The organism is Streptomyces sp. NPDC126510, assembly GCF_040302345.1.
Taxonomy (GTDB): Bacteria; Actinomycetota; Actinomycetes; order Streptomycetales; family Streptomycetaceae; genus Streptomyces.
Window position 1 is genome coordinate 224693 of record NZ_JBEORR010000010.1, and the last position, 56790, is coordinate 281482.

The 56790-nt window shown below is 72.7% G+C and carries 47 protein-coding genes and 6 pseudogenes (1 of these 53 running past the window's edge); 29 read left to right on the plus strand and 24 right to left on the minus strand.

Annotation, left to right across the window (positions count from 1 at the left end):
• The first annotated feature begins 135 nt into the window (after positions 1-135).
• On the plus strand, positions 136-864 hold the full coding sequence (locus ABTX60_RS16755) for an SDR family NAD(P)-dependent oxidoreductase (RefSeq protein ID WP_502992339.1): 729 nt from the start codon (positions 136-138) through the stop codon (positions 862-864).
• A 339-nt stretch (positions 865-1203) separates the two neighbouring features.
• On the opposite strand, the pseudogene ABTX60_RS16760 reads toward ABTX60_RS16755, so the two are convergent.
• Positions 1204-1395 (minus strand): annotated as a pseudogene (locus ABTX60_RS16760) (alpha-L-rhamnosidase-related protein); the annotation flags it as partial.
• 95 nt (positions 1396-1490) lie between these two features.
• On the opposite strand from ABTX60_RS16760, the gene ABTX60_RS16765 reads away from it, so the two are divergent.
• Positions 1491-1970 (plus strand): substrate-binding domain-containing protein, encoded by a 480-nt coding sequence (locus tag ABTX60_RS16765; RefSeq protein ID WP_352097781.1) that lies wholly within the window; start codon positions 1491-1493, stop codon positions 1968-1970.
• A 134-nt stretch (positions 1971-2104) separates the two neighbouring features.
• Positions 2105-3061, plus strand: a complete 957-nt coding sequence (gene ppk2 / locus ABTX60_RS16770; protein ID WP_352097782.1) for a polyphosphate kinase 2 — start codon at positions 2105-2107, stop codon at positions 3059-3061.
• A 52-nt stretch (positions 3062-3113) separates the two neighbouring features.
• Here ppk2 and ABTX60_RS16775 read toward each other — a convergent pair whose 3' ends face one another.
• From ABTX60_RS16775 to ABTX60_RS16795, 5 genes are all read right to left on the minus strand, one after another.
• Complete coding sequence (locus tag ABTX60_RS16775; RefSeq protein WP_352097783.1) at positions 3114-3476, minus strand: hypothetical protein; 363 nt, start codon at positions 3474-3476, stop codon at positions 3114-3116.
• A gap of 39 nt (positions 3477-3515) precedes the next feature.
• Positions 3516-3932: an ATP-binding protein gene (locus ABTX60_RS16780; RefSeq protein WP_352097784.1), complete on the minus strand. Its 417-nt coding sequence runs from the start codon at positions 3930-3932 to the stop codon at positions 3516-3518.
• An 87-nt stretch (positions 3933-4019) separates the two neighbouring features.
• Entirely contained in the window at positions 4020-4685 is a 666-nt protein-coding gene (locus ABTX60_RS16785; RefSeq protein ID WP_352097785.1) for an SDR family NAD(P)-dependent oxidoreductase, read from the minus strand.
• 113 nt (positions 4686-4798) lie between these two features.
• Complete coding sequence (locus tag ABTX60_RS16790; protein ID WP_352097786.1) at positions 4799-5821, minus strand: zinc-dependent alcohol dehydrogenase family protein; 1023 nt, start codon at positions 5819-5821, stop codon at positions 4799-4801.
• Positions 5822-5915: 94 nt separating this feature from the next.
• Complete coding sequence (locus ABTX60_RS16795; protein WP_352097787.1) at positions 5916-7220, minus strand: MFS transporter; 1305 nt, start codon at positions 7218-7220, stop codon at positions 5916-5918.
• Positions 7221-7355: 135 nt separating this feature from the next.
• Between ABTX60_RS16795 and ABTX60_RS16800 the strand changes: the two genes are divergently transcribed.
• The 5 genes from ABTX60_RS16800 (at position 7356) to ABTX60_RS16820 (ending at position 13729) form a co-directional block, all read left to right on the plus strand.
• Positions 7356-8264 carry a helix-turn-helix transcriptional regulator gene (locus tag ABTX60_RS16800; RefSeq protein ID WP_352097788.1) on the plus strand — a complete coding sequence of 303 codons (909 nt, stop codon included), beginning with the start codon at positions 7356-7358 and terminating at the stop codon, positions 8262-8264.
• 546 nt (positions 8265-8810) lie between these two features.
• Positions 8811-9995, plus strand: coding sequence for a hypothetical protein (locus tag ABTX60_RS16805; protein WP_352097789.1), 1185 nt, complete (start codon positions 8811-8813; stop codon positions 9993-9995).
• Positions 9996-10089: 94 nt separating this feature from the next.
• Positions 10090-10620 (plus strand): (2Fe-2S)-binding protein, encoded by a 531-nt coding sequence (locus ABTX60_RS16810; protein ID WP_352097790.1) that lies wholly within the window; start codon positions 10090-10092, stop codon positions 10618-10620.
• Positions 10617-11621, plus strand: a complete 1005-nt coding sequence (locus ABTX60_RS16815; RefSeq protein WP_352097791.1) for an FAD binding domain-containing protein — start codon at positions 10617-10619, stop codon at positions 11619-11621. The genes ABTX60_RS16810 and ABTX60_RS16815 overlap by 4 nt, the downstream gene beginning before the upstream one ends.
• Entirely contained in the window at positions 11618-13729 is a 2112-nt protein-coding gene (locus ABTX60_RS16820) for a xanthine dehydrogenase family protein molybdopterin-binding subunit (RefSeq protein WP_352097792.1), read from the plus strand. Before ABTX60_RS16815 ends, ABTX60_RS16820 begins: the two co-directional genes overlap by 4 nt.
• A 63-nt stretch (positions 13730-13792) precedes the next feature.
• On the opposite strand, the gene ABTX60_RS16825 is transcribed toward ABTX60_RS16820, so the two are convergent.
• On the minus strand, positions 13793-15490 hold the full coding sequence (locus ABTX60_RS16825) for a hypothetical protein (RefSeq protein WP_352097793.1): 1698 nt from the start codon (positions 15488-15490) through the stop codon (positions 13793-13795).
• A 247-nt stretch (positions 15491-15737) separates the two neighbouring features.
• On the opposite strand from ABTX60_RS16825, the gene ABTX60_RS16830 reads away from it, so the two are divergent.
• The 3 genes from ABTX60_RS16830 to tgmB all read left to right on the plus strand — a co-directional run bounded on the left by ABTX60_RS16830 (position 15738) and on the right by tgmB (position 17371).
• The gene (locus tag ABTX60_RS16830; RefSeq protein ID WP_352097794.1) at positions 15738-16061 is read left to right on the plus strand and encodes a YkvA family protein; all 324 of its coding nucleotides are present in this window, start codon (positions 15738-15740) and stop codon (positions 16059-16061) included.
• A gap of 118 nt (positions 16062-16179) precedes the next feature.
• Positions 16180-16371, plus strand: coding sequence for a putative ATP-grasp-modified RiPP (gene tgmA, locus ABTX60_RS16835; RefSeq protein WP_053673313.1), 192 nt, complete (start codon positions 16180-16182; stop codon positions 16369-16371).
• A 16-nt stretch (positions 16372-16387) separates the two neighbouring features.
• On the plus strand, positions 16388-17371 hold the full coding sequence (tgmB, locus tag ABTX60_RS16840) for an ATP-grasp ribosomal peptide maturase (RefSeq protein WP_352097795.1): 984 nt from the start codon (positions 16388-16390) through the stop codon (positions 17369-17371).
• 43 nt (positions 17372-17414) lie between these two features.
• On the opposite strand, the gene ABTX60_RS16845 is transcribed toward tgmB, so the two are convergent.
• Positions 17415-17618 (minus strand): hypothetical protein, encoded by a 204-nt coding sequence (locus ABTX60_RS16845; RefSeq protein ID WP_031111422.1) that lies wholly within the window; start codon positions 17616-17618, stop codon positions 17415-17417.
• A 138-nt stretch (positions 17619-17756) separates the two neighbouring features.
• Positions 17757-18020: pseudogene (locus tag ABTX60_RS16850) on the minus strand (hypothetical protein); the annotation flags it as partial.
• A 1-nt stretch (position 18021) separates the two neighbouring features.
• Here ABTX60_RS16850 and ABTX60_RS16855 point away from each other — a divergent pair.
• A pseudogene (locus tag ABTX60_RS16855) lies at positions 18022-18229 on the plus strand (helix-turn-helix domain-containing protein); the annotation flags it as partial.
• A gap of 31 nt (positions 18230-18260) precedes the next feature.
• On the opposite strand, the gene ABTX60_RS16860 reads toward ABTX60_RS16855, so the two are convergent.
• Positions 18261-18512: a DUF5133 domain-containing protein gene (locus ABTX60_RS16860; protein WP_352097796.1), complete on the minus strand. Its 252-nt coding sequence runs from the start codon at positions 18510-18512 to the stop codon at positions 18261-18263.
• 401 nt (positions 18513-18913) lie between these two features.
• Between ABTX60_RS16860 and ABTX60_RS16865 the strand changes: the two genes are divergently transcribed.
• From ABTX60_RS16865 to ABTX60_RS16895, 7 genes are all read left to right on the plus strand, one after another.
• On the plus strand, positions 18914-20671 hold the full coding sequence (locus tag ABTX60_RS16865; RefSeq protein ID WP_352097797.1) for a lysyl oxidase family protein: 1758 nt from the start codon (positions 18914-18916) through the stop codon (positions 20669-20671).
• A gap of 282 nt (positions 20672-20953) precedes the next feature.
• Positions 20954-22534 carry an acyl-CoA carboxylase subunit beta gene (locus tag ABTX60_RS16870; protein ID WP_502992334.1) on the plus strand — a complete coding sequence of 527 codons (1581 nt, stop codon included), beginning with the start codon at positions 20954-20956 and terminating at the stop codon, positions 22532-22534.
• Between the two features lie 91 nt (positions 22535-22625).
• Positions 22626-24386 (plus strand): fatty acyl-AMP ligase, encoded by a 1761-nt coding sequence (locus ABTX60_RS16875; protein WP_352097799.1) that lies wholly within the window; start codon positions 22626-22628, stop codon positions 24384-24386.
• Positions 24383-28342 (plus strand): beta-ketoacyl synthase N-terminal-like domain-containing protein, encoded by a 3960-nt coding sequence (locus tag ABTX60_RS16880; RefSeq protein ID WP_352097800.1) that lies wholly within the window; start codon positions 24383-24385, stop codon positions 28340-28342. Before ABTX60_RS16875 ends, ABTX60_RS16880 begins: the two co-directional genes overlap by 4 nt.
• Before the next feature lie 21 nt (positions 28343-28363).
• On the plus strand, positions 28364-29317 hold the full coding sequence (locus ABTX60_RS16885; RefSeq protein ID WP_352097801.1) for an alpha/beta hydrolase: 954 nt from the start codon (positions 28364-28366) through the stop codon (positions 29315-29317).
• Between the two features lie 122 nt (positions 29318-29439).
• Positions 29440-30660, plus strand: a complete 1221-nt coding sequence (locus tag ABTX60_RS16890) for a PucR family transcriptional regulator (protein ID WP_352097802.1) — start codon at positions 29440-29442, stop codon at positions 30658-30660.
• 152 nt (positions 30661-30812) lie between these two features.
• Entirely contained in the window at positions 30813-31454 is a 642-nt protein-coding gene (locus ABTX60_RS16895; protein ID WP_352097803.1) for a cutinase family protein, read from the plus strand.
• A 68-nt stretch (positions 31455-31522) separates the two neighbouring features.
• Here ABTX60_RS16895 and ABTX60_RS16900 read toward each other — a convergent pair whose 3' ends face one another.
• Positions 31523-33244, minus strand: a complete 1722-nt coding sequence (locus ABTX60_RS16900) for a hypothetical protein (protein ID WP_352097804.1) — start codon at positions 33242-33244, stop codon at positions 31523-31525.
• Positions 33245-33424: 180 nt separating this feature from the next.
• Between ABTX60_RS16900 and ABTX60_RS16905 the strand changes: the two genes are divergently transcribed.
• The gene (locus ABTX60_RS16905) at positions 33425-33655 is read left to right on the plus strand and encodes a hypothetical protein (RefSeq protein ID WP_031143787.1); all 231 of its coding nucleotides are present in this window, start codon (positions 33425-33427) and stop codon (positions 33653-33655) included.
• Positions 33656-33661: 6 nt separating this feature from the next.
• Here ABTX60_RS16905 and ABTX60_RS16910 read toward each other — a convergent pair.
• Positions 33662-34521, minus strand: a pseudogene (locus ABTX60_RS16910) (aldo/keto reductase).
• Between the two features lie 174 nt (positions 34522-34695).
• Between ABTX60_RS16910 and ABTX60_RS16915 the strand changes: the two are divergent.
• Both ABTX60_RS16915 and ABTX60_RS16920 read left to right on the plus strand, forming a co-directional pair.
• The gene (locus ABTX60_RS16915; protein ID WP_352097805.1) at positions 34696-35106 is read left to right on the plus strand and encodes a VOC family protein; all 411 of its coding nucleotides are present in this window, start codon (positions 34696-34698) and stop codon (positions 35104-35106) included.
• Between the two features lie 171 nt (positions 35107-35277).
• Positions 35278-36711: a sugar porter family MFS transporter gene (locus ABTX60_RS16920; RefSeq protein WP_352097806.1), complete on the plus strand. Its 1434-nt coding sequence runs from the start codon at positions 35278-35280 to the stop codon at positions 36709-36711.
• 39 nt (positions 36712-36750) lie between these two features.
• Here ABTX60_RS16920 and helR read toward each other — a convergent pair whose 3' ends face one another.
• Positions 36751-38910: an RNA polymerase recycling motor ATPase HelR gene (gene helR / locus ABTX60_RS16925; RefSeq protein ID WP_352097807.1), complete on the minus strand. Its 2160-nt coding sequence runs from the start codon at positions 38908-38910 to the stop codon at positions 36751-36753.
• A 204-nt stretch (positions 38911-39114) separates the two neighbouring features.
• Here helR and ABTX60_RS16930 point away from each other — a divergent pair, with 204 nt between their 5' ends.
• Entirely contained in the window at positions 39115-39990 is an 876-nt protein-coding gene (locus tag ABTX60_RS16930; RefSeq protein WP_352097808.1) for a Gfo/Idh/MocA family protein, read from the plus strand.
• A 40-nt stretch (positions 39991-40030) separates the two neighbouring features.
• Here the strand turns inward: ABTX60_RS16930 and ABTX60_RS16935 are convergent, their stop codons facing one another.
• On the minus strand, positions 40031-40918 hold the full coding sequence (locus tag ABTX60_RS16935; RefSeq protein WP_352097809.1) for a GNAT family N-acetyltransferase: 888 nt from the start codon (positions 40916-40918) through the stop codon (positions 40031-40033).
• Positions 40919-41242: 324 nt separating this feature from the next.
• Here ABTX60_RS16935 and ABTX60_RS16940 point away from each other — a divergent pair, with 324 nt between their 5' ends.
• Positions 41243-42352 (plus strand): PP2C family protein-serine/threonine phosphatase, encoded by a 1110-nt coding sequence (locus ABTX60_RS16940; RefSeq protein WP_502992340.1) that lies wholly within the window; start codon positions 41243-41245, stop codon positions 42350-42352.
• 69 nt (positions 42353-42421) lie between these two features.
• Here the strand turns inward: ABTX60_RS16940 and ABTX60_RS16945 are convergent.
• Positions 42422-42556 (minus strand): annotated as a pseudogene (locus tag ABTX60_RS16945) (chaplin); the annotation flags it as partial.
• Between the two features lie 205 nt (positions 42557-42761).
• Between ABTX60_RS16945 and ABTX60_RS16950 the strand changes: the two are divergent.
• On the plus strand, positions 42762-42968 hold the full coding sequence (locus tag ABTX60_RS16950) for a hypothetical protein (RefSeq protein WP_352097811.1): 207 nt from the start codon (positions 42762-42764) through the stop codon (positions 42966-42968).
• A 121-nt stretch (positions 42969-43089) separates the two neighbouring features.
• On the opposite strand, the gene ABTX60_RS16955 is transcribed toward ABTX60_RS16950, so the two are convergent.
• Complete coding sequence (locus ABTX60_RS16955; protein ID WP_352097866.1) at positions 43090-43581, minus strand: DUF5709 domain-containing protein; 492 nt, start codon at positions 43579-43581, stop codon at positions 43090-43092.
• 409 nt (positions 43582-43990) lie between these two features.
• On the opposite strand from ABTX60_RS16955, the gene ABTX60_RS16960 reads away from it, so the two are divergent.
• The 3 genes from ABTX60_RS16960 to ABTX60_RS16970 are packed head-to-tail and all read left to right on the plus strand — an operon-like array spanning position 43991 to position 46670.
• Positions 43991-45460: an APC family permease gene (locus ABTX60_RS16960; RefSeq protein ID WP_352097812.1), complete on the plus strand. Its 1470-nt coding sequence runs from the start codon at positions 43991-43993 to the stop codon at positions 45458-45460.
• Between the two features lie 11 nt (positions 45461-45471).
• Positions 45472-46440, plus strand: coding sequence for a hypothetical protein (locus ABTX60_RS16965; RefSeq protein WP_352097813.1), 969 nt, complete (start codon positions 45472-45474; stop codon positions 46438-46440).
• A gap of 35 nt (positions 46441-46475) precedes the next feature.
• A complete protein-coding gene (locus ABTX60_RS16970) occupies positions 46476-46670 on the plus strand; it encodes a hypothetical protein (protein WP_352097814.1) in 195 nt (64 codons plus the stop codon).
• Here the strand turns inward: ABTX60_RS16970 and nicT are convergent.
• From nicT to ABTX60_RS17000, 5 genes and pseudogenes are all read right to left on the minus strand, one after another.
• Positions 46660-47820, minus strand: a complete 1161-nt coding sequence (nicT, locus tag ABTX60_RS16975; RefSeq protein WP_352097815.1) for a Nickel transporter NicT — start codon at positions 47818-47820, stop codon at positions 46660-46662. The genes ABTX60_RS16970 and nicT overlap by 11 nt on opposite strands.
• A gap of 136 nt (positions 47821-47956) precedes the next feature.
• A pseudogene (locus ABTX60_RS16980) lies at positions 47957-48064 on the minus strand (proteasome subunit beta); the annotation flags it as partial.
• Between the two features lie 142 nt (positions 48065-48206).
• Positions 48207-49685, minus strand: coding sequence for a hypothetical protein (locus ABTX60_RS16990; RefSeq protein ID WP_352097816.1), 1479 nt, complete (start codon positions 49683-49685; stop codon positions 48207-48209).
• A 103-nt stretch (positions 49686-49788) separates the two neighbouring features.
• A complete protein-coding gene (locus ABTX60_RS16995) occupies positions 49789-52143 on the minus strand; it encodes a glycoside hydrolase family 65 protein (protein WP_352097817.1) in 2355 nt (784 codons plus the stop codon).
• Positions 52140-52877, minus strand: coding sequence for a beta-phosphoglucomutase family hydrolase (locus ABTX60_RS17000; RefSeq protein WP_352097818.1), 738 nt, complete (start codon positions 52875-52877; stop codon positions 52140-52142). The genes ABTX60_RS16995 and ABTX60_RS17000 overlap by 4 nt, the downstream gene beginning before the upstream one ends.
• Positions 52878-53016: 139 nt before the next feature.
• Between ABTX60_RS17000 and ABTX60_RS17005 the strand changes: the two genes are divergently transcribed.
• The gene (locus ABTX60_RS17005) at positions 53017-53673 is read left to right on the plus strand and encodes a nucleoside/nucleotide kinase family protein (RefSeq protein ID WP_352097819.1); all 657 of its coding nucleotides are present in this window, start codon (positions 53017-53019) and stop codon (positions 53671-53673) included.
• A 148-nt stretch (positions 53674-53821) separates the two neighbouring features.
• On the opposite strand, the gene ABTX60_RS17010 is transcribed toward ABTX60_RS17005, so the two are convergent.
• The 3 genes in view from ABTX60_RS17010 to ABTX60_RS17020 are tightly spaced (at most 2 nt apart) and all read right to left on the minus strand, a layout consistent with a single transcriptional unit that may run on beyond the window.
• Positions 53822-55543, minus strand: a complete 1722-nt coding sequence (locus ABTX60_RS17010; RefSeq protein WP_352097820.1) for a hypothetical protein — start codon at positions 55541-55543, stop codon at positions 53822-53824.
• 2 nt (positions 55544-55545) lie between these two features.
• Positions 55546-56448 (minus strand): carbohydrate ABC transporter permease, encoded by a 903-nt coding sequence (locus ABTX60_RS17015; protein WP_352097821.1) that lies wholly within the window; start codon positions 56446-56448, stop codon positions 55546-55548.
• Positions 56445-56790: the final stretch of a carbohydrate ABC transporter permease gene (locus tag ABTX60_RS17020; protein WP_352097822.1), read on the minus strand. Its footprint extends 566 nt past the window's final position; 346 of the gene's 912 nt are visible here — the last part of the coding sequence; the start codon falls outside the window, past its right edge; the stop codon is at positions 56445-56447. Before ABTX60_RS17020 ends, ABTX60_RS17015 begins: the two co-directional genes overlap by 4 nt.

The window sequence follows — 56790 nt, forward strand, 5'->3', positions numbered from 1 at the left end:
CCGCCTTCACCGCCGGCGCCGAGGCGGCCACCCATGGCCTCGAGGGGATCGACGGGGTACCCGCAAGGCTGATCCAGGACGTGTCTCGTCGCGAGGCGCGAATCCAGCGAAGGAGGCAGTCACATGCGAGGAACGGTGCGCCGGATCCTGGTGACGGGGTCCGCCGAGGGACTGGGGCGGGCCACGGCAGAGGCGCTGCTGGCCGCCGGGCACGACGTGGTGGTGCACGCCCGCAACCCGGAGCGGGCGAAGGCGCTGGACGGGCCGGCCGGCCGTGGGGCACAGGTCGTGGTGGGCGACTTCGCCGAGCGTGACGCCGTGCGGCGGGTCGCCGACGAGCTGAACGCCTCGCCGCCGCTCGACGCCGTCGTCCACAACGCCGGGGTGTGGAGCGGACCCTCGGTCATGCCGGTCAACATCGTCGCGCCCTATCTGCTGACCGCCCTGCTGCGCGCGCCGCGCCGGCTGGTGTACCTGAGCAGCGGCTCGCATCTCGGCGGACGCCCGTCGGCACTGGACGGGGCCGACTGGCGGGGTGAGAGCGCGGGGTCGTACGCCGACAGCAAGCTGTTCGTGACGGCGCTGGCGGCCGCGGTGGCCCGGCTGCGCCCCGGAGCGCCGAGCAACGCCGTGGATCCCGGCTGGGTGCCGACGAGGATGGGCGGGCCGAGTGCGCCGGACGACCTCGAGCTCGGCCACCGGACGCAGGAGTGGCTGGCGTCGAGCGACGACCCGGAGGCCCTGACCACCGGCGGGTACTGGTACCACGGCCGACGGTCGCAGCCGCATGACGCCGTCCACGACGAGGCGTTCCAGGACCGTCTCGTACAGGCCCTGGCCGAGGAGACGGGTACCGCGCTCTGAGCACGGGCCCACCGCCGGCCGGGCCTGCGCCGGGCCGGACGGCAGCCGGTAGGAGGCCACGCCGTCCTCGTGTCCGGTGAAGCGGACGCCGTCCACCCGGGCCAGCGGGGTCCGGCCCTCGCGGACGGCGTCCGCGGAGAGGGCCGGCAGGCGCAGGGTGGCTTCGCTGTTCGCGGGCACGACCGTCCCGGTGGGATCGAGGTGCGGGTGCAGGACGAAGCGCCGGAAGCCGGGACTCTCCGAATTGCGGACGATGCCCGCCATCTGTTCCCCGTCCTCGCCGTAGCGGGTCTGTGAGTCGATCACGGTGTTCTGGAAGTGGGCGAGGAAGGGTCCGGCGTGCGCGTTGTAGAGGCCGGTGGTGGCGAAGACCTGGGTGTCGCCGGTCCAGCCGAGGCGTTCGTCGCGCTGGGGGCGGTCGGTGGGGACGAGGTAGTTGCCGCGCTGGCCCCAGCGGATGTTGCCGATCAGCCGGTTGGTGCCGGGGTCGTCCGTGCGGAGGGTACCGGTCTCCTGGATCGCGGAGGTGATCGGCCTTGCCGGTCAGGGCGGTGATCTCGGGGCCGTCGGCGCCTGCGTCGGCGTCGTCGAGCACCTCGCCGGGCTCGGACACCGGCGGATCGCCCATGTCGAGCAACCACGAGACCGACCCGACCCGCACGGCCGAGATGCCGAACGCCCAGCGCGCCGAAGGGTACCGGCGGACCATGCGGAACCTCGGCCTGGAGGCGGAGATCGACCTCGTCTCCACCACCTACACCCAGCAGGGCGGCTACCTGGGCGCGAAGGAGCTGCTCACGCGTCCCCTGCGACCCACGGCCGTCTTCGCGGGCGCGGACATCGTCGCCATGGGGGTCCTGCAGGCGATCGGCGAGGCCGGGTTGTCGGTGCCCGGGAACCTCTCGGTGGCCGGTTACGACAACACGACCTTCGCCGCGCTCGGCCCGATCTCCCTGACGGGCGTCGACCACGCGGGCCGGGAGATCGGCCGGAACGCCGCACGGCTGCTGCTGGAGCGGATCGCGGACCGCGGCGAGCCGTCCGTGCAGGTCAAACTGTCCCCCACGCTGGTGGAACGGCGTACCACGGCCCGGCCCGGAGAGTAGCCGCGCAGGACCCCACATGGGCGGGGCCGGGCGGGGCACCCGTGTGTGCGTTCACCGGCGACGGGAGCCGTATCCGCACGACGTGCACCGTACGCCCGGTGCCGACTGTGCGAGCCGAAACGGGGAGTCGAGTGATGAGCGCCGAAGACGCGGGCAACCTGCTGGACGGGCTGACCGTGGACACCAGCCGGCGGGAGCAGCCGATCGTGCTGGACGGTGACGGACGCCCCATCCGCACCTGGCGGGAGAACTACCCCTACGACCGGAAAGTGGGCCGCAAGGAGTACGAGCGGACCAAGCGCATCCTGCAGATAGAGCTGCTCAAGCTCCAGCGCTGGGTCAAGGACACCGGCGCGCGTCTGGTCGTCGTGTGCGAGGGGCGGGACGCGGCGGGCAAGGGCGGCACGATCCAGCGGTTCACCGAGCGGCTCAACCCGCGCGGCGCGCGCGTCGTCGCCCTGGACAAACCCACCGAACGCGAGACGGGCCAGTGGTACTTCCAGCGCTACATCGCGCATCTGCCGACGGCCGGGGAGATCGTGTTCCTCGACCGCTCCTGGTACAACCGGGCCGGCGTGGAGCGCGTGATGGGCTACTGCTCCAAGGACGAGTACGAGTTGTTCCTCGACCAGTGCCCGGCCTTCGAGCGGATGCTGGTGGACGACGGGATCCTGCTGGTGAAGTTCTGGTTCTCGGTGTCGCGCTCCGAACAACGCACGCGCTTCGCGATCCGGCAGGTGGATCCGGTGCGCCAGTGGAAGCTCTCCCCCACCGACCTGGCATCGCTGGACCTCTGGGACGAATACACCGAGGCGAAGGTCGACATGTTCCGCGCCACGGACACCGCTCACGCCCCCTGGACCGTCGTCAAGAGCAACGACAAGCGGCGCGCCCGGCTGGAGACCATGCGCAGTCTGCTGTCACGCATCGACTACGCGAGCAAGGATCACGAGGCGGTGGACACACCCGACCCGCTCATCGTGGGCGCCGCCGACACCCTGCTGGAGCCGGGTGAGGAGGACACCACGCTGTCGCCCACTCCGCTGTCCCCCGGTGCCGCGGGGCCAGGCAAACACCCCGGGACCGACTGACGCATTCGGGCCCCTCCCTCCCGTTCCCGGAGGTGAGGGGCCCTTGTCCGTCTCACGACCGGGCGGAGGCGCGCGTCTCCGTGCGGTGGTCGTAGTACGCCCAGACGGTCACGGCCACCACGGCGGTGAGGCCGACCGTCATGACGCGCACGGCGCCACTGGTCAGGTAGGCGACCAGCCCAGTGAGCCCCGCTCCGCCCAGCATGATCACGCGGCTGACGAAGCGGTTCTCGGGCGGCTGGGGGTCCTCCCGGTCCTTGAGGTCGTGCAGGGCGTCCTGAGCGGGATGGGCGCTACCGCGCCGGGCGCGGGTGCGGTACTGCAGCCCGTAGCTGATCAGTGCGTACAGCGCGAGGGCGCCCAGGACCCAGAGCCAGACGTAGGGGTCGTCACTCGACCCTCGTGCCAGGTACACAACACTTCTCCTTCGGAAGCGGGCGTCGGTGAGCGGAAATCAACCGGCGCCGCCGCCCTCGGGGTCGGCGGGGCGGAAGCACGCCGTCACCGTCTTGCCGTGCCGCTGGCACCTCATCGCCCACTCGTCGGCGAGCTTGCGCACGATCGCCACTCCGCGGCCGGAGGCCTCCCCTGGCTCCGGTTCACGCTGGCGCGGCAGCGTCGGGTCCTCGTCGTGGACGCTCACGTGAAGGCAGTCGCCGTCCCACGTGAGGACCAGATGCGCGTCGCTGTGCGCGTGGATGTGCGCGTTGGTGATCAGCTCGGACACCGCCAGCACCACCGCGTCCACCGTGTCCGGCTCGGCAGCGGCCCAGGGCAGGGTTTCCAGGCGCCCGCGCGTCCACTCCCTCCCCGCACGCACTCCTCCGGACATTCGGAACGAGTGTGCCCACCCCATCGCCTTTACCGCCACTGCCCCCGGTCCCCTCTCCTCCGTCCAAGCACCAGCTCGTGCGGGAACCGAGTACCCGGTCCCCGCCCCGACAGGCATCGGAACCCGTCACCCGGGCATCGGCTCGGCGAAGTGGCGGAAGCCCTCGCGTTCCTGGTGGAGGGAGTACAGGCGGGCCGCGAGGGCGTCGGGGCTGCTGTGCCCGGCGCCGGGGCGGATGGCGCCGGGGACGATCAGCTGGGCGGCGTGGATGTTCTCCGGTGCCAGGGCCTGATGGAGCATGGCCGCGTAGGCACTCTCGGCGGCGAAGGCGATGGAGGTGCCCGCACGGTCGGGGTGCGGACGTACCGCGCTGCCGCCGTTGACGAACAGCAGGGTGCCGCGGCCCAGTCGGCGCATCCCGGGCAGGACCGCGTCGACACCGGCGAGCGGGCCCTTGAGGGAGAAGGCCAGCGGGTCGTCCAGGTCGTCGGCGCCGGTGTCGAGGACCGGCTTCATGAAGTCCGCGCGCGGGGCGGGGCTGTACTGAAGGATCTCGATGGTGCCGAGGGACGCGGCTGCCGCCTCCAGGGCCGCCGTGAGGGAGGCGGTGTCGAGGACGTCGGCGGTGAAGCCGCGCGCGGTGACGCCGTCCCGCCGCAGCTCGTCGCACAGCCGCTCCAGGTGCTCGCCGCTGCGGGAGATCAGGGCGACGCTGTGGCCGGCGGCGCCGAAGCGGCGGGCGGTGGCCAGTCCCAGGCCGGGTCCGGCACCGATGAGGGCGAAGGTGGTCATGTTCAGCTCCATGGGGTGGCGGATGCGGGACGCCCGGGGGGCCGGGCGTCCCGCCGAGGGTGAGCGTTCCGCGGTGGGGCGTTCCGCGGTCGGGCATGGGGTGGCGGGTTCGGTCAGAGGGTGAGCATGGCCTTGATCGCGCGGCGCTCGTCCATGGCCCGGTAGGCCACGGCGGCCTCGTCGAGCGGGACGACGAGGTCGAAGACCTTGCCGGGGTTGATCTTCCGCTGCCAGATCAGGTCGATCAACTCGGGCAGGTACCGGCGCACCGGGGCGGGGCCGCCGTGCAGATGGACCTGGGAGAAGAAGAGCTCCTCGCCGCTGAGGGAGACGTCGTGGTTGACGCCCACGAAGCCGACGTGTCCGCCCGGCCGGGCCGATCGGATCGCCTGCTGCATGGACTCCTGGGTGCCGACCGCTTCGACGACGGAGTGGGCGCCGAGGCCATCGGTCAGTTCCTTGAGCTTCGCGACGCCCTCGTCGCCGCGTTCGGTGACGATGTCCGTGGCGCCGAACTCACGGGCCAGGCGCCGACGCGGCTCGTGGCGGCTCATCGCGATGACCCGCTCCGCGCCGAGCTGCCGAGCGGCCAGGACCGCCAGCAGGCCGACCGCGCCGTCGCCGACGACCGCGACGGTCCTGCCGGGGCCCGCCTCGGCGGCGACCGCCCCGAACCATCCGGTGCCGAGTACGTCGGAGGCGGCCAGCAGATCGGGGATCAGGTCGGCGTCGGGCGTGCCGGGCAGGGGGACGAGGGTGCCGTCGGCGTGCGGGATCAGGGCGCGTTCGGACTGGGTGCCGACCTGGGCCATGAACACGTGGTGCACGCAGGAGGAGGGGTAGCCGGAGCGGCAGATCTCGCAGGTGCCGCAGGAGGCGACGAAGGAGCCGACGACGAACTGGCCGGGCTTGACGTTCGTGACGTCGCTGCCGACCTCCTCGACGACGCCGACGTACTCGTGCCCCATCGGCACGGGGCCGTCGAGGGACTCGACGCCGCGGTAGGGCCACAGGTCCGAGCCGCAGACGCAGGCGGCCGCCAGCCGGATGACGGCGTCGGTGGGGGCGGTGATCCTCGGATCGGCGATCTCCTCCACCCGGATGTCACCGGGTGCATGCAGAACAGCAGCGCGCATGGGGATTACTCCTTGGTTCTTCGAAACGGGTGGTTCTTGAGCGGGTGGTTCTTGAGCGCGTGGTTTTCGGGCAGCGGGTTCGCGAAGCCGGGCTTCAGGCGTTCCCGGCGGCTGAACTCCGGACGACGGTGCCGGCGGGCTTTCCCGACCGGCGGCGCTGGACGACCGCGATGGTGATCGTGGGGATGAGCGTGAGCGCGGAGACCGCGCTGCCGACGGCGGCGGGGCCCGTCGCTCCCAGGGGGGAGTCCAGGGCGAGTCCCGCGGCCCATGAGCCGACGGCCGTGCCGAGGTTGAACGCCGACACGGTCAGCGCGGAGCCCAGGGTGGGGGCCCGGCCGGCGAAGCGGACGCCCAGGGAGATCAGCACCGGGTTGGCGCCGAGCCCGAACAGACCGAGCAGGGCGATCAGCGCGATCGTGGGCGCGGCGTGGGCCGACAGCAGGCAGATCGCCAGGAGCAGTACCGTGGTCACCGCCGCGGCGGCGATGGTCGTCGCGTGGGGACGGTGGTCGCCCAGCCGGCCTCCCACCAGGAAGCCCGCCAGGGCGCCAACGCCGAAGCCGACCAGTACCAGGGGGACGAGGGCGGCGGCCAGCTGGGCCCGTCCGGTCAGCAGCGGCGAGATGTACGTGTGCGTCGACAGCACGCCGCCGGTCGTGGTCGCGCAGGCCGCGAGAGCCAGCCACAGGCGGCCCGACCGCAGGGCGGACAGTTCCGAGCGGACCGAGACCGCCTCGCGGCCCTCGGTGTCGCGCGGCACGTGACGGGCGATGAGCACCGTGGCGGCCGCGCCGAGAGCGGCCAGGGCCCAGAAGGGTCCCCGCCAGCCCATGAGCTGCCCGGCGAAGGCGCCGAGCGGGACACCGACGACGTTGGCGAGCATCGCTCCGGCGCCCACCACGCCCAGAGCGCGGGAGCTCGCGGCGGGACCGGCGGTGTGCGCGGCCACGACGTTGGCCACCGCCCAGAACGCCCCGGTCGCCAGCACCGTCAGGAACCGGGCCGCCAGCAGCACACCGAAGCCGGAGCCGAGCGCGACGACGACGTGCCCCGCGGCGAAGACGGCCAGGGCGAGGATCAGCGTCAGCCGCCTGGGCAGCCGCAGCGTCAGCAGCGCCATCAGGGGTGCGCCGACGATCATCCCGACGGCGAAGACCGTGATCAGCAGCCCGGCCCGCGCCACGCTGATCTGTACGTCACCGGCGATCTCCGGCAGCAGGCCCGCCACCACGAACTCGGTGGTGCCCATCAGGAAGGTGCCGAGAGCCAGCACGTACACGACGAGCGGGAGCCGGGTGGGCGGATGCTCGCGGTCGCCGGAGTATGCCCCGGCGGTGGCATGGTCGTCGGGGCGTGCCCCGGCGGGAGCGTGGAGGGTCTCTCCTCGCGTGGTCATACGTCGTCTCCGCAGGATCGGGATCGAGGTGCGTGTCCCACGGAACCGCCCTGCTCGGGTGCGCGGGAGAGCGCGTTTATCGGGGGTACAAGCTCAACCCCCCTCGCCCGGGCGGCCCGCCGTAGCGTGGGGGCCATGGACCACCGCTCCGACAACCGCGCCGACATCCGTGACTTCCTCGCCCGCAGGCGCGCTCAGCTGACCCCCGAGCAGGTCGGGCTGCCCGCCGGCGGCCGGCGCCGGGTCCCCGGGCTGCGCCGTGAGGAGGTGGCGGTCCTCGCCGGTGTGAGCACCGAGTGGTACACGCGGCTGGAGAAGGGCCACATCGGCGGTGTCTCCGAGGATGTCCTCGACGCGGTCGCCCGCACCCTGCAGCTGACCGAGGACGAACGCACCTATCTGTTCGACCTGGCCAAGGCCGCCCAGCCCGGTCCGGCGAACCGGCGCCGCCGCAAGCCCGTGGAGATCCCGCCCCGCGTCCGGTGGCTGCTCGACTCCGTCACGCTGTCAGCGGCGTTCGTCACCAACGGCCGCCTGGACATGGTGGCCACCAACGCCCTCGCCCGCGCCTTGTTCGCGCCCCTGTTCGACAGCGAGGTCACGGTCGAACGCGGCCGCCCCAACTTCGCCCGGTTCTACTTCCTCGAACCCGGCTCACAGGACTTCGTCGACGACTGGGACGCCGGTGCCAAGATCACCGTCGCGCTGCTGCGCGCCGAGGCGGGCCGCTACCCCCACGACCGCGGGCTGCGCGAGCTCGTGGGCGAACTGTGCACGGTCAGCGACGAGTTCCGCACCCGCTGGGCGGCGCACAACGTGCGGATCCACCACGGCGGCGTCAAACGCTTCCACCATCCCGAGGCGGGCTTCCTGGAGCTGACCTACCAGCCCCTGGACCTGCCGGTGTCGGCCCACGAGGCCCACTCCATGACCTTCTACACCGCCGAGCCGGGCACCGCGTACGAGGACCGGCTGAAGGTTCTCGCCAGTTGGGCCGCGAGCGGACCGGAGACGACTCGTTCGGTCGATGGCGCGGATCGCTGAGCCACGCTCCCCCTGACGCGAGGCGAGCAGGACCCGCCCCGATGCGGATGGTGGGCGGGTCCTGCTCGTGCGCACCATTGTCGGGAACCGTGTGACGGACGGACCACGGGTGAGATCACCCGATCTGCGCGCGGCGCGCACACCCCGCGCGCACGGTGCGCTTCCCGCGCGCCCGGCACCACCCCAGGGCGCCGCCCGCCCGGACTCACGCTGCCGGGTGCCGTCGTCACACAGCACAGGGCGAGCCCCACATGGCACAGCACCGCGCGGGTAGGCGGTGCGCATGACCCACGGTGAGACGGACGAGGAAACGGACGTGCGCGCGAGAGAGCGTGTCGGCCGCGCGCGGACCGGAGCGGGCCCGTGGTCCGGTGCACCGGCCGGCCAGGGCCCGACGAGCGGCACTCCCCGGCTCCGCCGGGGAGGTGATGGGCCGTAGACACGTACGCCACCGGCGCCCGGAGCCCCGTGCGACCCCGGGTAGCACCCGTCGGCCTGCGGCGACGATACTGGCAGGCGCACCCGCCCCCGTTCACAGATGGACCCATGCAGACCTCCCTCACCGTCCGCACCATGACTCCCGACACGGTGTGGCTGGCGCGCGGCCGCCACGCCCCGGGCTCAGCGGAAGACGTTCTCCGGCGCTCGCTGCAGCAGCGCAAGGACAGCCAGGCCATCGACGACTTCCTGGAGTTGCCCGACGACGACACCGCTCCGGCGGAACGGGTCTTCGAGGCCCGCTGGCGGGTCGGCGACGACGTGACCGTACGGGCGCGGCTGAGCGTGCGGCCCGCGGGAGGCGAGGGGCCAGGGCAGGAGTGGATCCTGGTCGCGGAGGCCGAGCAGCCGTGGAACGACGCATGGCCCTCCCCCACCGGCCTGTTCTGGCCCAAGGAGCCGGACACCGCCTGGAACCAGGACCCCGCCACCCGTCTGGCCGTGGGCGAGATCAACCTCCTCCCCCAGGACGACAGGGAGATCCGGCGCCTGCTGCGGAACGCCGTGCGCGGCGGATGGCACATCCACGTGGTCGTCCACGAGGCGATGACCACCCACGACCGGGGGCGTGCGCCGGTGGCGCGGTGGCTGCCGCCCGGTCTGCGCCACCGTGTGGTGGAGCATCACGCCGCCCCGCAGCAGCTGCGCGGCCTGAACTGGGCCCTGCGGGACACCGGCGTCGAGGTGCCGCGCGGTGGAGCCGTGGTCCTGCCGGGCGTCCCGGCGCCGGAGAAGTACCAGGCCCAGGACTTCTCGGTCCGCGCGGTCTTCCTCGACGGCTCCGAGCCGGCCGACCTCGTCGACGCGGTGACGCGGTTCGCCGCACTGAGCAGGCCCCTGCCCGACGGCGCCGGGGACGCCCTCACCGCGCTGCGGGAGGACTGGCACCTGCTGACCCTCCGGGAAGAGCTCGACCGACAGCGCGGCCTGGTGGCCATGTACGCAGAGGCGCTGGAGGCCATGACGAAGTCCCGTGACCTGTACCGGGAGGCGGCCGAGAGCGCCCACGAGGCCCTGGCCGCCTACCAGGAGTCCGCCGCGAGTGCTCCCGCGAGACCCGGTCCGCCCGGTCCGCCCGCCGCGTCCCCGTTCCAGCAGCTCACACGGACGTTCGAACGCTTCAAGGTCAAGCGCCCGGCACCCCCGGTCGAGGACGAGAAGAGCCACGGCACGGGCGGCGAAGAGGGCGACGAGAAGAGCACGTCCGCTCAGCACGTGACGTCGGAGCGGTAACACACCCTCCTCGCAGGGCGCACGTGTCAGCCGTCGCCTCCTGGATACGCGGTCCGTACGGCAACACGGCCCGCCCCGGAAGGTCCTCCACGACATGGGCAACCACCAGCACCACTCGCGGACCGCGCTCCGCGTCAACGGCAAACCCCACACGCTCACCGTCGACCACCGGCGGGTCCTGCTGGACCTGCTGCGCGAGGACCTCGGGCTCACGGGCGCCAAGAAGGGCTGCGACCACGGCCAGTGCGGCGCCTGCACGGTCCTGGTGGACGGGCGGCGTGTCAACAGCTGCCTGCTGTTCGCGGTCGCCCTGGACGGCTGCGAGGTGACCACCGTGGAGGGTCTGTCCGGCGACGCGGAGGAACCGCATCCGCTCCAGCGGGCCTTCCTGGAGCGCGACGCCTTCCAGTGCGGCTACTGCACCCCGGGCCAGATCTGCTCCGCGGTTGGTGCGCTCGCCGAGGCGGCGGCCGGTCACCCCTCGCACGTCACCGACCCGGCGGCACCCTCGGGCGAGCCGGTGCCGCTGGACCGGGAGGAGATCCGGGAGCGGCTGAGCGGCAACCTCTGCCGGTGCGGTGCGTATCCGCGGATCGCCGAGGCCGTCGAGGACGTGATCCCGTGAAGGAGTTCGCCTACGTCCGTGCCGGCAGCGTCGAGGAGGCGACCTCCGCGTACGCCGCGCACGCCGGCGCCCGGTACCTCGCCGGCGGCACCAACCTGGTCGACCTGATGAAGCTCGGCGTCGAGGCGCCCGCCGCACTCATCGACGTCACCCGGCTGCCCCTGGACGCCGTCGAGGAACTGCCCGACGGATCCCTGCGCGTGGGTGCGACGGTCCGCAACAGCGACCTCGCCGCCCACCCCCTCGTCCGCGACCGGTACCCGGCGTTGTCGCAGGCGGTGCTCGCGGGTGCCTCCGGGCAGTTGCGCAACGCGGCGACAACCGGCGGGAACCTGCTCCAGCGCACCCGGTGCCCGTACTTCCAGGACCTGTCGAAGCCGTGCAACAAGCGCGAGCCGGGCAGCGGCTGCGGTGCGCGGGACGGCGTCCACCGCGATCACGCGGTGCTCGGCCATTCAGCGCACTGCATCGCCACCCATCCGTCGGACATGGCGGTGGCACTCGCCGCGCTCGACGGGCGTGTCGAACTGAACGGGCCCGCAGGGGCCCGGAGTGTTCCGGCGGCCGACTTCCACCGGCTCCCGGAGGACCGGCCCGAGCAGGACACCGAGATCCGTCCCGGCGAGCTGATCACCGGCGTGGTGCTGCCGGCCGCCACGGCCGGGCTGCCGTCGGCGTACCGCAAAGCCCGGGACCGGGCCTCGTACGCCTTCGCACTCGCCTCCGTAGCGGTCGTGCTGCGTCTTGACGACGGGGTCGTCGGCCATGCGGGGCTCGCCTTCGGGGGCCTGGCGCACCGTCCCTGGCGTGCCAGGCGGGCGGAGGAGGCACTCCTGGGTGCGGCCCCGACCCGCGCGGCGTTCGAGCGCGCCGCCGAAGAGGAGCTGTCCGCGGCGCAACCACTGCGGGACAACGCCTACAAGGTGCCGCTCGCCCGCAATCTCGCCGTGGACGTCCTGTCACGGCTCACCGACAGCGCGCTCACCGGGAGGGCCTCATGACCGGCAGTGTGGGCGCGCCCGCGGAGCGCCGCGAGGGCCGTGAGAAGGTCGGCGGCACCGCCCGCTACGCCGCCGAGTTCCACTCCCCCGGCGGGGCCCAGGCCTGGCCCGTACCGGCGGCGGTGGCCCGGGGCCGGGTGAGCGGCGTCGACACGGCGGCGGCGCTGGCCGTGCCCGGTGTCCTCGCGGTCCTCAGCCACGAGAACGCGCCGCGCCTCGCCGAGCCGGACGATCCCGCGCTCGCCGTGCTGCAGAACGCCCGGGTCCCGCACCGCGGTTGGTTCGTGGCCCTGGTGGTGGCCGAGACCCTGGAAGCGGCCCGGGCCGGCGCCGCCGCCGTCCGCGTCACCTACGACGCCGAGGAGCACGACGTGGCCCTCAGCGTCTCGCACCCGGATGTGTACGTGCCCGAGGAGGCCAACGGCGGTCATCCGGCCGTACGTGAACAGGGCGACCCCGACGGGGCGTACGGTTCGGCGGCCGCCCGGGTGGACGTCGCGTACCGGGTGCCGCCGCTGCACAACCACCCGATGGAGCCGCACGCCAGCACCGCCCGGTGGGAGGACGGCCGGCTCACCGTGCACACCTCCAGCCAGGGCACCGGTGCCGTACGGGCCACACTCGCCGCGCTGTTCGGCCTGCCGCAGGAGCGGATCGTCGTCACCGCCGAGCACGTCGGCGGTGGCTTCGGCTCCAAGGGAACGCCCCGGCCCGACGTGGTGCTCGCCGCCATGGCGGCCCGTCACACCGGGCGGCCGGTGACGGTGGTGCTGCCGCGGCGTTACCTGCCCGCCGTCGTCGGCCACCGTGCCCCGACCCTGCACCGGCTGCGGCTCGGGGCCGACGCGGCCGGCCGTCTCGAGTCCCTCGTGCACGAGGTGACCACGCACACGTCCCGCATCAAGGAGTTCGTGGAGCAGGCGGCGGTGCCCGCGCGGGTGATGTACGCCGCGCCGCACAGCCGTACGGTGCACCGGGTCGCGGCGCTGGACGTACCGTCGCCGTCCTGGATGCGGGCTCCGGGCGAGGCTCCCGGCATGTACGCGCTGGAGTCCGCCATGGACGAGCTCGCCACCGGACTCGGCATGGATCCCATCGAGCTGCGGGTCCGCAACGAGCCGGACGTCGAGCCCGACAGCGGCAAGCCGTTCAGCAGCAGGAACCTGGTGGCGTGCCTGCGCGAGGGCGCTCGCCGCTTCGGCTGGGCCGGGCGCGATCCCCGCCCGGGCACCCGCCGGGAAGGGCCCCTGCTGCTGGGGACGGGCGTGGCGGCGGCGACCTACCCCGTCATGGTGGCTCCGTCCGCGGCGACGGCTCACGCACGGCCCGACGGGACGTTCCTGGTGCGGATCAACGCCACCGACATCGGGACGGGCGCCCGGACCGTGCTCGCGCAGGTCGGCGCCGACGCCCTCGGGGTGCCGCTGGAGCGGGTCGGGATCGAGGTCGGCAGCACCGAACTCCCCCCGGCGTCGCTGGCCGGCGGCTCGTCCGGCACCGCCTCCTGGGGCTGGGCGGTGCACGACGCGTGTGCCCGGCTGGCCCGGCGGCTCGCCGAACACCCGGGACCGCTGCCCGGGCAGGGCCTCGACGTCCGTGCCGACACCAAGGGCGCGGCGGACGCCGAGAGCGACTTCGCCCGGCACGCCTTCGGGGCGCACTTCGCCGAGGTCTCCGTGGACACGGTCACCGGCGAGGTGCGGGTCGTCCGGCTGCTCGGGGTGTACGCGGCGGGCCGCATCCTCAACGCCCGTACGGCGCGTTCCCAGTTCGTCGGCGGCATGACGATGGGCCTCGGCATGGCGCTGACCGAGGGCAGCACCATGGACGCCGCGTTCGGTGACTTCACCGAGTCGGACCTGGCGTCGTACCACGTGCCGGTGCACGCCGACGTCGCCGAGATCGACGCGCACTGGCTCGACGAGGAGGACTCCCGGCTCAACCCCATGGGCAGCAAGGGGATCGGCGAGATCGGCATCGTCGGAACGGCCGCGGCGATCGGCAACGCGGTCCACCACGCCACGGGCGTGCGCTTGCGCGAACTCCCGTTGTCACCGGACCGGGTGCTGACGGGGCTGCTCGATCGCCGGGTGCAGGGCGCGGTGTGACACAGCACCGTACAGACGGGTGAGCGGGGCGGTGTCAGCCGCTCGCCCCGGCCACCGTCTGTCTCAGTCGGTCGACGACGCTCCGACCGGGGCGGCGGCCCACTGCCGGGCGGCGATGGGCGCCAGCACCCGGAAGACCAGCGCGACCAGGGCCAGCAGCGCCGCGCACACGGCGACCGCGGCGGCCAGCCACGGCGGGGCGAGCGCCAGGTCGACGGCCCGGGGCAGGGACGCCGACGGGAAGGAGCTCCCGTACGCCTGGGCCCCGGCCAGCACGGTGGGCACCAGCACCGCCCCGGCCATGACCAGCGCCACGGGACGCAGGGCCAGCAGCAGCGCCAGCACCGTGCACAGCACCGACAGGCCGAGGGCGAACGCGTGCAGCTGCAGGGACGCGTCGCCGCGCTGCAGCGGGAAGTGGACCACCGCGCACGCCACGAGGGCCAGGGCGGCGAGCCAGCCCGACCAGGACACGGACCGGGCCAGCCGGTCCGTCGCGGACATCAGGTCCGGCGGTGTGTCGTCGAGGATGCGGTGGCTTTCACGGCCCGTGCCCTGGCGTACCGCACGGCGCCTGCCCGGACGACCGGGTGATTCGGGCCCGCCCGTCCCGGCCTCGGGGCGCGAAGTCTCCTCCGGGCGACGGCCTTCGCGGTCCAGCCGTTCCAGGCCGAGGCGGTCGATCAGCTCGACCAGCTCCCCGACGGACCGGCCGGTGGCGGCCGCGCGCAGGGCCTCCTCGCGGACGTGGGGCTCCTGCGGCTCCTTGTGCAGCAGGGTCACCAGCCGGGTCACCTCCTCCACCGGACGGTGGGCGGCCGCGGCCCGGATCGCCTCGTCCGCGCACTCGGCGTCACGCGGGGGCTTCGTCAGCAGGGCGATCATCCGGGACACGTCCTCGACGGACCGGCCCACCCCGGCCGTGCGAAGCGCGTCCACCCTCGCCCGGGTGTGGTCGGGTGACTCCTCCAGCGAGACGATGAGGTCGACGACCTCCTCCAGCGGCCGGTCGGCCACGGCGGCGTGCACCAGGTCGCTGACGGCGTCGCCGTACGGTGCGCCGGAGGCCGGACCGGTGCCGGGCCGGAGCTCCACCGCGTTGTCGTCGAGCGACCGGACGACGAACGGCCGCGCACCGGGCTGGTCGGCGCCGTCCGGGCCGGGCCCGGACGGGGGATCGGCCTCGTCGCCGCCGTGCGCGGCGGGCTCGGCGCCCTCGTCCGGGGCCGCGGCAGCGGGCAAGGCGGGCCCCTGGGCGGAGTCCGTCCCGTCCGGCGCGGGAGTCGAAGGCATCGCCTCGGCGGGATCCAGCCAGTCCTCGGCGGGAGGAGCCGGCAGCGCTGCGGCCCGGTCCGGGGCGTGGGCGGCGGGCATGTCCGTCTCGTCCGGGTCGTACGCAACGGGCCGGGCAGGGTTCCGGTCTGTCGTGTCCGTCGCGTTCCACTCGTTCGCGACGGGCGGGGCAGGGCCCGTCCCGTCCGGTTCGAAGGCCGGCGGCTGCGCCGGTGCACCGGCCGCCGGGTGAGGGCCGGGGGCGACGGGCTCGGCGGCCACCCGCTCGGCCGGGTGGGAACCGGCCACGGGCCCGGTGCTCCCCGCCGGGTACGTCTCGTACGGGCCGGCAGCGGGCTGCGCGCTCGTCTGCGCCACCTGGTGCGTGCCGGTGGCGGTGGTCGTCTCGGCGGACGGCTGCACGGACCCGTTCGTGTCGTCGAGTCCGGCAGATTCGTTCGAGCGGGGTGTTGAAGAGCAGGTGGTCATACTCGCCTCCGTGGGAAGAGTGCGGCCGCTCCTGCGCCCCCCGTCGTGTGACGAGCGACGTTACGCTGACCATTACTAGGCGCCCCCGTCACCCCGTGCCACTCGGATGAGCCACCGGGATGACCATGCGCACGGGAAAATCCGTCGACTCGCCGACATGTCGGGCCCCGGCCGCAATACAGCCGCCGGAAAAGGGAATCCAGCTAGGGACACCCCGTGTCGTGGCATGCCAGGAGGAGGGCGCCCCGTGGACACGACCACAAGAGTGATCATTCTGGCCGCGGTCGTCGCGGCCGTCGTCCTCGCCGTCGCCGTCGCCGTCCTCGTACGGCTGGTCCGCACCCGGCGCGATCTGCGGCGCGCCGGACTGCCCACCGGCCCGCGCTGGGTCTTCTGGGGCGCGGTGCTGTATCTCGTGCTGCCCACCGATCTGGTGCCCGACCCGGTGTACCTGGACGACATCGGGGTCCTGCTGCTCGCTCTGCGCACTGTCCGCGGCTCCCTCGGCGAACGGGGGCGCAGTTCGGCACACCGGCCGGACCGGCAACTGGCCGATGACTACGGAAAGTAAGGAAACCAACCACCCGTTCGATTCGTATAAGTCTCTGGAAGCCGAATCAGTCGGTGGACCGGGGGGACTCACCGCTGGGTCACCGTCTGCTCGGCGCAGTACCGACGAGGGAGAGACGATGCAACCGTTCGCGCTCAACTACGCGCGCCCGGCAGTGGAGTTGGAAGCTGCCATTCCGTACGTGTACGACGCCGGACTGCAGTTGAACGTGCTCCGCGACGGCCGGGTCGCGGCCTGTGACTTCGCCCTGTTGAGAGAGTTCGGCACCACGACGTCCACCGCCGGCTCCAAGACGCACTTCGACGACTGACCGCGGGCCGCCGACGATGACCGTACTGATCCTCACCTGTGAGGAGGACGTCACCGCGGACATGGTGGTCGTGCACCTGAACGCGACGGGGGTGCCGGTGGTCCGGGTCGATCCCGCGGACCTGACCGGTGGTGTCTCGCTCTCGGGGGAGTACGTGCACGGCCGGTTCCGCGGCCATCTGTCCGCCGGGGGGCGGCTGGTGAGCATCGGGGGGCTCCGGTCCGTGTGGGTGCGCCGGCCCGGCACCCCGGCCGCGCGGGCGGCTCAGCCGTCCGCCTGGCTGACCGAGGAGGCCGGCCAGGCGCTCTACGGCATGTTGCGGGGCTCGGACGCGCGCTGGATGAACCACCCCGACGCGGCCCGCCGGGCCCGCCACAAGCCGTGGCAGCTGCGGCTCGCCCAGAGATGCGGCCTGCCCGTGCCCGCGACGCTGATCACGACGTTCCCACGCGCCGCCCGCGAGTTCGCCGAGCGCTACCCGGAACTGGTGGTCAAGCCGGTGTCGGGCGCGCATCCCCAGGACCCGCCACGGGCCGTCCCGACCAGCCGGGTCGCACCGGACACGGATTTCTCCGCCGTGGCGTTCGGGCCGACGCTGCTGCAGCGGCGGATCAGCAAGCGGGCCGACATCCGGCTCACCGTCGTGGGCGAGCGGATGCTGGCCGCACGCAAGGCGACCGCCGAGGACGCGGACCCGGACGACGTCGACGTGCGGTTCGCCGCGCCGGGCTCGCCCTGGCTGCCCACCGATGTGCCGTCCCGCATCGCGCCGGGTGTCCTGGCTTATCTCCGTGAGGCCGAACTGGCCTACGGGGCTTTCGACTTCGCGGAGGACTCCGACGGGACCTGGTGGTTCCTGGAGTGCAACCAGTCGGGGCAGTTCGGGTTCGTCGAGGTGGAGACGGGTCAGCCGATCGCCCGCACCATCGCCGAGTGGCTGGCCCGGCCCGTCCCGGTCCAGCCGTCCCATGTCAACGGCTCGGACACGAGAGTCCGTTGAGCGCCGGGCCCGGCAGCGGACCGGGCCCGGGCAGCCGTTCGGTTCACTGCGGGCGGGGCCCGGGCAGCATGCCCGCGCGCTGCCAGCCCGCGCCCGGGGAGTGCGGGCGGTCGTAGCCGAGGGACTGTGAGGGCCGCATGACCAGCTCCAGTTCCCTGCTCACACGTTCGGCCTCGCGGCGCACCTGTGCGGGTACGTCACCGCGCTCCGCGATGAGTCGGTCGTAGATGGGGGAATCCTGGAACACCCGTCAACGCGCCTTTCTGCTCGTAGGCCCCGTGCGGGGGCGAGACTGCGAGTGTAGGCGGCACGGTGTCCCGGAGTGTGAATTCCCTGGGATGACTTGACGCAGACCGGACATCCGTGACAGGCGAAGGCGGCTTGGTCACGCTCCCGTCGTAGAACCCGGGCGGACGACCATCAGGACGGTGACCGTCGCCCACAGCAGGTTGAAGATGCCGGTGAACATGGCGAGTTGCACGGTGGCGCGGTGATCGGGGGCCTGCTCACCCTCCAGTTGCTCCAGGATCTCCTCCTGGCGGGGCAGGACGAAGGCGGCCAGGACGCCCGCGGCCGCGGCGGTCAGCGCGATGGAGGTGACGAGCCATCCGCTGCCGAGGACTCCTATGACGGCCGCGGTGGCCGGCCCTCTGCGGGCGCGGGTCCGGCGCGCCCAGTACCTGCTGGAAAACTCCGATCACTCCGTCGAACGGATCGCGTCAGACGGGGTTCGGGTCGCCGACCGCGTTCCGGGAGCGGTTCCGCAAGGTGGCGGGCACCACGCCGTACGCGTACCGCACGGCGTTCCACGGGCGGACGAACGCCTCGACGGCCCCTTCCCGGGCCGCCGAGGCGTGATGCCCGGTCCGTGCCGGGCCTTCGTCGAACGTCAGCCGACCAGCGTCAGGCCGTTCTCCCCGTCCGCGTCCGCGGCCTCCGGCCGCCCCTCGGTGAGCAGCAGGACATCCGCCTTGGCAATGGCGTCACTGATGTCGGACGTCCCCATCATCACGCACAGCGTGTAGCTGACGTCCTCCAGTTCGCGTGCCGCCTTCGGCACGTGCCTCTCCGACTGAGCGATCCTCAGCGACGCGTACCGCGTCAGCAACTCCCTGACGATCTTCCGGTCCGGTACAAGCACGTAGCGCCCCTCTCTGTGTTTTCGCTGCGTATGCCCGAACCACGCGTAAACATTCACACCATTTTCTCACCTGGGGTGGATTTGACGAGAACTGATCGGTTGCGCGGGAGTTCCTCAGGGGCGCCGGTCTCCTCGACGCGGCCGTCGCTCACCACCACGATCCGGCCTGCGCCCTGGACGGCCCTCGGGTGAGGTCCGCATGGACGGCCGGATCTCGTCACTGCGACGGCATTCGGCCAACACCCCACCCCCTTCCCGACTTTCGGACAACCAAGCAACCGGCCCGTTCCTCTCACAGCGCGGGCGAAGCGAACGCCTCCCATGTGACGGCACCGGCCCGGACTTTCGCGGACGCGCCGTGTCGCCTGCTTCCTTCTCACAGCACCGGAGGACGAGGGACCATGACCAGAAGACGCACCGCTCGGCTGCGGCGTACGCTGCTCGCCGGCACCACGGCCGTCGCCGTGACGGCCGTTACGGCCGGCATCGTGGCCGCAGCGCAGGAGCCGGCGAAGGCCGCGACGGGCCCCGAGCTGAGCCTCGTCGCAGCGGCCGATTCGGTGACGCTCACCACCTGGAAGGAGGAGCCGGGTGTGTACTTGGACCTTGGCACCTACCTCATCGCCGAGGGAGCACCGCTGGACCTCAAGGTGTCCCGGAAGTCCTACAAGGACCCGGTGACGGTCACTCAGACCGTATACGAGGGCGGCAAGGCCAAGGCGAAGAAGCTGCCCACGGGCACCGTGAAGGACTTCTCCGGGCTGCCCGGCTTCTCGGAGATCACCCTCACCGACAAAGCCGGCAAGAAGGTCCTCACCCGCAGTGAGAGCTTCTGCCCGAACAACGCCAGCGGCCGGGTGCGGCCCGACGCACCCTCCACCTCCAAGTATCCGGAGAGCTGCCCCACCAACCCCTTCACTCTCGGCTCCGTGTGGGGCGTCGAGAAGGGCTGGGCGGCCAACACCTACGCGGGCTCGTACAGCGACCTGGTCCAGCTGCCGGCCGGTACGTACACGGCCAAGGTCGGCGTCGCCAAGAAGTACCGCGACCTCTTCGGCATCGCCGACAAGGCGGCCACCGTCAAGGTGACCGTGGTGGAACGAAGCGAAGAGGACGAAGAGAGCTCCACCAGGGCGGTGCCCCGCTCCGCGAAGGCCGGCGAGCACGCCGGGCACGGTGCCGGTCACCGGGCGCCGACCGCGCACGCCGGTCACGGGCCGGGGCATGTCCCGGCACCCGCCGAGGCCGCCGCGCCGGTGACGAGCGGTGCGGGTCCCTCGTACAACGTTGGTCACGGGCCGTTGAAGGCCGCGCCGCCGGCCCTGCCGTGGGCGCTGAAGAAGAAGCAGATGTCCGCGCTGTCTCCGCAGGCCGGGGACAGCGGCGGCCAGACCGACGGTTCGCGTCGGGCGCCCGCTCTCGAACCGCTGTCGAAGCGGCCCAGCGGTAAGGCCTCCGTTCCGGACGTGCCCAAGCCCGACCTGCGCTCGCTGCCGGCCTACGGCATCACCATCAGCGACGGCGGCAAGGACGTCCCGGGCAAGGACTACCTGGCGTTCAGTGCCAACGTCTGGAACGCCGGCCCGGCCCAGCTCGTGGTGGACGGGTTCCGCTCGCCCGGCAAGGCCGAGATGGACGCCTTCCAGTACTTCTACGACGCCAAGGGCAAGCAGGTCGGCTACACCCCGACCGGCACCATGGAGTGGGACCCGCGCCCGGGGCACGTGCACTGGCACTTCACCGACTTCGCCAGTTACCGGCTGCTGAAGGCCGACAAGAAGGAGGCCGTGCGCAGCGGCAAGGAAGCGTTCTGCCTGGCCAACACCGACGCGATCGATTACACGGTGAAGAACGCCAACTGGCACCCGTACAACACGGACCTGTCCACCGCCTGCGGTGAGGAGAACTCGATCTCCGTCCGCGAGGTGCTGGACGTCGGTTCCGGTGACACTTACACCCAGGACCTGCCGGGCCAGTCGTTCGACATCACCGACGTGCCCAACGGCACTTACTACATCCAGGTGCTGGCCAACCCCGAGAAGCGGCTGAAGGAAACCAACCTCGACAACAACACTGCCCTGCGGAAGATCGTGCTCGGCGGCAAGCCGGGTCAGCGGACGGTCACCGTGCCGGCGCACGACCTGGTGAACGCCAACTGACCCCGCCGCCGCGCGATGGGGAGCGTGTCCCCGCCCGAGACCAGGGCGGGGGCACGGCCATCAGCCCGGACGATCAGTGCGCACATCCGATCACGGCCCGCTTCCGATCGTCATCGTGCGGGCGCATTCAGCACTCGGACCTCTGAATCGTGCCCGGCCCTCGAAGGCCGCTTGTCACACCCGGATGAAACCACGCGCCCGAGGACTCACCTCTCCCACACAGAACGACGATCCGTAGGGCACTCCCCCGCCTCGCTGCCATATTCGAGAGCCACTTCGGAGGTGGTTGTGAGCACAGAGGTGACAGCATCCGGTCCGGGGGAGACGGCGACGCACACGCCCGGCGGCACCGCGGAGCGCGTCGCCGGCCTGGAGCACCGCCGGGAGCGGGCGGTGGCCCCGGGCGGGCCGCGCAGACGCGGGGAGTTCTCGGCCCGGGAACGGATCGAACGGCTCGTGGACAAGGAGTCCTTCACCGAGACGGGCCTGTTCGTCCGGGCCCGGCCCGCCGGGCCCGGCGCCCGCCGTCCCCACGGCGACGGGGTGGTCACCGGGTACGGCACGGTCGACGGCCGCCAGGTGTGCGTCTTCGCCCAGGACTCCACCGTGTTCGGCGGCAGCATGGGCGAGGCCTTCGGTGAGAAGACCGTAGCCCTGATGGAGCTGGCGCTGAAGACCGGCTGCCCGGTGATCGGGCTGAACGACTCCGGCGGGGCCCGGATCCAGGAGGGTGTCGCCGCCCTCGCCCTCTACGCCGAACTGGTACGGCGCAACGTCAAGGCGTCCGGGGTGATCCCGCAGATCTCGGTCGTCCTGGGCCCGTGCGCCGGCGGCGCCGCCTACTCCCCGGCGATCACCGATTTCACGGTGATGGTGGACGGTGCCTCGCACATGTTCGTCACCGGCCCCGACGTCATCGAGACGGTCACGGGCGAGCGCACCACCGCCGAGGAGCTGGGCGGTGCCCGCACCAGCAACAGCGTCAACGGCAACGCCCATTTCCTGGCCGCCGACGAGGCGGACGCCCTCGACACCGTGCGCGACCTGCTGTCCTACCTGCCGGCCAACAACCTGGAACGGCCCCCGGAGTACGCGCCCGGGCACGCCCCGCCCGGCGCCGCACTCGACGAAGTCGTCCCGGACCGGCTGGGCGAGGCCTACGACATGCGGGACATTCTGCACGCGGTCGTCGACGACGGTGAACTGCTGCCGGTGCAGGAGCTGTTCGCGCCGAACATCATCTGCGCCCTGGCCCGCGTCGAGGGCCGCTCGGTGGGCGTCGTCGCCAATCAGCCGCTGCACGCCGCCGGTGTCCTCGACATCGACGCGTCCGAGAAGGCGGCGCGGTTCGTGCGGTTCTGCGACGCGTTCGGCATCCCTCTGCTGACCTTCGCCGACGTGCCCGGATATCTCTCCGGGGTACGGCAGGAGCAGGCCGGGATCATCCGGCGCGGCGCGAAGCTGCTGTACGCCTACGCCGAGGCCACCGTCCCCAAGGTGACGGTCGTGGTGCGCAAGGCGTACGGCGGCGGATACGCGGTGATGGGGTCCAAGCACCTGGGTGCCGACGTCAACCTCGCCTGGCCCACCGCACGGATCGCCGTCATGGGCGCCGAGGGGGCCGTGGGTGTCCTGCACCGGCGCGAACTCGCCGCGTCCGACGACCCGGAGGCGCTGCGCGCAAGCCTTCTCGACGCGTACGAACGCACCCACGGCACCCCGTACCTCGCCGCCGAACGCGGCTATGTCGACGCCGTCATCGCTCCGCGCGAGACCCGGGAGCAGGTCTGCCGCGCCCTGCGCGCGCTGCGCGGCAAACGCGCCCCGATGCCGGAACGCCGGCACGGCAACATCCCCCTCTAGCCCTCCCCATTCCCGCCCGAGCCAACCCCCCTTTGCGACTCTCCCCCTTTGCGACCCCTAGGCCGATCCGCGCCGTGAGGAGCCCCGCCCGATGGACAGCCGCCGCCCCCCGCTCGCGCCCGCGTGCCCGACCCTGCCGGAGTACGTACGGCACTGGGCCGAGACCACTCCCGACCGCCGGGCCTTCACCTTCGTAGAACACCCGGCATCGCACTCGCGCGGCGTCCACCGCACCCTGACCTGGCGTCGCCTGGACGTGCGGGTGCGGGCGATCGCCGCGCGTCTCACGGACGGGACGGGCCCCGGGGACCGGGTCGCACTCCTGTGCCCTCAGGGCACGGAGTACGTGACCGCCTTCCTCGCGACCCTGACCGCCGGCCTGGTGGCCGTACCGCTGTACACGCCGGGTCTGCCCGGGCACGCCGACCGGCTCGCGGGCGTCCTGGCCGACGCGCGTCCCTCGGTGGTGGTGACGACGAGCCGGGTCCTCGACGAGGTGCGGGAGTTCCTCGGCACCGGCGGGCCGCGGATCGTCGTCGCGGACGAGGTGCCCGACGACGAAGGGCGGGACCGGCAAGCGGTCCCGCCGGACGCCGGGGCGACCGCCTACCTCCAGTACACGTCCGGGTCGACCCGTGCCCCGGCCGGCGTGGAGATCACCCACGGCAACGTCGTCGCCAACGCCCGCCAGGCGCTGACCGCCTACGGCCTCGACACCCGCCCGCCGACCTGTGTGGGCTGGCTGCCGCTCTACCACGACATGGGGCTGGTGCTCAGCGTCGCGGCGCCGGTGGCGCGCGGGGCGTTGTCGGTGCTGATGGACCCGGCGGCGTTCCTGCACGAGCCGGTGCGCTGGCTGCGGCTGCTCTCCGCGCATCCGAACGCGGTGAGCGCCGCGCCCAACTTCGCCTACGACTACTGCGTCGCGACCGTCACCGCCGACCAGAAGGAGGGCCTGCGGCTGGACAAGGTGACCGCGCTGATCAACGGCAGTGAGCCGGTCCGCCCGGGCACGGCCGACCGGTTCCACGCGGCGTTCGCCGGCCAGGGCCTGGCGCCGGGGACGCACTGCCCGTCGTACGGGCTGGCCGAGGCCACGGTGTTCGTGTGCGCGGCCCGGCCGGGTGAGCCGCTGACCCGGTTCGCGCTCGACCGCGACGCCCTGGCGGCCGGAAAGGCCCTGCCCGCCCGGCCCGACGATCCCCGGGCGGTGCTGCTGGTGGGCTGTGGCACTCCGGCGGGTCAGCGAGTCCGGGTCGCCGACCCTGTGTCACGGGCCCTGCTGGCGGAGGGAGAGGTCGGGGAGGTCTGGGTGCAGGGGCCGAACGTGGGCCGCGGCTACTGGAACCGGGACTCGCAGGAGGTCTTCGGAGCGGAGTTCGCGGACGCCGAGGCCGGTCCGGGACGCTGGCTGCGCACGGGTGACCTGGGGACGGTGCTGGAGGGGCGGCTGGTCGTCACGGGACGGCTGAAGGACCTGATCATCGTCGACGGGCGCAACCACTACCCGCAGGACGTCGAGGCGACCGTGCAGGAGGCGCACGAGGCGGTGCGCCGGGACCGGCTCGCCGCCTTCGCCGTGCCGGGCGGTGCCGGTGGCGAGTGCGCGGTCGTCGTGGCGGAGCACACACGGACCGCACGCCTCGCCGAACTGGACGTGACCGCCCTGGTGCGTGCCGTGCGCGGCGCCGTGTCCGCCCGGCACGGGTTGCGGCTGGCCGACGTCGTCGTGGTACCGCCGGGGACGGTGCCGCGCACCTCCAGCGGCAAGGTGGCACGGGCACTGACCCGCACCCGGTATCTGGACGGTGCCTACGGCGCGCAGGCCCGGGCGGCGGGTGCCGCGGAATGAGGCGCATCGACGAGGCCGCGCTGCGCCGGCTGATCGCCGAGCGAGCGGCCGCCTGGAACGGCACGTCCCCGGACGACGTCCCGATGGACCGGCCGCTCGCGGACCTCGGCATGGCCTCGCGGGATGCCGTCGCCCTCGCCGGCGAACTGTCCCGCGCCACCGGCCGGGAGCTGCCGACGACGCTGCTGTGGGAGGCACCCACCGGGGAAGCCCTGGTGGCACGGCTGTGCGGCACGGGGGCGCCGGAGGCCGAGGCGACGCCGGTGCCGCGTCCCGCGGTGCCGGGCGGAACGACCGAGCCGATCGCGGTCGTCGGGGCCGGCTGCCGCCTGCCCGGCGGCGTACACGGCCCGGACGACTACTGGCGGCTGCTCAGCGAGGGTGCCGACGCGATACGGCGCGTCCCGGAGGACCGCTGGCGCGACTTCACCGCGTTCCCGCCCGCCGACGCCCATCCGTACGGCGGCTATCTGGACGACATCGCCGGGTTCGACGCGGACTTCTTCCGCATCACCCCGCGCGAGGCCGCGGTGATGGACCCCCAGCAGCGGATCCTGCTGGAGGTCGTTCACGAGGCACTCGACCACGCAGCCGTGCCGGCCGGGTCCCTGGCGGGCACGGCCACCGGCGTGTTCGTCGGCATCTCCGCACCGGAGTACGGGCAGTTGACGGGCGCCGACCCGGCCGCCGTCGACCCCTGGGCGCCGGCCGGGGGCGCGCTAGGCGTCGCCGCGGGACGGCTCGCCTACGTCCTGGACACCCGGGGACCGAGCCTCGCCGTCGACACGGCCTGCTCCTCATCGCTGGTCGCCGTGCACCACGCCTGCGTCAGTCTGCGCACGGGCGAGAGCGACACGGCGATCGCGGCCGGGGTCAACCTGCTGCTGTCCCCGGCCGTCACGGTCGCCTTCCACCGGGCGGGCGCCCTCGCCCCGGACGGGCGCTGCAAGCCGTTCTCCGCGGCGGCCGACGGCATCGGACGCGGCGAGGGCTGCGCGGCGGTGATCCTGAAGCGGCTCTCCGACGCCGAGCGGGACGGCGACCGTGTACTGGCCGTCATCCGGGCCAGCGCCGTCAACTCCGACGGCCGCTCGAACGGCCTCATGGCACCCAACCCGGCCGCCCAGCAGGCGCTGCTGGAGCGGGCGTACGCGCAGGCCGGGCTCGCCGCGGAGCACGTCGACTACGTGGAGGCGCACGGCACGGGCACCCCGCTGGGCGACCCGATCGAGGCGGGTGCGCTCGGCGCGGTGCTCGGCGCGGACCGGGACCCCGACCAGCCGCTGCTGCTGGGGTCCGCCAAGGGCAACCTCGGCCATCTGGAGTCCGCGGCGGGCATCGCGGGCCTGGTGAAGACCGTGCTGGCCCTGCACCACGACACCATCCCGCCGTCCCTGCACTGCGAGCGCGGCAGTTCCCTCACCGATCCCCGGCTGCGGGTGGTGACCGAGCCCGAGCCCTGGCCCCGCTACGGCGGCACGGCCGTCGCGGGCGTCTCCGGATTCGGCTTCGGCGGCACCAACGCCCATGTGGTGCTGGAGGAGGCAGCGTCCGAGGTGCCGCCGGCCGACGAACCGGCCGCCCGTCTGCACATGCTCTGCGACCTCGACACCGAGCGCCTCCGCGACACGGCGGGCCGGCTGGCGGGCCGGCTGCGTGACAGCGCCGCGCGCCCCGCCGACGTGGCCCGGACCCTGGCCGGGCGCACCGGCCGAGGTCCCGTGCGGGCCGCTGTGGTCGCCCGCGACCGGGCCGGACTGGTGGACGCACTGGACGCGTTGGCGGCCGGGCGGCCGGACACACGGGTGACGACCGGCGACCGCGACCGCGTGGGGCGCGGCCCCGTGTGGGTCTTCTCCGGGTACGGCAGCCAGTGGCCCGGCATGGGGCGCCGGCTGCTGGCCGAGGAACCCGCGTTCGCCGCCGCCGTCGAGAAGCTCGACCCTCAGCTCGCGCCCGAGTGCGGCCTGTCCCTGTCCGACCACCTGTCCTCGGGCGACGGGCTCGACCGTCTGGAGGTCGCCCAACCAGTGCTGTTCGGCTTGCAGTTGGCGCTCGCCGAGCTGTGGCGGTCCCACGGAGTCGAGCCCGCCGCCGTGATCGGTCACTCCATGGGCGAGGTGGCGGCGGCCGTGTGCGCGGGCGCGCTGGACGTGTCGGACGGGGCGCGTGTCATCGCCGTACGGGCCCGGCTGCTGAGCGGGCTGCGGGGCGGCGCGATGGCCGTGGTGGACCTGGACGACGCCGAACTGGAGGCGCTGGGGCGGGACTTGCTGGACGTGCATGTGGCCGTGCACTCCTCCCCGCGGCAGAAGGTCGTCACGGGTGAGGAGGCGGCGGTGGCCGGGCTCGTGCGCCGGCTGGAGGGGCGGGGCAGGGCGGCGCGGGCCATGCGGGTCGTCGGCGCCGGGCATTCGCCGCAGGTGGACGGGCTGTTGCCGGAGCTGGTGGACGCGCTGTCCGGTATCAAAGGGCGGCTGCCGCGTGTCCCTGTCCACTCCACGGTCCTCGACGACCCGCGCGGAGACTGCCTCTTCGACGCCGCGCACTGGGCGGCCAACCTGCGCAGGCCCGTGCGACTGGACCGGGCGCTCGCGTCGGCCGCCGCCGACGGCCACACGGTCTTCGTAGAGGTCTCCCCCCACCCCGTGCTGACGGGGGCCGTCGCCGACACCGTGCCCGGCGCCCTCGCCCTGGCCACGCTGCGCCGGGACGCCGACGGGTCGGAGGCGTTCGCCGGGCAACTGGGCGCTCTGTACGCGGCGGGACAGCGCCTGCCCGTGCCGCCGGGGCGGGTCATCGACCTGCCGCTGCCCCGGTGGCGGCACGTACGGCACTGGTGGACGGACGGCCGGGCCGCTCCGCCGAAGCCGGTGCCGGAGGAACGTCCTGCGGCGGTGGCCGAGCCCTCCTCGGTCCTGGCCCGGCTGACCCAGCACGTATCCGCCGTCACAGGCCACTCCCCCGCCCGTATCGCCCCGGGCACGGCGTGGGCCGACCTCGGGCTGGACTCGCTGATGGCCGTCCGCGTGCGCACGGCGGTGGAGCGCGAGTTCGGCGTCGAACTGACCCTGCGCGACCTGTTCGCCGCCGCCACCGTCGAAGACGCGGCCGCCCGTGTCGAACGCGCCCTGCACCGGGACGACACCCCGGTGAGGCCACTGCGCGCCACCGGCTCGCGGCCCCCGCTGTTCCTCGTCCACGCCGCCGGGGGCCCGGTCAGCGTCTACGGCACGCTCACCGAACTCCTCGGCGACGACCAGCCCGTGTACGGGTTGGAGCGTGTCGAGGAGGCCGGGACCGTGCCCGAGAAGGCGCGGCGCTACGCCGAGGCGATCAACACCGTCCGCCCCGACGGCCCGTTGCTGCTGGGCGGTTGGTCCTTCGGCGGCTTCGTCGCCCAGGAGACCGCACGGCAACTGACCGCCGCCGGGCGGGAGGTACGACTGGTCGTGCTCATCGACTCGGTACGGCCGCTCCCCCGCCCGGGATCGACCCGGTCCGACCGGATCCGGGCGCACTTCGAGGGCTTCGCCCGCCACGTCGCCGACGCCTACGGCGTGCAACTGGCGTTGCCGTACGACGAGCTCGTGGCGATGGGCGACGACGCGGCCCGTATCGACGCCGTACTGCGGACCCTGCGCGAGGCCGCCGACGTGCCGCCCGCGGCGCTGGAGCACCAGCGGTCCTCCTACCTGGACATGGGCATCGGCGAGTCGCACAGCCCCGGCCCCCACGACGGGCCGGTGGTCCTCTACCGCGCCACCGAACCCGCGCCGCACACCGTGCGCGACCCCGCGTACGAGCGGGACGACCCGGCGCTGGGCTGGGACGAGGTGTGCCCACGTCTGCAGGTGGTGCCGGTGGCCGGTCACCATCTGTCGCTGCTCGATCCGCCGCACGTCGACCGGATCGCCGCCCATCTGAGCCGGACACTCGCCGAGCCGGCCTCCTGACATGGAACCCGAGGAGCCGTCATGCCCCACCTGCCGCAGAAGCCCGCCGCCGGAATGTCCCGGCGCGCCGTCGCCAGAGCGACGGCCGCCGCCGGTCTCGCCGCCCTGTTCGGGGCCGCTGCCGGCACGGCCCCGGCCCGGGCGGCCACCCGGCTCGGCCAGCGCACGCTGGACGTGTCCGTGCCCTCCGCCGCGCTCGGCCGCAGCGCGCCGGTCCGGCTGATCCTGCCGTCGGACTTCGGGACGCGCCCGGAGAAGAAGTACCCGGTGCTGTACCTGCTGCACGGCGCCCACGACGACTACACGTCCTGGACCCGCGAGACGGACATCGAGGCGTTCACCGCCGGCCGCGATCTGATCGTGGCGATGCCGGACGCGGGCCCCACCGGCATCCCGAGCGCCTGGCGCGACGGCCCGGACTACGAGACGTTCCAGGTGAAGGAGGTGCCGGCGCTGCTCGCCCGGGACTACCGGGCCTCCGGCGTCCGGGCGGTCGCCGGGGTGTCCACCGGCGGCTACGGGGCCATGGCCCACGCGGCCCGCCACCCCGGGGCGTTCACCGCGGCGGCCTCCTACAGCGGCGTCCTCGACACCACGGCCCCCGGTGTCCCCGCCATCATGGACGCGATCGTGGCCCGCGAGAACCTTCCGGCCGGGTCACTCTGGGGCAATCCGGTGTTCAACCTCCTGACCTGGCGGGACTTCAACCCGCGCGCCCGCGCCACCGGGCTGCGCGGCACGGCCCTGTACGTGTCGCAGGGCAGCGGGGTGGGCGGCGGCGGTGATCCGCTGCCCGGGATCCTCGAGAGCGCCCTGTGGCCCTCGGCCCAGGGCTTCGCCCGCACGCTGGCCCTCATGGGAGTCCCGGCCACCACGCACTTCTACGGGGGCGGCGGGCACGACTGGACGCACTGGAAGCCGGAGTTCACGGCCTCCTGGCCGGTCCTCGCCCGTGCGCTGGGCGTGCCCGAGTGACGGGGGTGCCGTCGGGGCACGGAACGGAACGGAGGGGTCGTCCGTCCCACACAGGACTCCCCACTCGCCCCACGGGCGACAGCCCGTGGGGCAGCCGCTTCCGGTCGAAAGGAGTGTCCGTGATGGCTGTGCCCACCCCGCACGGCGTGCCGGACCGCCCCGCCGCGCCGCGGTTCCCCCCTGAGCTGGCCAAGATGCTGCGCGCCGATCTGGCGGCCGTCGCCGACGAGGTGGAGGAGGAGGTCCGCCGCCAGGTCCCGGAGTACGCCCGGCCCGCCGACGGCGCGTACCGCCAGGCCCTGCGGTCCGGCGTCGTGCAGGCGCTGACCCTGTTCGTCGACCACATCGCCGACCCGCGCGACGACGGGGGAGCGATCGCGGCGACGTACTACGAACTAGGGCGGGGTGAGGCCCTGGAGGGACGCAGCCTGGACGCCCTGCAGTCCGCGCTGCGGGTCGGCGGTATGTGCGCCTGGCGGCAGATGGGCCGCACCGCGGAGGAACTCGGGCTGGACTCCTCGGTCGTGGCCGGGCTCGGTGAGCTGGCGTTCCGGACCGTGCACGAGGTCGCACAGGCGGCGGCGTCCGGGTACGCCGAGGCCCGGCTGCGCAGCTCCGACGAGCTGGAGCGGCGCCGCAAGCGCCTGCTGGACCTGCTCCTGGAGGACGGGCCGGTGGCGCTCGAGGCCGTGCAGGACCTGGCGCACAGCGCGCGCTGGCCCGTGCCGCGGACGGTCGCCGTCGTGGCCCTCGCGGCGGCGCCGGACCGGCGGGAGGAGGACCGGCCGCTGGCCGCGGCGGGTGCGCTGGTGGACATGGCGTGCCGCCCGCCACGCATGCTGGTGCCCGAGCCGGACGGCTCCGGCGGCATCGGCGGCCGGGCGTTCGCCCTCGCGCTGCGCGGCAGGCCCGCCGCGATCGGCCCGACGGTCGCGGTCACCGAGGCCGCGCAGTCGCTGCGCCTGGCCGTCCGGGCGCTCGGGCTGATGGGCCGTGGGGTGCTGCCCCGCCAGGGCGTGGTGCGCTGCGACGAGCATCTGTCGACGCTCCTGCTGCACGGTGACGAGCCGCTGGTGGAGCGGCTCCGGGCCCGGGCCCTGGCACCCCTCGACGCGGTTTCGGCGGGGCAGCGCGGTCGGCTCGCCGAGACACTGCTGGCCTGGCTGCTCAGCGGCAGCAACGTGCCGGACGTCGCCGTGCGGCTGCACATCCACCCCCAGACGGTCCGCTACCGCCTGCGCCAGCTGGAGAAGCTCTTCGGCGACGCCCTGCACGACCCCGCGGCCCGCCTCGACCTCATCCTCGCGTTGCGCGCGGAATCACCGCACGTGCGGGAGAACTGACTTCCCGTATTCGAGCGGCGTACTCAACCGGCGACAAAAACCGACGGGGTTTTGATAATCCCGTCCATAACAGCAGGCGAGAGAAAGCCCATACGTTCGGGGCGTCCTTTTTCGCAGGCGCTTCACGCGCCTTCCCACGCGGAGGATCCCCCATGCGCATCCGTACGTGCCTCGCGGCGCTCTCACTCGCCGGCGGGGCCGGACTCGCCACGCTCTCGGCTCCCCCAGCCATGGCCGCGGCCTGCTCGGACGTCGAGGTCGTGTCGGCTCGCGGCACCTTCGAGCCGGGCACGCTCGGCTTCATCGTCGGCGACCCGGTGTATTCCGCACTGCAGAAGAAGGCGGCGGGCAAGAACCTGTCCAGCTACAAGGTGAACTATCCCGCCGACCTCTCCCCCACGTCCGCGGCACAGGGAAATCTGGATCTGGTGAACCACGTGAAGAGCCAGGCCGCCGCCTGCCCGGGTCAGAAATTCGTTCTCGTCGGCTATTCGCAGGGCGCCAATGTCGTCGACAACTCGATCGGCATCAGCAGCGCCGGCGCGGTGGTCGGCAGCCCCATCGTGGCCAGCCTGCCCGCGGCGGTCGAGCCGAAGGTCGCCGCGGTACTGCTGTTCGGCAACCCGATCCGTGCGCTCGGCAAGAGCGTCACCGGCACCTACCAGAGCCGCACGTTGGACCTCTGCGCCGAGGGCGACCCCGTGTGCGAGAACGGCGGGGGTGACGTCGGGGCGCACCTGAGCTACCGGGACGACGCCGAGGAGGCGGCCACGTTCGCGGCGGGCCGGCTCTGATCCCGCCCGACGCGATGGGGCCCGGGAGGCTGTCCTCCCGGGCCCCGGGCGTGCGCACCGGGCGAGGGCTAGCGCGGTGTCCGCGCGAAGCCGGCGAGGCTGGAGGAGACGGGCTCCGGCCGTCCGTCGTTCTGCACCGGCGCGGCGGTCAGGACGTCGAGGTGCTGGTAGCCGTCCGCGACCACCGGGTGCAGGTCGGCCGGGACCCGGCCGGCCAGCAGGCCCTCACCGGCGAGCACGGTGAGCACCGGGTTGGCCTTGAGCCCCTCGGGGTGGACGACGAGCTTCCTCACCTGCGGTGAGGTGGCCAGTTCGATGTCCGTGACCAGCTTGGTCGGGAAGTACTGCTCGGTGAAGTCCAGCGGCTGCTCTGCCAGGCTGCGGGCCAGTTGCCGCACGTCGGTGACCTCCTCCCCTGCGCCGGTGAACGGGGTGCCGTCGGCCGACCGGTGGCCGGAGTCGTCCGCGTCGCCGACACGGTCGTAGTTGCGCCAGGTGTAGAGAGGACCCTGCGGCCGGTCCGGGATGGCCTTGTACGCGGTCCCGTACAGCCCCGGTCGGGCGTCGCCCCCGTTGGCGGCGGGGAAGCTCTTGTCGGCGATCGGTCCGCCGTCGAAGAAGCCGACACTGGTCTGCAGGAACGCCAGCGGGACGGAGTTGTCGTCCAGCAGCGCCCCGAGGACGGCCCCGTTGGTGAGCCGGAAGTCCTTCACCGTCGGCGAGCCGCTGAGGAAGGCGGCGGTGTCCTTGGCGAACAGGAAGCGGTTGGTCGCCTCGATGTTGAGGTTGCGGGGCAGATAGCGGGGCAGGTCCGCCTCTGCCTCCAGGTCCTTCAGCGCGCCCAGTCCCGCGATGCCGAGGAGGGTCATGGTCTCGGGGTTGAGCAGCACCGGCGCGGACAGGGTGCGCGGCAGCACGCCGCTGTCCAGCCCGGCCTGCACGACGCCGTAACCGAGGCCGACGTCGGGCAGGTTGGTGTCGCCGGGGATGCTGCCGCCGAGGTCGCCCAGCGTGGTGGAGACGGTCGTGTCGAGGGCGAAGTAGCCGGCGCACTGGTTGTACCCGGCGTCCTGCGTGGTGGCGCGGTCGCCGTCGAAGTCGGCCGCGGCGAAGTAGCCGGTGATGACACCGCCGAGGGAGTGCCCGCCGCACAGCACTTTCCGCTTGCGCTGGGCCGGGGAGGGCAACTCGGCGATGAGGAGGTCGTACTGGTCGCGTACGGTCTGCTCGATGCCGAGCTTCGCCATCCAGCCCAGCTGTGCGTTGCCGGCGTAGCCGCCGAAGGTCCGGCCGCCGACCTGCTTGCCGCGGTAGTAGTAGTCGACGGCGGTGTGCTGGTCGCCGGAGGCGATGCCGGTGCGGTCCTCCAGGCAGTTGGAGCGCCGGTCCAGCGCCCAGAACTCGATGTGCAACCCCTGCTCGGCGGCCCGCGTGACCGTGTTGCGGGCGACGCTGTCGAAGGCCCCCGCCCCTTCCAGGATGCCGGGCTGGGCGATGAGGATCCGGTCCGCGTCGGCCGACGCGGCCGGGCCGTCGGCGGAGCGGTAGCGCAGGTACGACAGCCAGTCGCAGGCCGCCGGACGGGCCCCGGCCGATTCCGGCAGCGGCACCTTCACCCGCACCATCGACTCCGTCACCCCGGTCACCGGCGAGGTCGACGTCACCGGCGTCTCGGTGCGCGTTCCCTCGGCGCGGGCGCCCGGGGCGGCGGCCGTGAGCGTCCCGGCGGTCAGCAGTGCCGCGAGCACGGCACCACGCCACTTCCCTCTGTGCGTACGGTTCATGTCCATGCCACGGACGCTAGGGCGGTGGCACGACCGCTCTCAGGGAGTGCTGATGAGAACTCAGCTTCCGGAGGGCGGCTTGTCACCGGCGCACAGCGCGCCCGGGCCCCGGCGCGTGAGGGGGCCGGTACCGCTTCTGGACTCCACCGAGCTGCGGACCGGCCGTTTCGGGAGCATGGTGGGGCTATGGACGGTCAACCCCCTGTGGTCGTGCAGCCGCCCGCGACGGACGGCGGACGGCTGGTGACCATCCACGGCGAGCGCATGGGCGTCGCCTACAGCCTCTTCGACGTACTGGACCTGCTGCACCGCGAGGGCCTGCCCACCACCGACACGGCCGTCGACGACACCGAGCTGATCGAGTGGCAGGGCGGCGGCCCGTACGACTGGAACAACGGGGCGTCCGACGAGGCGTGAGCCTGCTCACGCCGGCCCCGGCTCCCTGTCCGGCCCGGCGTCGGCCGAACCGTCGAGGCGGTCGCGATGGGCGGATGTCAGCTTCAGGTCGGCGGCGGCGAGGTTCTCCTCCAGGTGCTCCATCCGGGCCGCACCCGGGATCGGCAGGACACGGGCGCGCGGTCGAGCAGCCAGGCGAGCGCGACCTGAGTGGGCGTGGCACCGAGCTCGGCCGCGACGGCGCCGATCTCGCCCTCGGTCCCCGCCTTCCCCCAGGCCACCGGTCGCCACGGCAGGAAGGCGATCCCTGCGGCGGCACAGGCGTCCGGCACCGGATCGTGCTCCCGGTCGAGCAGGTTGTAGCGGTTCTGCACGCTCACGACGTCGACCAGCTCCCGGGCCCGCTCCAGTTCGTCGACGGTGACCTCCGACAGCCCGATCCGGCCGACCAGGCCTTCGTTCTGCAGCTCGCGCAGGGTGCCGAGCTGGTCGGCGAGCGGTGTGCCGGGGTCGATGCGGTGCAGCTGGAGCAGTTCGATCCGCTCGGTCCGCAGCCGGCGCAAGGCCTGCCGGACCTGGTCGCGCAGGATCTCCGGCCGGCCGTCGAGCCTCCAGTCGCCACCGGGGCCGGTGCGGGCCACACCCACCTTGGTGGTGATCAGCAGGCCGTCCGGGTAGGGGTACAAGGCCTCGGCGAGGAGCTCCTCGTTGGCCCCGCCGCCGTAGAGGTGAGCCGTGTCGATCAGCGTGACGCCCAGCTCCACGGCCCGCCTGGCCACCGCGAGGGCGTTGTCCCGGTCGGGGCCGGGTGCGGTCGGCAGGTGCATGGCTCCGAAGCCGATCCGGCGTACCTCCAGATCCCCACCGATGCGGAACGTCGATGACATGAGCCGCTGTCTCCCCTCATGGTCAAGAAGCGACGCCAACAAGGCGGTTGGCGATGAGGTCGGCTGCGGCGGCACCTCACCCGGCCCCGGGCGGGGCACGCTCGACGAGCCGTTGCCGGTGCCTGGCGATACGCTGCGCGAAAACGGCTCTTTGTCCCCATCTGGGAGGTTCCTATGGCCTCGCGTCTCAACCCGTATCTCACCTTCAACGGCGACGCCCGGCAGGCGATGGAGTTCTACAAGGAGGTCTTCGGCGGCACCCTCGACCTCAACAGCTACGGGGAGTTCGGGCAGGCGGACGCCCCGAACGCCGACAAGATCATGCACGGCATGCTGGAGACCACCAGCGGCTTCACCCTGATGGGCGCCGACAACCCGCCGGGCATGGAGTCCGGGCAGGGCAGTCCCTTCTCCGTGAGTCTGAGCGGCGACGACGACGCCGAGTTGCGCGGCTACTGGGAGAAGCTGTCCGAGGGCGGTTCGGTGTCGGTGCCGCTGGAGAAGCAGATGTGGGGCGACGTGTTCGGCATGTGCACGGACCGCTTCGGCGTCCCGTGGATGGTCAACATCAGCACGGAAGGCTGAGCCCCCGGGGGGGGGCCTGATCGCGTGCGGTGAGACCGCGCCGCACGGGGTAGGCGAGTCGCACCCGCCGGGGTGCCGCTGCCCAGTGCGGCCGGCACCCGTGCACTCCCGGCCGGCCGCGGCCGGCCGGGGCCCGGCGGCCGGACTTCGACAGGCAAGGAGCGAGCGGCCATGGACGTCAGGGTCGAGACGGCACCGACCCCCACTCCCGCAGGCGGCGTCACGGACGAGACGCCGCCTGCGGTCTCGCGGCGGCTGCGGGTCATCACGATCATCGCCACGTTCGGCGGTCTGCTCTTCGGCTACGACACGGGCGTCATCAACGGCGCCCTGCCCTACATGGCCGAAGACCTCGGCCTGACCCCGGTCACCGAGGGCATGGTCACCAGCTCGCTGCTGCTGGGTGCCGCGCTGGGTGCGGCGACCGGCGGCCGGTTCTCGGACGCACGGGGCAGGCGGCGCGCCATCCTGCTGCTGGCCGTGCTGTTCTTCCTCGGCACTCTGGGCTGCACGCTCGCCCCCACGACCGCCGTGATGGTCGTGGCCCGGTTCGCGCTGGGTCTCGCGGTCGGCGGTGCCTCGGTGACCGTGCCGGTGTATCTCGCCGAGGTGTCGCCCGCCGAGCGGCGCGGCGCCCTCGTCACCCGCAACGAGCTGATGATCGTCACCGGTCAGCTGCTGGCGTTCACGTGCAACGCGGTCATCGCCCGGCTCGGCGGCGAGTCCGGCGGCGTGTGGCGCTGGATGCTGGTCGTCGCCACACTGCCGGCCGTGGTGCTGTGGTTGGGCATGCTGGTGATGCCGGAGAGCCCGCGCTGGCTGGCCTCCGAGAGCCGTTTCGGCGAGGCCCTCGGCGTCCTGAAGCAGGTGCGGTCGCGGGCCCGGGCCGAGGCCGAGCTGAAGGAGGTCTCCGCGCTCGCCGTAGGGGACGGGCAGGCGAAGCTCGGCGGCCGGCAGGACATCAAGAGCACGCCTTGGGTGCGCAAGCTGATGTTCGTCGGCTTCGGCATCGCCGTCGTGCAGCAGATCACCGGCGTGAACACGATCATGTACTACGGCACGCAGATCCTCACCGACGCCGGTTTCGCCGCCGACAGCGCGCTGACGGCGAACATCGCCAACGGCGTGATCTCGGTGTTGGCCACCTTCGCCGGCATCTGGCTGCTGGGCCGGGTGCCGCGCCGCCCGATGCTGATGACCGGTCAGGTGGGGACGACCGCCGCGCTGTTGCTGATCGGCGTCTTCTCGCTGGTGCTGCCCTCCGGTGAGCCGCGGGCGTTCGCGGTGCTCGCGATGACGGTGACGTTCCTCGCCTTCCAGCAGGGCGCGATTTCGCCGGTGACCTGGCTGATGCTGTCGGAGATCTTTCCGATGCGGATGCGCGGCTTCGGGATGGGGGCGGCGGCCGTGGTGCTGTGGCTGACCAACTTCGCGATCGGGCTGGTCTTCCCGTCCCTGGTCTCCGGGATCGGGATCTCCGCCACGTTCTTCCTGTTCGTGGCGGCGGGCGTGGTGTCCCTCCTCTTCGTGAAGCGGTACGTCCCCGAGACCAAGGGCCGCACGCTGGAAACCCTGGAGGCCGAGCTCCGGGCTCGCTTTTCCTGACCGTCCGTCGAGGTGGGGGTGCCCCGGCCGGGCGCAGGGTCACGAGCTCGTGAGGATCACGAGCTCCCGCGTCGCCCTGGTCATCGCCACATAATGGTCGACGGCGCCCTCGACGCCGTCGCCGAAGCCCTCCGGGTCGACCAGGACCACCAGGTCGAACTCCAGCCCCTTCGACAGCTCCGGGGTCAGCGACCGGACGCGGGCCGAGGCCGGCCGGAACGCCGGATCGCCGATCACGCAGGCGATCCCGTCGGCGTGCCCGGCCAGCCACGTGTCGAAGATGGACGTCAGCTCCGCGGCCGGCCCGCGGCGGACGGGGACGCCACCGCTGCGGATCGACGTCGGCACGTTGGCGTCCGGCAGCACCGCCCGGATGACCGGCTCGGCCTCCGCCATGATCTCCTCCGGGGTGCGGTAGTTGATGCTCAGGGAGGCCATCTCGACCCGGTCCAGCCCGACCCGCTCCATGCGTTCCCGCCACGACTCCGTGAACCCGTGCCGGGCCTGGGCACGGTCACCGACGATGGTGAAGCTCCTGGACGGGCAGCGTCGCAACAGCATCTGCCATTGCGCGTCGGTGAGTTCCTGCGCCTCGTCCACGACGATGTGCACGAACGGCCCGGCGAGCCGGTCCGGTTCGGCGGTGGGCAGGGCGCTGTCGTCCACCAGGGAGTTGCGCATGTCCTGCCCGTGCAGCATGACCAGCACGCCTTCGCCGTCGTCGTGGCTGTGGGCCTCCAGCAGGTTGTCGATGACGTCGGCCATGCCCTCCCGCTGGGCGGCGAGGGCGGCCTCCTGCCGGCGCCTGCGCCGTGCGGCGTCCGGGTCGCCGAGCCGATGGCGTGCCGCGTCCAGCAGCGGCAGGTCGGACACGGTCCAGGCGTGCGGCTGCGCGCGTTGCAGGGTGCGCACCTCGTCGCGGTCGAGCCAGGGGGCGCACATGCGCAGGTACGCGGGTACGGACCAGAGGTCCCCGACGAGGTCGGTCGCCTCCAGCAGCGGCCAGGCACGGTTGAACACGGTGAGCAGTTCCCGGTCCCGCGACAGTGCCTTGCGGAGCAGGTCCTCGGGGGCGTCGCCCTCGTGCTTGTCCACGAGGATCGTGAGCAGTTCCTCCCAGACCTGCTCGCGTGCCTCGTTGTGCGGTGTGCCGGGTTCGGCCGCGTCGAAGGCCGCCGCCCAGTCGTGGGCGCCCAGGCGGATGTCGGACCAGTGGGTCGTGACCGTCATCGCCTCTGTGGGCGGCTCCTCGTAGAACCGGACGGCCTTCTCGATCGCCCGCACCATGTCCGCGGACGCCTTCAGACGGGCCGCCTCCGGGTCGGTCTCGGCCACCGCGGTGGCTCCCTCGTCGACGAGGTCCGCCAGGATGCAGGTCTGCACGCCCTCCTCTCCGAGGCTGGGCAGGACGTCGGACACGTAGGACAGGTAGGGCCGGTGTGGGCCGACGAAGAGCACCCCGCCCCGGCGGTGCTGCCCGAGGCGCGGGTCGGAGTAGAGGAGGTAGGCGGAGCGGTGCAGGGCGACGACCGTCTTGCCGGTGCCCGGGCCGCCGTCGACGACGAGGGCGCCGCGGGAACCGGCGCGGATGATGGCGTCCTGGTCGGCCTGGATGGTGCCGAGCACGTCCCGCATGCGGGGCGAGCGGTTGGTGCCGAGGCTCGCGATGAGGGCGGACTGGTCGTCGAGCGCGGCGTGCCCCGCGAACGCGTCGGTGGTGAACACCTCGTCCCAGTAGTCGCTGACCCTGCCGTCGGTCCAGCGGTAGCGGCGACGGCTGGTCAGACCCATCGGGTTGCCGTGGGTGGCCCCGAAGAACGGTTCGGCGGCCGGGGAACGCCAGTCGACCAGCAGCCGGCGCCCCTCGCTGTCCGTGAGGCCGAGCCGTCCCACGTAGACGGGTTCGGAGCCGTCCGCGCCGGCCATGCGCCCGAGGCACAGGTCCAGTCCGAAGCGGCGCAGGGCGCGCAGGCGGGCGGTCAGCCGGTGGATCTCGGCGTCGCGGTCCATGGCCTGCCTGCCCTTGCCACCGGGGGCCCTGCGCTCGGCCTCCAGACGGTCGGACAGTTCCGCGACCGACCGTTCCAGGCAGTCGGCGATGGCGGCGAAGTGCCGCTCGTCCCCGGCGATCGACGCCGGGGCGGCCTTGTGCGCGAGGCGGCCGGGGAGATCGAAGGCGCTCGTTGTCGCAGGGGTCAATTCATGCTCCCGTTTCCGCAGGTCCTGGGCCTAGGCCGGATATCTTGCGGCAGACGGGGGGCCTTGCCGCAAGGCCCCCCGTGGGCTATAACTTGAGACAGGCGAGGAGAGCACTCCTTGCCTTTCTTGTTGTCCGCCCCCGGTGCCCACCGGCCGCTTTCGTGTGGCACGCTCGTCGTCCCGGCAGCGTGGAGAGGCGGCGGCATGCGCATAGGACTGCTCGGCACCGGACCCTGGGCCCGGATGGCTCACGCCCCCGCGTTGAGCGGGCACGAGGAGCTGGACTTCACGGGTGTGTGGGGCCGTCGCCCCGAGGCCGCGAAGGAACTGGCCGAGCGGCACGGCGTCCGTGCCTACGACGATGCCGATGAACTGTTCGCCGACGTGGACGCGGTGGCCGTCGCGCTGCCGCCGCAGGTGCAGGCCGCACTCGCCGCGCGGGCTGCGCGGGCCGGGTGCCATCTGCTGCTCGACAAGCCGCTCGCGCCGACGGTGGAGCAGGGACGAGCCGTGGTCGAGGCGGCCCGGGAGGCCGGTGTCGCCTCGGTCGTGTTCTTCACGACCCGTTTCCAGCCCGAGCCGGCGACGTGGATCGCCGAACAGGCCGCGGTACCCGGCTGGTTCACGGCCCGGGCCGAGTGGCTCGGGGCGGTGTTCACCAGCGAGAGCCCCTTCGCGACGCCGTGGCGGCGGGAGAAGGGCGCCCTGTGGGACGTCGGCCCGCACGCCCTGTCCGTCCTGCTGCCGGTCCTCGGCGACGTGCGGCGCGTGACCGCGGCGGCGTACGGCCCCGGCGACACGGCGCACGTCGTCCTCGACCACACGAGTGGGGCGTCGAGCACCCTCACCCTGAGCCTGACGGCGCCGTCCGCCGCGGCCGGTGCCGCCGTGGAGCTGCGCGGGGAAGCCGGGGTCGCGGCGCTGCCGGACGGCTCCGACGGAGCGGTGCCCGCGCTGATGCGGGCCGCGGACGCACTGCTCGACGCCGCCCGGACCGGTCGCCCGCACGCCTGCGACGCGGCGTTCGGCCTGCGGGTGACGGAAATCCTCACGGCCGCCCAGGAGTTGCTGACCCCGTGAGCACCCTGCTGACCCCTGAGCGCGGGAGCGGCCCCGCTTCCTACGCCGGTTCGAAGTTGAGCCGCTCCTTCACCACCGGGTAGCCGGCCTTGGCGAAGTTCGCCGCCATGGGGAAGTTGCCCTGATCCGTGGCGGCGGCGACGAACTCCGCCCCCTGCTCGACCAGGACGTGCGTGCACTCGGCCAGGAGGTCGTAGGCGTAGCCGTGGCCGCGGTGCTCCGGAAGGACGCCGATGAAGCCGACGCAGGGGCCCGTCGGGTTGTGGGCCGGGATGTGGATGCCGGCCGGGTCGCCCTGCGGCGTGTACGCCACCTGCCACCACTCACGCGGTGACGGGCACCAGTGGAAGAAGTCGAGTTCCTCCTGGGCCGCCCGGTCGAGCCCGCCCTGCTCGATGGCCTTGAGCGCGTGCGCGTCCAGGGTGACGGAGTGGATGCGGCGCAGGGCGTCGAAGAACACGGCGTCGTCGGGTTCGGCGCGGAAGTCCAGGCGCCCGGGCCGCTCGGGCAGGCCGCGGTCGGGGGTCCAGCGGTACAGGAGGCGTTCGACCAGGAGGTCGTAGCCGGCGGTCCGGGCGGCTGTGAAGCGGGTCTCGGCGGCGGCGCGCAGGGCCGGATCGTCACGCCAGCCGGCGGGCACGTTCAGTTCCAGTCCGACCTGCCAGGGGGCGGAACGCAGGAGTTCGGCGCCCGCCTCCTCCTCGCCCTCGGCCACGTCGAACCAGTTGAGGTTGACGGGCTCGCTGTCGTCGGGGCCGCCCCACCAGGCGCCGCGGGCGACGACGCGACCCTCGCGCAGGGCCACGCGCTTCCAGTCGGGGCGGTGCCTGGTCAGCCGGTGGCCCTCACGGGCGCCCAGCGGGTCGGGCAGGGTGTCGAAGAGTTCGGCGTCGCTCGTGCCGAGCGCGCGGATGACCACGTCGGTCATGGGGTGTCCTCCAGGACGCAAACTGCTCGGAGCGCTCCCGGTCGGTCAGTCGCAGCACGCCGGGACAACGGGGAGGGAGCGCGGGAACGGTGTGAACTGCACGGCTCTGCCCTCCTTCGCCGGTCTCGGGGCGTGGCACGGCACACGCTAGGGGATCTTCGGGCGGGAGGTCCATCGATTTCCGGCACGGTTCACCAGCCCCCTCGAAAGGGCGGCCGGTCGAGTCCCGTCACCCCGCGTGGGTGGCTCCCCCCGGCGCCCCACGTCGGTGCGGGCCCGGGTGCGGCGGCCGGCCGGCCGTAGCAGCGTGGTGGTGTGAGCAGTGTGCGCGGCCTCCCGGCGCGCCGGGATTCGGACCGGCGTGGCTGGCTGCGCGGCGCACCTCCGCCCGGCTGGGCCCGGGTGCTGCCGTCGGCGCTGCTGGCGGGGGTCTGCCTGGCGGAGCTGGTCGCCCCGGAGCCGCTCGACATCGGTTTCCTGCTGGGGGCCATCCCGCCGCTGGCCGTGCTGGCGCACGGTCCGGTGGCGACGGCGTTGCTCGGCGGGCTGGTGGTGGTCGTACTGACCGTGCCCGTCTTCAACCTCAACGATCCCGGCAGTACCGACCTGCTGACCGTGTGTTTCGTCTCGGTGCTGAGCGTGCTGCTGTCGTACGTCCGCTCCCGGCGGGACGCGCAGCTGGTCACCGAGCGGGCCGTCGCCGAGGTCGCGCAGCGGGCCGTGGTACCGCTGCTGCCGGACCGGGTCGGGCCGGTGCGGTGCGCGGGGCTGTACCGGGCCGCGCAGCGCGGGACGCTGGTCGGCGGTGACTTCTTCGACGTACGGGCGGGTCCCTACGGCGTGCGGGCGGTCATGGGGGATGTGCAGGGGCACGGGTTGTCGGCCGTGGCCACGGTCGCGTCGCTGCTGGGCGCGTTCCGGGAGGCGGTGCTGGACCAGCCGGACCCGGAGGCGGTGGCGGCCCGGCTCGACCGGAGGCTGGCGGTGGACTCCGCGGGCGACCCGCACGCCGAGCTGTTCGCGACGGCGGTGCTGCTCGACTTCTCCGCCGACGCCCGGGTGGTGCGGATCGTGGCGTGCGGGCAGGCCGGACCCCTGCTGCTGCGGGACGGCCGGGCCCTCGAGCTGGACGTCGAGCCGTGTACACCGCTGGGTCTCGGCCTCGCCGAGGCGGTCCCGCCCCGGGTCGTCTCGGTGCCTTTGAGGGCCGGTGACCGGCTCTTCCTCGCCTCCGACGGGGTGACCGAGGCCAGGGACACGCACGGAGTCTTCTACCCGCTGGCCGAGCGGCTGCCGGGCCTCGCCGCCGAGGATCCGGTCGTGCTGGCGGAGCGGGTCTGGACCGACCTCGTCCGGCACTGCCCGGACGTGCAGGACGACGTCACGATGCTGGTGCTCGCGCCGCGTCAGCGGGACGGGGCGGGCGGGGCCTGACACCAGTGGCCGGTGGTGGCCCGTGCTGCCTCGCGGGCCGCCACCGGCGGGGACGTCACGACCGGTACGTCAGTCCTTGATCGTGCACTTGTTGCCGATCGCCGGGTTGAACGCCCCGATCACGTTGACCGAGTTGCCGCAGATGTCGGCGTTGATGCCGATCGGGATCTGGACGACGTTGCCGGAGAGAACGCCGGGGCTGGAAAAGCTCCCTGTCAGTCGCAGGGACACGTGATTCCACCGTCACCCGGAGGAAGACCCCGCGACATCCATGGTCGTCCGAACGGGGTGCCCGGACCGGGACCGCGCTCTCCGGATGCACGCCTCGCTCGCGCGGGGAATGGTGATATCGGACCGGTTTTTCAGCACCGGGGCCGCCCCAGCGATCCGGACCCTAGGAGCAGAGAACATGTCGACGCCAGAGCCTGCCGCATCCCAGCCGCCCGAGGACCGCGCCACCCCGGACCGCCTGCTCCACGCCCGCACCGGCACCGATGTGTCGCCGGAGGACCTCGTCCTCGCCTCGGGCAAGGACCTCAACCCGCACACGCTCGAGTGGGCCAAGCGCAAGCTGGCGGCGGAGGGACCTGCCGCCCTGGAGAAGCTGCTGCCCTAGCCGTCGGGCCGTCCTCCCGCCGGCACCCTCGGCACGCAGAGGGCCACCGGGCCCACGGCGCTGAGCGCCGTGGGCCCGGTGGCCTCGCGTGTGCCGGCGCGACCGCACGCCGGTGGACGGGTCACACGCCGCCGTCGTCCTCGGGCAGTGCGCTGTCGTCCTCCACCACGTGCACGGCGGCCTCCTCCGCGCCGGCCGCCCCGCCGTCGATGCCGACGTCGGAGGCGACGGTCTCCTTCGTGGTGTCGGCGTGGGCGCCCTCGTCGGGGGCGACGAGGCGGCCGGCGCGGGCGGTTCCCGCCTCGGGGTCCACCGGTTCGCCGTCACTGTCGGGGGTGTCACCCACGCCGTCCCCGGTGGGCTCGGCGGACACGTCGGGCACCTCCTGGGCCAGCCGTTCGTCGAGGCTCTCGCCCTCGTGCTGTTCGGCGGCGGTGGTGCCGCGCTTGGTGACGCCCAAGGGCTTTTCCGGCGGGGAGTAGCCCTCGTCGAGCATGTCGTCGTACGTCCGTTCGTCGACGGCGTCCTGCAGGTCCAGTGGCGCGGCGTCCTCCTGCTCCTCGTTGGTACCGGTGGGCTGGTACGCGTCGTCCGCCATCGGTTCGGGGCGCATCGGTTCCGTGCCCATCACTCCTGCCTTTCCGGCCGCTGCTCGGCTCGTTCGTCTCGCCTGTCCGTTCCGCGTTTCCCGTTACGCGGGCTCTAACCTCGGCGGACGCCGCCCGGCGCCGGGAGGGCGCCCGAACGTCGCTGGGGCCAACGGGAGGTTAAAACCCCGTGAGGCACCGGACATTACCCACCGGTCAATCTTGAAAGCTCAATCAGTAGGACTATCATCACTCGCACACACGGTGTGACCGGCTGTCGACGCGGCGGCAGCACGGTATCCGCCACCCCTTCTCACGCCACCAGGGCCGAGGCCACCCTTTCCTCCGTCCGGCGGCGAGCTCCACCCCCACCCCCCAACGCCGCCGGGACGGCCTGCCCGCCTCCGGTCGCGCACAAGTGAAAGCAGCGCATCCATGAGCTACAGCAGGGGCAGAGGGCTGCAGGCCAACGTCCTCAGCACGTTCGACACCGTGGTGATGGCGGTCGCGGGCAGCGCCCCGGCGTATTCGCTGGCGGCGACCACCGCCGTGCTGGTCGGCGCGGTGGGCCTGGCGAGTCCGGCCGCCCTGCTGTACTGCGCGATACCCATGCTGGGCATCGCGCTGGCGTTCAGCTACCTCGGCCGGATCGACGTCAACGCGGGTGCCAGTTACTCGTGGGTGGGGCGCACGCTCCACCCCTTCCTCGGCTTCATCAGCGGCTGGGCACTGGTGATCTCGGCGACGATCTTCATGGTGGCCGGGTCGCTGCCCGCCGGTTCGATGACGCTGGCGCTCTTCGACGAGGGTCTCGCGGACAACACCGCGCTGTCCACGGTGGTCGGCGCGGCCTGGTTCCTCGTCATGCTGGGCGTGGTGCTCGGCGGCGCCCGGCTCACGGTGCGCGCCCAGCTGATCATGTCCGGCGTCGAACTGGCCGTCCTGGCGCTGTTCGCGGTGCTCGCCTTCTTCCACACCGGCAACGCCCGCGCCTTCGACTGGTCATGGCTCGGCTTCTCGCACTTCGACGGCATGGCCGGTTTCGCCTCGGGCGCGCTCATCGCAGCGTTCTACTACTGGGGCTGGGACGTCACCAGCAACCTCAGCGAGGAGACCCGCAACAGCCGCCGCACGACGGGCCTCGCGGGTCTGATCGGGGTGGGCATCGTGTTCCTGCTGTTCGAGGTGTTCACCATCGCGGTGAACGTGATCCTCACCTCGAAGCAGATCGAGGAGAACGACGCGAACGTACTGGCGGTGCTCGGCGAGGAGATCTGGCCGGGCTGGGGCGGCAAGCTGCTCATCGTGGCCGTGATGCTGTCCACCATCGCCACCCTGGAGACGACGCTGATCCAGGTGACGCGCTCGCTGTTCGCGATGGGCCGGGACCGTACGATGCCGTCGGCGCTGGGCCGGGTGCACCGCCGGTGGAACACGCCCTGGGTGGCGATCGTGGTGGTCGGGGCGGTGGCGCTGGTGATGTTCATCGCCTCCAACGCCCTGGGTTCGGTGGGCGACATCCTCTCCGACGCCATCTCGGCGATCGGCCTGCAGATCGCCGTCTACTACGGTCTCGCGGGACTCGCGGTGGTCGTCGCGTACCGGAAGATGCTGCTCAAGTCCCCGGCCAACTTCCTCTTCGGCGGCCTGTGGCCGCTGTGCGGCGCCCTGTTCATGTTCTGGGTGTTCGTGGAGTCGCTGGGCGAGCTGAGCAGCGCCGCGATCTCGATCGGCATCGGCGGGCTCGCGGTCGGGCTCGTCCCGATGCTCTGGTACTGGAGGCAGGGCAGCGACTACTACCGGCCCGCGAAGCTGGACGCCTCCCGCGCGGTCGAGACGGACTACGTCCCCGACGAACAGGACGCGCACGCCCGGGTCCACGAGGGTCTGTCCACCGACTTCTGAGGGGGCCCCCGATGGCACGCGGTCTCAGACGCGGTTTCACCCCTGACTTCGACCCCGACTGCGGGGACACCGACCTCACCTCCGCCCGCCAGGACGTCGTGATCGGCCGCTGGCAGGGGCTGCGGGACCTGCTGGCCGCCACCGGCCGCGACTGGATGGCCCGGGGGCACCGGATCCGGCAGCTCGCGCAGGTGTGCGCGGGCAGTTCGACGGTGGAGTCCTGGCTCTCGGCCGACGCCCACAGCGCCGACGCGCTGGTGCTGCGGGCGGCGACGGAGACCGCCCGCACCTTCAACGTGGCCATCGCGGCGGGGCGGGGCGTTCCGATCGACCAGCACCGCGTGGACGCGGCGGTGCTGGCCTGCCTGACGGCGGCGGAGGCGCACCCGGAGGACCCGACGCCGTGGGTGTCGCTGATCTCGGTGGCGCGCCTGTACCCGCAAGGCGTGCGACGACAGGAACTGGGGCGCTGGTGGGACGAGTTGCACGGCCGGGATCCCTACAGCGTCGAGGGGCACCTTCAGGTGCTGCACTACTACTCGGCGCGCTGGCACGGCACGCACGGCCTGATGTACGACTTCGCCCGGGACGCGGCCGGAGTGGCGCCGCCCGGCTGTCCGCTGCCGGTGCTGGTGCAGTACGCCCGGGTCGAGGAGTACCGCTTCGCCCTGGACGCGGCGCAGGGCAGGCACTCCGCCGTCGGCCTCTCACAGCACTGGAGCCACGACGGCGCGACGAGCGACCTGCGGCGGACCTGGCAGCGCTGGGTCATGGGCCGCAGGCAGAGCGGGATCGCGCCCGGCGAACTGCGCGACTTCAACTACCTGGCCCACGCGGCCTGCTCCGCCGGCGCCACGGACATCGCGGGCGTCCTGCTGGGCATGCTGGGACCCCGCGCGACGCGCACGCCGTGGTCGTACACGGGTGATGCCGAGAAACAGATCACCAAGTGGCGCAAGGAGCTGCGGCTGGGGGCGTGAGCGGCCGGCTGTAGTCTCCCCGCCGGGAGGGTGTGATGGCTGAAGACGGCTGGTACGAGGACGGCGACATGGCCCGGGAGGCCGACCGCGCGAAACGGACCGCCTGGGCCGGGGTGGCCGTGGTGACGGGACTGTTCGTCGCTGTCGTGGTCATGGCCGCCGCCCTGGTCCTCGCAGTGGTCCTCGCAGGGGCCCTCGCGTTCGCCTGGGCCATAGCGGTCATGGACTGACGCCGCGCCCCGGCCCGGCCAGGTCCCCCGACCACTTCTCCTCGATGCGTCCGACCCGCCACACCACCAACGCCAGCACCCAGGTGGCGAAGAACAAGGCGACGACGACGTAGCCCAGGACGTTGAGGTCGAGCCCGGAGATCCGGTCCCAGAAGGGGCCGTGCAGGCCGAGTCGTCCGGCGAGGAGGCCGAGGAGTTCGACCGTGCCGATGAGGAGGGCCACGGCGACGGACAGGCCGGTGATGGTGAGGTTGTAGTAGACCTTGCGGACCGGCTTGGAGAAGGCCCAGCCGTAGGCGAAGTTCATGAACGAGCCGTCGATGGTGTCGAGGAGGCACATCCCCGCGGCGAACAGGACGGGCAGGCACAGGATCGCGTACCAGGGCAGTCCGGAGGCGGCGCCGGAGCCGGCCAGGACGAGCAGGGCGATCTCGGTGGCGGTGTCGAAGCCGAGGCCGAACAGCAGGCCCAGCGGGTACATGTGCCAGGGCTTGGAGACCGACTTCATGACGCGTCCCAGCAGGCGGTTCATGAACCCGCGGTTGTTCAGCTGCTCCTCCAGGGCAGCCTCGTCGTAGCGGCCCGAGCGCATGGCGCGGAACACTTTCCAGATGCCGGCCAGGACGACGAGGTTGACCGCCGCGATGAGGTAGAGGAACGTGCCGGAGACGGTCGTGCCGATCAGGCCGGTGACGTCGTGCAGGGCGGAGCCGTCGTCACGGACCGGCCCGGCGACGGTCTTCACACCGAGGGTGAGCAGGAAGGCCAGGGCGAAGACGACGCTGGAGTGGCCGAGTGAGAACCAGAAGCCCACGGACAGCGGCCGCTGCCCCTCCCCCATCAGCTTGCGGGTGGTGTTGTCGATGGCGGCGATGTGGTCGGCGTCGAAGGCGTGCCGCATGCCGAGCGTGTAGGCGGTGACGCCGACGCCGATGCCGAAGGTCTGCGATCCGATGGCGTGGTGCTCCGGGGCGACGACCGCGACGAGGGTGAACCAGCCGATCACGTGCAGGGCCAGGACGAAGGCCGCCATCCCCCCGACCCTGGTCCACTCCCGCCGCGTCATGGAGGTGCGGACGCGGTGCCAGGCCGTGCGCTGGGCGGGGGCCGGGGCGGGGAGGGGCGGAGTGGACTCAGGGGCGGCCGCCATCGGGGGGAAGGTCTTTCTGTCGGACGGACGGCTGCGGTGAACAGCCTCGTGCCATCCTGCGGTACCTGCAAGTCATGTGCAGTAAAGCCCGTGGCAGGTCTTGCCCATGGAACCGAAAACTCCGCCGGGCCGGCGGTCGGGCAGTCGCCTCGGCCGGCCGTTCGAAGCCGTCCTCGGTGATGACCGAAACGATCGGGTGGATGCGGCGGGTGAGGTCGGGACCGCCGGTCGCGGAGTCGTCGTCCGTTCGGGGTGCGCCTTCTCCCGGTCGCGCTGGGCGATCGGATCTGCCGTCGTCGCCCGCCGGTCGCCGGCGATGAGCACGCCGTCCCGGTGGGTGAGGGCCGGCACGGTCGTGCCGTGCGTGGCGCCCTCGATCGGAGCGGTCAGCGGGCCGGTGCCACGCGGACGTCCAGGTCCGAGATCCGATGGACGGGCCAGGACCGCGCGTAGCGGGGTGGCGTGGCGCCGGCCGGTGCCAGGTGGGCGACCGGGCGACGCTCCGCGGTGCGCAGGATGTCCGCCGCGGTGGTGTTCTCGTTGTTTCCGGACGTCGCCCCCGAGGAGCAGCCGGTGTAGTAGCCGATCGGGATGGCCTCGTGGCCGGTGAGCAGACAGGGGGCGCTGACACCGAGCCGGTGCAGGGCGTCGGCGGTGCGGCCCCAGTCACGGCGGTTCTCGGTGTTGCGGGACACGGCACCGTCCAGCACGGCGAGCTGCGCCGCGAGATGCCCGGCCAGGGCGAGCGCGACGAGCGGGGCGATCACCGGACGCCGCGCTCCGCCCCGGGTTCTGACCAGGTGCCACAGGGCGTCGGCGACCGGGATCGCGAGCAGCGCGTAGGCGGGCTGGAGGAAGCGGGGCGCCGCGTAGCCGATCATGAAGAGGTACGGCAGCGCGGCCGTGGCCGCACAGGCCAGCGGGACGAGAGTCCGCTCCAGACGCCGGGCCCGGGCCGCGACGGCCAGTCCGAGACCGGCCAGGACCGGCAGGGCGAACCACCAGACGGTGACCAGGGGGTTGGGCATCGGCCCGGCGCACGGCCTGCACAGGGCCCGTCCGCCCAGGCTGCGCAGCTGGTCGTCGACGGCGATCTGCCAGCCCAGTCCGCCCTGGATCCGGGAGGCCTCCGCCAGCCGCTCGCCCAGCCCGCCGTAACTCGCGTACGCCTCGATCACCCAGGGCACGGCGCCCGCCGCGAGACCCGCCACGAGCACGAGGAGGAGTCGCCGTCGGCGGCGCACCAGGGCGAGGACGAGCAGCGGCACGGCCACATAGGCCGCGTCGGTGGGACGCATCCACGCCATGAGGGCGGCCCCGGCCGCGAGACCCCACGGGACCACGGGGGCGGAAGGCTCCTCCCGGGACCGCAGGAAGCAGCCGACGCAGATCAGGGCACCGATCGCGACCCAGTAGTTGGGCATGGCCTGCGGGCCGTAGAAGAGCGTCATCCACAGCGAGGCGAAGAGGGCACCGCCTACGACCAGGACGCGGGTCGGGAACAGACCCCGCCAGGCACGCAGGGCCAGGTAGAGGGCGAGGCCGGACAGCAGGGCCAGATAGACGCGCAGCAGCGGGACGGACGACGACCAGGACGCGACGGGCGCGACCAGCAGCGAGACGCCCCGGGAGCGGGGGGCGCTGAAGAAGGCCGCGGGGTGGTGGGAGGTGATCTGGCTGACGTAGACGATCTCGTCCCAGCCGAGGCCCAGGACGGGCCGGACGAGGACGAGCTGTGCGAGGACGAAAACGGCGGCCAGGACGGCGAGCGGCCGGTTGCCGCGTGTGCCGAAGGCGCCGCGTGGCCCGGCCGCCTGTTCGCGCCTTCCCCTGCGGACGAGGATGGCGTTCGCGCCATCAGGCATGTTCCGCCCCTTACCCCGATGATCGGAAAACACGATCAAGCTAACCCGCGGGGCGGGGAGGTGCAGGGCGGAACTCGGCCAAGTGCCTGACCCGTGGCGCGGGTCAGCGGGCGTGCGGGGCCCGGTGCGGGGGCTGGCTCGGGGCAGGGCGGTGGGTCAGCTCGGGGATCGGCCGGGAGACGGGGGCGTCCTCGCTCACCGTGAGCTCGGTGCCGTGGTGCCGGATGGTCAGGGGCATGCCGGAGTTCAGGGTGTAGGTGGCCTGGTCGGCGGTCAGCTCGACGCGCAGGCACCGGTCGAGGAAGCCCACTGTGAAGGCGAGCCGGCTGTACCGCTCGGGCAGGCGGGGCGCGAACCGCAGGGCGCCGTCGCTGCACCGCATGCCGCCGAACCCGGCGACCAGCGCCATCCAGGTGCCGGCCAGCGAGGCGATGTGCAGCCCGTCGCGGGTGTTGTGCTCCAGGTCGCCGAGGTCCATGAGCGCCGCTTCGGCCGTGTAGTCGGCGGCCAGGTCGAGGTGGCCGGAGCGGGCCGCCATGACGGCCTGGACGCAGGCGGACAGGGAGGAGTCGCGGACGGTCAGCGGCTCGTAGTAGACGAAGTTGCGGGCGATCTGCTCCTCGTCGAAGTACTCCTCGAAGAAGGCGCCGCAGGTGTACATCGCCAGCACCAGGTCCGCCTGCTTGATGACCTGCTTGCGGTACAGGTCGAAGTAGGGGAAGTGCAGCATCAGGGGGTACTGGTCGGCACCGGTGCGGTCGAAGTCCCAGCGCTGGTAGCGGGTGAAGCCTGAGTGCTGCTCGTGCACGCCGAGTTCGTCGTTGTAGGGGACGTTCATGGCCTCGGCGGCGTCCCGCCAGGCGGCCCGCTCCTCCTCGTCGGCGCCGAGCCGCGCTGCCTCGTCGGGATGGCGCTTGCACACGTCGGCGGCGGCCAGCAGGTTCGCCCGGGCCATGAGGTTGGTGTACGTGTTGTCGTCGGCGATGGCGCTGTACTCGTCCGGTCCGGTGACGCCGTCGATGTGGAAGACGCCCCGGTCGTCGTGGTGACCGAGGGAGCGCCACAGGCGGGCGGTCTCCACCAGCAGCTCCACGCCGACCTCGCGTTCGAACGTCTCGTCGCCGGTGACGGCCACGTACCGCACGACGGCGTCGGCGATGTCGGCGCCCACGTGGAAGGCCGCCGTGCCGGCCGGCCAGTACGCGGAGCCCTCCGAGCCCTCGATGGTGCGCCAGGGGAACGCGGCGCCGCGCAGGCCGAGTTGGGTGGCGCGTTCCCGGGCGGCGGGCAAGGTGTCGAGGCGCCAGCGCAGGGCCTCGGCGGCGGACTTCGGCGCGGTGTAGGTCAGCAGCGGCAGCACGAACGCCTCGGTGTCCCAGAAGGCGTGGCCGTCGTAGCCGGAGCCGGTGAGTCCCTTGGCGGGGATGGCGCGCTGTTCGGCGCGGGCACCCGCCTGGAGGACGTGGAACAGGGCGAAGCGGACGGCCTGCTGGATCTCCTCGTCGCCGTCGATCTCGACGTCGGCGCGCGCCCAGAAGTCGTCGAGGTAGGCCTTCTGGTCCTGGAGGAGTCCCTGCCAGCCGCTGTGAGCGGCCGCGGCGAGGGCTGCCTCGACCTGGTCGCTCATCGCGGGCCTGGAGCGGACGCCGGACCAGCCGTGCGCGACCAGCTTCTCCACGCGCAGCCGCTCCCCCGGCTCCAGGACGGAGGTGACGGTCAGCCGGGCCACGTCCACGTTGCTCTCGCTGCTCGTGGTGGTCCGCTCGGGCCCGGTGACGGTGTGGTCGGCGGCCACCGCGACCCTCAGTCCGCTGTGGCGGGTGCGGTGGACCAGCCGCAGCCTGCTGCCCTCGGCGAGGTCCTCCTCCGGCTCCAGCGGCGACTTCAGCGCCTTGGCGGCACGCGGGTCGCCGTCCGGTTCGGGCAGGCTCTCGTTGGCGACGAGTTCCGACTGGACGACCACGCGGGTCCGGCTGTCGACGGGCTCCACCTCGTACGCCACGGCGGCTATCGCGCGTTGGGTGAGGGACACCAGGCGGGTGGAGCGCACCCGGACGGTGGAGCCGGCCGGTGAGGTCCATTCGCAGACCCGCTCCAGCACGCCCCGCCGCAGGTCGAGGGTCCGCTCGTGGGTGACGAGCCGCCCGTAGCGCAGGTCGAACGGCTCGTCGTCGACCAGGAGCCGCAGCACCTTGCCGTTGGTGACGTTGATGGAGGTCTGGCCCGACTCGGGGTAGCCGTAGCCGGCCTCGGCGTACGGCAACGGGTGCAGTTCGTGGACGCCGTTGAGGTACGAGCCGGGCAGGCCGTGGGGTTCGCCCTCGTCGAGGTTGCCCCGCCAGCCGACGTGACCGTTGGACAGGGCGAAGACGGACTCGCTCTGTGCCAGGACGTCGAGGTTGAGCTCCGTCTCGCGTACCGTCCAGGGCTCGACGTTGTACGCCCGCTGTGCGATCACTGCGTGTCCCCCAGTTCGGCGAGGTCCTGCACCACGATGTCGGCGCCGTGCCGGTACAGCGCGTCGGTCTGGCCGACCCGGTCGACTCCGACGACGTATCCGAAGCGTCCCGAGCGGCCCGCGTCCATGCCGGCCAGGGCGTCCTCGAAGACGGCCGCTTCGGAGGGCTGCACGCCGAGGTCCTCGGCGGCGGCCAGGAACGTGTCGGGGTGCGGCTTGCCGGGCAGCTTGCGCTCGGCGGCGACGACGCCGTCGATGCGCACGTCGAAGAAGTGCTCGGCGCCGATCGAGCGGAGCACGTCACGGCAGTTGGCGCTGGAGGAGACGATCGCGGTGCTGAGTCCGTGGGCGCGGACGGCCTCCAGATAGCGCAGGGTGCCGTCGTAGGCCTCGACGCCGTCGGTGCGGATCTTCTCGAGGACCAGCTCGTTCTTGCGGTTTCCGAGGCCGTGCACGGTTTCGGCGCCCGGTGGGTCGTCGGGGTCGCCGTCGGGCAGGTCGATGCCGCGGGAGGCGAGGAAGGTGCGCACCCCGTCGGCGCGTGGTCGCCCGTCGACGTACTCGTCGTAGTCCGCCGCCTCGAACGGCCGGAAGTCCGCGCCGTCGCGCTCGCGCAGGAAAGCGTCGAACATCTCCTTCCAGGCGGCCGCGTGCACGACGGCCGTCTTGGTGACGACGCCGTCGAGGTCGAACAGACAGGCGTGGATGCTTTCGGGAAGACCGAGCTGCGTCATACAGGACCGGTTCCCCCCGCGGAGATGTTCCAGTGAGTGGCGCACGCCACACGCCGGGGGCGCGAGCGGGGCTGAGCCCTCGGCGCCCGAGCCGTGCTCCGGTCCCGGCCCCCGCTCCGGGGGTGACACACTTTCCTCCGTGCCGCTCACCTTCGACGACCTCGTCCACCGCTCCCGTGCCCTCCCCCGGGGTGGCCGGCGCGCACTCCTCGGCATCACGGGCAGCCCCGGCGCGGGCAAGTCGACGCTGGCCGAGCACTTGGTGCGGGAGTTGAACGGCACCGGTGAGCCCTGGGTGGCGCACGTACCCATGGACGGCTTCCACCTCGCCGACGCGGAACTGGAGCGCCTGGGCCGCCGGGACCGCAAGGGGGCGCCCGACACGTTCGACGCGGCCGGATACGCGGCCCTGTTGCGGCGGCTGCGCGACGAGCCCGATGACGACGTCGTCTACGCGCCCGGCTTCGAACGCGTCCTGGAACAGCCGATCGCGGGCGCTGTCCCGGTCCCCCCGTCGGCGCGGCTGGTCGTCACCGAGGGCAACTACCTCCTCCTGACCACCGGTTCCTGGCCCCGCGTCCGCCCCCTCCTCGACGAGGTGTGGTTCTGCGAGCTGCCCGAGCGGGAGCGCGTCCGCCGGCTGGTGACCCGCCACGAGCGGTTCGGCAAGACCCATGAGGAGGCGGTGGCCTGGGTGGCACGCTCGGACGAGCGCAACGCCGAGCTGGTCGCGGCGACCCGGGGGCGGGCGGATCTGGTGGTGCCGGAGTCGGCGCTGCCAGGTGCGCAGGCCTGAACGCGCTTCAGGCGTCCGGGCCGGCAGCAGCGCCGACGGACACGACGGCGGCGGGCGACATCGCGCCGGCATCACGGACGTGACGCGTCCCGGCAGGCGTTTCCAGGCGCTCGGCGATGGAGCATGATCAGGTGCGCGGTCGTGGGAGTCACCCTGGGGGTGCGGTCCGCCGGCGGGCGCGCAGTGCGACGGTCAGGGTGTGCGGGCCGAGTCCACCGATGTAGACACGGTTCCCGGTCGTCGCGTCGGTGCCGCCCACCACGGTGTAGTCCTGCCCCGGGTCGTACCGCAGTACCTCGGCCCGGTCCGGCCCGGCCAGCGGCTCGCCTGCCTCGACGTCGGCCTCGATCCGGATCTCGTCGGCACCGGCCCGGTAGGTCATCGCCCCGGTCGTCAGGCACCAGCGGCCGTCGCCGATCGGTTCGGCGCCCTCCATCACGCCGCCCGGCCGGAAGGTCAGCTCGATGGCCCAGGGCACCCGTGGTCCGCTGATGTCGATCCGCAGATCGGCACCGTCCTCCCGCAGGTCGACCTCGACGCGGGTCGTGTGGGACACCTCGTCCCGGGGCCGGTCGGGGAAGGCCATCGCGGCCGAGAAGCGTCCCTCGTCCGCCATGCGGTAGGCGCCGTCGTCCCGGCGCAGGTCCGTCGGCAGCGGCCGGTAGTAGGCGGCCGTGAGGGTTTCTGTGAGCCGGTACCGGTGGTCGGCGGGCCGTTGCATGCCGGCGGCGCGGAACGGGCCCAGGTCGAAGAAACCCCGCGAGAGGCGGACCGAGTCCAGGACCGCGTCCCCGGCGAACAGGCGCAGGAAGGTGGGGTTGCAGGCGAGTCCCGAGCGGATACGCCGGTGCTCCGGCACGTCGGAGCCGCCGTACACCACCGTGTGCGCGGTGGCCGAGGCGCGTGCGGCGAGGCGCGCGGTGGTGAGGTACCGCTCACGCGGAAGGGTCTCCGCGGCCGGTGCCGGCAGGACGCGGCACAGGTCCGGGATGAGGAGGGTTTCGGCGAGCAGGTCGGGGTCGTCGATGCCCCCGGCCGCCGCCAGCGTCGCCGCCCGGCTGAAGTCGCCGCGGCCGGTGCGGATCGCGAGCAGCCGGTAGTGCGGCAGGTAGGGCGCCAGCGGGAACGGGTGGTTCTGGTCCTGGCGGCGCGAGTGGACGGTCTCCACCGTGCCGTCCGGCCTGATGAGGTCCAGGGTGGTGGTGAGGTTGCGTTCGACGGCGTCCAGCAGGTCGGCGCGGCCGAGGACACCGGCCAGCAGCAGCAGCGAGGGATTGGAGACGTGGGCCGCGTAGTTGGCGCTGCGTTCCGAGTACAGGCCCTCCGCGTCGATGTCGACGCCCTCGGAGAGCCACTCCTCGATGCGGTCGAGGAGTCGGTCGTCGGGGAACGACCGGTGCAGCCGGGCCAGCGCCGCGCACAGCTCCCAGCGGTGGTTCGGGGTGTGCACCCCACCGGTCAGGAGGCTGCGGGTGGCGGCGCCGGCGATCTCGGCGAGCGCGGCCGTGACGTCACGCAGTTCCGGGCCCCCGCCGGCGGCGAGGACGTGCGCGTCGCACACGTCGTTGACGGTGAACGCGGAGTCCGGCGGCGACTGCACGTTGTCGCCGCCGGCGAAGAGGCCGGTGGCCGTCTGCGCGGCCTGCAGGGCTCTGAGGTGGGTCGTCGCGGCGGCGATGGCCTGTCCGCTGCCGTGCAGTGCCGAATCCGGGGACCGGTACGCCGCGACCAGGGTCTTCACCCGGCGTGCCAGAGCGCGGTGGGCCACGCCGGCGGGCTCCTCGTCGGGGGCGGCCGCCAGCGGGGCGGCCGTCCGGTCGGCGGCGGCCGCCGCCGCGCGGACGAATGCGTGGTCGAGCGGGGTGGGCAAGATCAGTCCTTCAGTCCGGCGTTGATGTCGGCGCCCATGACGTAGCGCTGGAAGACCAGGAAGACGACGATCAGGGGGATCATCGAGATGACCGATGCGCCGAGCAGGACCGACCAGTTGATGTTCTGGGCCCCGACGATGCTCTGGATGCCGATCTGAACGGTGAACTTGTTGGGGTCGTTGAGCATCAGGAGCGGCCAGATGTAGTCGTTCCACCGCCACTGGAACGACAGGATGGCGAGGGTCAGCATGATGGGCCGGGAGAGCGGCACCATGATCCGCACGAAGATCGAGAGTTCGCGGGCGCCGTCGATGCGTGCGGCCTCCACGAGTTCGTCGGGAACCGTCAGGAAGAACTGGCGGAACATGAAGCATCCGGTCGCCGTGAGCACGGCCGGGAGGATGATGCCGGCGAACGAGTTGTAGAGGCCGAGGTTGCGGACCACCAGGAACTCAGGGGCGAGCATGACCTCGCCCGGCAGCATCGTGGTGGCCAGGATGCAGAGGAAGAAGGCCTTGAGCCACCTGTTGTCGTACTTGGCCAACGCGTACCCGGTACAGCAGCTGACGCCGACCGTGAGGATCGTCGTGATCACGCAGACGATGGCCGTGTTGATGAAGTACTGGGAGAAGTTGGCGCTGTCCCATGCCGCCTTGAAGCCCGTCAGGGTGGGGTTGTGCGGGACCAGCGTCAGCGGATAGGAGAACAGGTCGCTGGCCGGCTTGAAGGAGCTGAGGACGAACCACAGCACCGGGAACCCGTAGAGGCACGCCAGGATCCACAGCAGGGTCGTCGCGGGCACCGCCCGCCGGAGCCCGCCGCCGGCCGCGTTGCGGGGCCGCTTCGTGGACACGGGCTGTTTGGCGTCGGCGTCGAGCGGGCGGGGCATGTCTGTGGTTGTCATCGGTTCTCCACCCGCCGGTTGACGATCAGCTGGATGATCGCGACGGCCATCAGGATGAGCATGAGCACGAATGACGCGGCGCTCGCGTAGCCGATCTGGCCCCGTTTGAAGCCGGTCTCATAGATGTACTGGACGAGCAGGTTGTTCGAGGTTCCGGGTCCGCCGTTGTTGAGGGCGACGAACACCGGGTACTCCTTCATCGCGTTGATCGTGTTGAGCAGGATGACGATGAACGAGGTGGGCGCGATGCTCGGCAGCGTGATGCTGATGAACTTGCGCCACGGACCGGCGCCGTCGAGCTCGGCCGCCTCGTAGTACGACACCGGGACGTTCTTGATCGCC

Bases quoted from the DNA above. Each gene is read 5' to 3' on its own strand.
- ABTX60_RS16915 (WP_352097805.1), top strand. From the start codon at position 34,696: ATGGCCTCGCGTCTCAACCCGTATCTCACCTTCAACGGCGACGCCCGG.
- ABTX60_RS16900 (WP_352097804.1), bottom strand. From the start codon at position 33,244: ATGGACATGAACCGTACGCACAGAGGGAAGTGGCGTGGTGCCGTGCTC.
- ABTX60_RS16905 (WP_031143787.1), top strand. From the start codon at position 33,425: ATGGACGGTCAACCCCCTGTGGTCGTGCAGCCGCCCGCGACGGACGGC.
- ABTX60_RS16965 (WP_352097813.1), top strand. From the start codon at position 45,472: ATGGCACGCGGTCTCAGACGCGGTTTCACCCCTGACTTCGACCCCGAC.
- ABTX60_RS16920 (WP_352097806.1), top strand. From the start codon at position 35,278: ATGGACGTCAGGGTCGAGACGGCACCGACCCCCACTCCCGCAGGCGGC.
- ABTX60_RS17015 (WP_352097821.1), bottom strand. From the start codon at position 56,448: ATGACAACCACAGACATGCCCCGCCCGCTCGACGCCGACGCCAAACAG.
- nicT (WP_352097815.1), bottom strand. From the start codon at position 47,820: ATGGCGGCCGCCCCTGAGTCCACTCCGCCCCTCCCCGCCCCGGCCCCC.
- ABTX60_RS16955 (WP_352097866.1), bottom strand. From the start codon at position 43,581: ATGCGCCCCGAACCGATGGCGGACGACGCGTACCAGCCCACCGGTACC.
- ABTX60_RS16930 (WP_352097808.1), top strand. From the start codon at position 39,115: ATGCGCATAGGACTGCTCGGCACCGGACCCTGGGCCCGGATGGCTCAC.
- ABTX60_RS16795 (WP_352097787.1), bottom strand. From the start codon at position 7,220: ATGACCACGCGAGGAGAGACCCTCCACGCTCCCGCCGGGGCACGCCCC.
- tgmB (WP_352097795.1), top strand. From the start codon at position 16,388: ATGACCGTACTGATCCTCACCTGTGAGGAGGACGTCACCGCGGACATG.
- ABTX60_RS16885 (WP_352097801.1), top strand. From the start codon at position 28,364: ATGCCCCACCTGCCGCAGAAGCCCGCCGCCGGAATGTCCCGGCGCGCC.
- ABTX60_RS16935 (WP_352097809.1), bottom strand. From the start codon at position 40,918: ATGACCGACGTGGTCATCCGCGCGCTCGGCACGAGCGACGCCGAACTC.
- ABTX60_RS16890 (WP_352097802.1), top strand. From the start codon at position 29,440: ATGGCTGTGCCCACCCCGCACGGCGTGCCGGACCGCCCCGCCGCGCCG.
- ABTX60_RS16790 (WP_352097786.1), bottom strand. From the start codon at position 5,821: ATGCGCGCTGCTGTTCTGCATGCACCCGGTGACATCCGGGTGGAGGAG.
- tgmA (WP_053673313.1), top strand. From the start codon at position 16,180: ATGCAACCGTTCGCGCTCAACTACGCGCGCCCGGCAGTGGAGTTGGAA.
- ABTX60_RS16800 (WP_352097788.1), top strand. From the start codon at position 7,356: ATGGACCACCGCTCCGACAACCGCGCCGACATCCGTGACTTCCTCGCC.
- ppk2 (WP_352097782.1), top strand. From the start codon at position 2,105: ATGAGCGCCGAAGACGCGGGCAACCTGCTGGACGGGCTGACCGTGGAC.
- ABTX60_RS16895 (WP_352097803.1), top strand. From the start codon at position 30,813: ATGCGCATCCGTACGTGCCTCGCGGCGCTCTCACTCGCCGGCGGGGCC.
- ABTX60_RS16960 (WP_352097812.1), top strand. From the start codon at position 43,991: ATGAGCTACAGCAGGGGCAGAGGGCTGCAGGCCAACGTCCTCAGCACG.
- ABTX60_RS16990 (WP_352097816.1), bottom strand. From the start codon at position 49,685: ATGCCTGATGGCGCGAACGCCATCCTCGTCCGCAGGGGAAGGCGCGAA.
- ABTX60_RS16810 (WP_352097790.1), top strand. From the start codon at position 10,090: ATGGGCAACCACCAGCACCACTCGCGGACCGCGCTCCGCGTCAACGGC.
- ABTX60_RS16865 (WP_352097797.1), top strand. From the start codon at position 18,914: ATGACCAGAAGACGCACCGCTCGGCTGCGGCGTACGCTGCTCGCCGGC.
- ABTX60_RS16805 (WP_352097789.1), top strand. From the start codon at position 8,811: ATGCAGACCTCCCTCACCGTCCGCACCATGACTCCCGACACGGTGTGG.
- ABTX60_RS17000 (WP_352097818.1), bottom strand. From the start codon at position 52,877: ATGACGCAGCTCGGTCTTCCCGAAAGCATCCACGCCTGTCTGTTCGAC.
- ABTX60_RS16820 (WP_352097792.1), top strand. From the start codon at position 11,618: ATGACCGGCAGTGTGGGCGCGCCCGCGGAGCGCCGCGAGGGCCGTGAG.
- ABTX60_RS16950 (WP_352097811.1), top strand. From the start codon at position 42,762: ATGTCGACGCCAGAGCCTGCCGCATCCCAGCCGCCCGAGGACCGCGCC.
- ABTX60_RS16785 (WP_352097785.1), bottom strand. From the start codon at position 4,685: ATGACCACCTTCGCCCTCATCGGTGCCGGACCCGGCCTGGGACTGGCC.
- ABTX60_RS16880 (WP_352097800.1), top strand. From the start codon at position 24,383: ATGAGGCGCATCGACGAGGCCGCGCTGCGCCGGCTGATCGCCGAGCGA.
- ABTX60_RS16825 (WP_352097793.1), bottom strand. From the start codon at position 15,490: ATGACCACCTGCTCTTCAACACCCCGCTCGAACGAATCTGCCGGACTC.
- ABTX60_RS16970 (WP_352097814.1), top strand. From the start codon at position 46,476: ATGGCTGAAGACGGCTGGTACGAGGACGGCGACATGGCCCGGGAGGCC.
- ABTX60_RS16765 (WP_352097781.1), top strand. From the start codon at position 1,491: ATGTCGAGCAACCACGAGACCGACCCGACCCGCACGGCCGAGATGCCG.
- ABTX60_RS16875 (WP_352097799.1), top strand. From the start codon at position 22,626: ATGGACAGCCGCCGCCCCCCGCTCGCGCCCGCGTGCCCGACCCTGCCG.